This window comes from Microtetraspora sp. AC03309 (genome assembly GCF_020826795.1).
Classification (GTDB): Bacteria; Actinomycetota; Actinomycetes; order Streptosporangiales; family Streptosporangiaceae; genus Microtetraspora; species Microtetraspora glauca.
Genome location: NZ_JADDIL010000074.1, coordinates 1 through 48,809 on the forward strand (window position 1 = coordinate 1; position 48,809 = coordinate 48,809).

Consider the following 48,809-nt stretch of genomic DNA (forward strand, 5'->3'; position numbering starts at 1 on the left):
GGGTGGGGCCGTTGGGGGCGGGGCTGGCCTTCCTGCCGTACGCCGTCGGGTTCGGCGGCACCAGCCTGCTCGCCCACCGGTTGCCGGGACGCCACCTGCCCGCCGTCGGCACCGCCGTCTTCGCCGCGGCCGTCGCCGTGCTCGCGGCGGGGGGCGGCTGGCTGGGGGCATGGTCGGCGCCGGTGCTGCTCGTCGCCTCGGCGGGGCACGCGGCGGGCTACACCCCGCTGGTCGCCAGGCTGGCCCGCCGTGTCGGCCCCGACGGCGCCTCGGCGTTGACGGCGCTGAACTCCACCGGTCCGATGCTCGCCCAGGCCGCCGCGATCGCCGTCTTCGGCGGCCTGTACCTGGTCGGGGGGCTGGTCTGGGCCGAGCTCGCGATCGTGGCGGCGCTGGCCGTCGGAGTCCGCTGCTGCCTGCCGTATCCGGACTAGGTTCGCCGTGCGCCGCGCCGCGTGACCGCCCACAGGACGAGGGCGAGCAGGCTGATCGCGCCGCCCAGGACGCATACGCCGTTCCACCCGGCGACCGCGTGGACGGTGGTCGAGGCGAGGGCGCCGGTGGCGCTGCCGATCGAGTAGAAGATCATGTAACCGCCGATCAGCCGGCTGCCCGCGTCCGGGCGCAGCGCGTAGATCAGGCTCTGGTTGGTGACGTGGACGGCCTGGACGGCCAGGTCGAGGACGACCGCGCCGATCGCCAGCGCCCACAGCGACTGCCGGGTGAACGCGAGGGGCAGCCAGGATGCGGCGAGCAGGACCAGCGCTGTGCCGGTGGTCCACTGGCCGAGGCCGCGATCGTACAGGCGCCCGGCCGGGGCCGCCGCCAGGGCCCCCGCCGCGCCCACGAGTCCGAAGGCGCCGATCTCGGTGTGGGAGAGCGACAGCGGGGCCGCGCTCAGCGGCAGCGCGAGGCAGCTCCACAGGGTGCTGAACGCGGCGAAGACGAGCATGGCGAGCAGGGCGCGGACGCGGAACACGGGTTCCCGGGCGAACAGGGCGATCGTCGAGCGCAGGAGCGGCCCGTAGCCCATGGACGCCCTGGGCCTGCCGTGGCGTGGCAGCAGGCGATACAGGGCCAGGGTGAGCGCGAGGGTGACTGCCGCGGAGGTGAGGTAGACCGATCGCCAGCCCGCGAGGTCCGCCAGCGCGCCGGAGACCGTGCGGGCGAGCAGGATGCCGATGACCACGCCGCTGGTCACCTGGCCGACGACACGCCCGCGGCGGTCGGGTCCGGTCAGGGACGCGGCGAAGGCGACCAGCGTCTGGGTCACGACCGCGAGGAACCCCATCGCGGCCATGGCGCCGAGCAGGATCGGCGCGGTGACGGCGGTGCCGACAGCGGCCAGCGCCGCCGCCAGCAGGAGCGACTGCGTGACGACGAGCCGCCGCCGGTCGACCAGGTCGCCCAGCGGTACGAGGAAGAACAGCCCCAGCCCGTAGCCGATCTGCGTGAGGGTGACGACGGCGCCGACGGTCGCGGGTCCTATCGCGAAGTCCCGGCCCAGGGTGACCAGGAGCGGTTGTGCGAAATAGACGTTGGCGACCGCCGTCCCGCAGGCGATGGCGAACAGCGGCGTGACGCGGCGGGACGGCGCGGGAGCGGGTGTCTCCTCGGGCACGTCCGTGGTCGTCGTCGTTCCCTCGCGGCGGGCCACCGCATCCCCCTTGCTCGATCGGTTGCATCTTGCTACCGGCCGACCCTAGGTGAGTTTGGTAGCATGTTGCAACCGAACTGGATGGGGGAGGGCGCGATGGTCAAGCGGACCCGCTTCAACGACAGTGACTGCCCGGTCGCGCGATCGATCGACGCGATCGGAGACTGGTGGTCATTGCTGATCGTGCGCGACGCGTTCGACGGCAGCCGCCGCTTCGGCGAGTTCCAGCGCGGCCTCGGCGTGGCCAAGAACATCCTCGCGGCGCGCCTGCGCACACTCGTCGACGGCGGCATCCTCGACGTCGTCCCGGCATCCGACGGCAGCGCCTACAACGAGTACGTCCTGACCCCCAAGGGCAGGGATCTCTTCAACGTCATCGTGGCGCTGCGGCAGTGGGGCGAGGCGCACTTCTTCGCCCACGACGAACCTCACTCCGAGATGGTCGACCGTCGGAACGGGCGTCCGCTTCGTGCTCTCGAGGTCCGATCCACCGACGGGCGACAGCTCAACCCCGGCGACACCGTCGTGAACAAGGTCGGCCACCCCCGGGACTCCGGCCGGGACTCCACCGGCCTAGGCAGCGCACCTGGCTAGTGCTCCGGGTGCAGCACCCGGCCGAGGAACTCGCGGGTACGGGCGTGCCGGGGAGCGGCGATCACCTGCTCCGGCGGCCCGTCCTCCACGATCGTGCCCCGGTCCATGAAGACCACCCGGTCGGCGACCTCCCTGGCGAAGCCCATCTCGTGCGTGACGACCAGCATGGTCATGCCGTCCCGCGCGAGTTCGCGCATGACGGAGAGGACGTCGCCGACGAGTTCCGGGTCGAGCGCGGACGTGGGCTCGTCGAACAGCATCAGCGACGGGTTCATGGCCAGGGCGCGGGCGATCGCCACACGCTGCTGCTGGCCTCCGGAGAGCTGGGCGGGGAAGCAGTCGGCCTTCTCGCCGAGTCCGACCTTCTCCAGGGTCTCCCCGGCGATCTTCCTCGCCTCCGCTCTGCCGCGCTTCAGCACCCGCTCCTGCGCGATCGTGACGTTGCGCAGCACCGTCAGATGCTGGAACAGGTTGAACTGCTGGAAGACCATGCCCAGTCGCCGGCGTACGGCGTCGATGTCCACGTCGGGATCGGTGAGCTCCGTGCCGTCCACGAACACCTGGCCGGACGTCGGCCGCTCCAGCAGGTTGACACACCGCAGCAGGGTCGACTTGCCCGACCCCGAAGGGCCGATCACGCAGACGACCTGCCCGGCCTCGACCGTGAAGTCGATGCCCTTGAGCACGTCGAGCCGCCCGAAGGACTTGTGCAGGTTCCTGATCTCGACAGTGCTCATCTGTCGTTCACCTCTTCCCTTCCTGCCGTGACTCCAGCCGTCGCGCGACGTACCCCAGCGGGATGGTGATCAGCAGGTACGTCAGCCCGGACACCAGGATCGGCGTCGGATTGGCGAAGGTCGACGCCTGGTCGTTGCCGAACTTGGCCAGCTCCACCTGGGCCGCCGTGAGCCCGAGGAACAGGACCAGCGACGAGTCCTTGAACAGCAGGACCAGCTGGTTCGTCAGGGGCGGGATGACGATGCGGACGGCCTGCGGAATGATGATCGACACCATGGACCGCATGTACGGCATGCCGAGCGAGCGGGCCGCCTCCATCTGCCCCCTCGGCACGGCCTGCAGGCCGGCCCGGAAGGTCTCGGCCATGTACGCCGCCGAGACGAGCCCGAGGCCGAGCGTGACCTGGCCGTACACGTCGCCCGGGATCCTGAGTCCCGGGAACGCCAGCGGCAGGCTCCCGATCATCAGGAAGATCACCAGAGCGGGGAGACCGCGGAAGATCTCGATGTACGTCGAGGCGATCCACCGGTACGGCGCGACCGAGGACTGCCGCATCAGCGCCAGCAGCATGCCGAGGGCGAACCCGACGACGTACCCGCAGGCGGTGTAGATCACCGTGTTCTTCAGGGCGACGGTGAACAACCGGGGCAGGCCGTCGGCCGCCACCTGACCGTTGAAGAACGACTGGTGGATCGACTTCCAGTCGGCGAGGGAGGCGAGCACGGCGACGACGGCGATCAGGAGGGCGTACTGGACGCCCCTGCTGACCCGCTGCCGCCTGCGGGGACTCCACCCCTGTCGCGTGCCCTGTCGCGGAGAGGGGGCGAGCCGCTGCGCCGTCACGACGCCGTCGCCGGGCTCGGCTCCGTGCCGAACCACTTCTTGTAGATGGTGTCGTACGTGCCGTCCGCCTTGGCGCCCTCGATCACCTCGTTGACGACCTTGGACAGCGCGGTGTTGCCCTTCTTCATGCCGATGCCGTACCGCTCACCGGTGTCCAGGACGGCGACGACCTCGTACTTCGCGCGCACGTCCGGCTTCTTCAGCCAGGTCGCCACGACGGGGAGGTCCTGCACGATCACGTCGGCCTGGCCGGTCTGCAGGCCGAGCAGTTCCTTGGGCGAGTCGGCGAACTCGATCGGGTCGAAGCCCTTGCGCTTGACATACTCCAGCCCCGTCGTCGAGGCCTGCGCGCCGATCTTGAGGTTCTTCGCCTTCACGTCGCCGAGCGAGGTCAGCCCGCTGCCCTTCCTGGCCAGCAGGGCCTGCGTGGCGTCGAAGTACGGCACGGAGAACTCGATGTTCTTCCTGCGCTCGTCGGTGATCGTCATGCCGGCCGCGGCGAGGTCGCACCTTCCGGAGCTGAGCACCGCACCGCTTTTGATCGGGGCGAAGTCGATGTCGATGATGTCCTGTGTCACGCCCAGCCTCTTGGCGACGAGATCGATGACGTCCACGTCGAACCCGACGACCTTGGCGCCCTGGTTGAACTGGAAGGGCTGGAACTGCAGGTGCGTACAGGTCGTGAGCTTTCCGGCGTTGACGAGCGCGACGCCGCCTTTCGCGCTCGCGGCGCTGCCGCCGTCGCCGCGCCCGCCGCTTCCGCCGCTGCCGCAGGCGGAGACCGTGAACGCGGCAACGAGCGCCGTGGCGCCGATGGAGAGCATCCGGCGACGCATGGACCAAGAAGCCACGCGATCCCCCTTAAATACGACATAAGCCAATATTTAGGACAATCTATAGGAGGCGACACATAGCTTCATCACTATCTGACAAATAGGTGATAAGGGGGATATTTCGCGATTTTCGCGCCATATGGTGCGGCTGTTACCGCCGTTCTTCCTGTTCTCTCCAGCGCCCCCTCAGCCGCCGGTGCTCCGCCGGTGCCCTGCCGGTACGCCAGCGGTACGTCGGCGGAATCGGAGCGCGGGATCGGAGCGCGGGATCGCGCACGGAGGGATTCCGGCACCCCGCCGTCCCGGCAGGCGGTAGCGTGCCGAGCATGGACCGGATCTTCAGCCTCGACGAGGCCAGGTCACTCATGCCCGAGGTCGTCGCGCGCGTGACCGACCTGGTGGCGCTCCGGGCGGACCTCGCCGAGCTCTCCTACGACCTGGAGAACGCCGGAGGCTCACCCCTCGGCGGCATCCCCGAGGGCAAGGCCCTGGAGGCCCGCATCGGCGAGATCCTCATGTGGTTCGGCGACCACGGTGTCGAACTCAAGGGCGTGGCGCCCGTCCTCGTCGACTTCCCCGCCGTGCTCGACGGAGTCTCCGTCCGGCTGTGCTGGATCGAGGGGGAGAAGGACCTCGGCTGGTACCACCGCACCGAACTCGGCTTCCCCGGACGGCGCCCGCTGCCCCGGTGAGCGGCGGGCTCGGCGGGGTCAGGGCTCGCGGCCCACGCTCCAGCCCGTCGAAGGAGCCGGCGATCCGCTCGGCCCTCCGGTTCCACGGTTTCGCCCCGTTCAGGCGTCCCGCCCGTCCCGCGTCCCGCCGGGCCCGTCGTGCGATTGGCTGCCGTCCGATTTGCCGCTCTCCGGATGGTCGCTCTCCGCGTAGCCGTCCTCCAGATAGACGCCGCCCCTGCCCGGCCGTCCCAGGCAGGCCCGTAGCCGGCGGGCCATCTCCGGCGTCAGCGGGCCGTCGAGATCGCCGGGCGCCACGAACGCGAACCCCTCCAGCTCCTCGGGAGGCAGCCGGATGGCCGCCACCTCCGCCGCGGGCAGAACCCCGCCGTCGAAGACGAACATCAGCCCGCCGTCCCACGGAGGGGCCGGGGGAACCCAGTCCACGCACAGCAGGGCCCCGATCTCCGGCGTGATGGCCAGCTCCTCGTCCAGCTCGCGGACGCACGCCGCCCGAGGGGACTCGCCCGGCTCCAGCGAGCCGCCCGGGATGTCCCACGTCCCCTTGTACGTGGGACGTACGAGCAGGACCCGGCCTGCCTCGTCCTGGATCAGCGCGCCCGCCGCCGCCCGGACACGCGTCAGCCCGGCGATGAACGAGAGATCGGGACCACGATCGGACGTGCTCACCCGCCGACCCTACGCCGCGAAATGCCTCCGGCGCCGCGGACATGGACGGGGTGACCGACGATCCAAGTGAGGAGGCCGGATGGGAGCCGATCCCCACGGCCGGTTCGTGGAAATCTACGAACACGCCTACGAACCCATACTCGGGTACGTCCTGCGGCGTTGCCGGGACCCCGAGGACGCCGCCGACGTGGTGGCCGAGACGTTCACGATCGCCTGGCGGCGCGTCGAGGAGCTGCCCGACGGAGACGAGGCCAGGCTCTGGCTGTACGGCGTCGCCCGCCGGGTCCTCGCCAACCACCGGCGGGGCGAGCTGCGCAGGGAGCAGCGGACGGAGGCGCTGCGCGAGCACCTCGCCTCCCTGTCCCTCCTGGCGCACGCGCGCTCTCCGGAGGAGGACTTCTCCCCGGTCGGCAGGGTCTTTCGCACCCTGTCCGACGGCGACAGGGAGCTGCTGTCCCTGGCCGCCTGGGAGAGGCTCGACACCGGGCAGCTCGCCACGACCCTCGGCATCTCCCGCAACGCCGTACGGATCAGGCTCCACCGGGCGCGCAAGCGATTCGCCCGGGGCCTGGCCATGGCCGGAATCGACCACCCGCGTGCCGTCATGTTCGAAGGGAGCTCGCTGTGAACCTCACCGACCTCGCGAGGGTGCGCGACGAGGAACTGGCCGGACAGGCGTCCACCCCGGAGGCGTGGACGCTGCTGGCCTCGATCGTGTCCGAGGAGCACCACGCACCGGCCGCGCGGCGCCGGGCGCCCTGGCGGGCCCTGAACCGCCGTCGGAGCCGCGCCCAGAGCCATGCCCCGAGTCGTTTTCGCGTGCGTGGCAGGAAGGGACGGGCGCTCGCGCTCGGCGCCGTCTCCGTGGGGCTGGGCCTCGCCGTCGCGATCGGCGTCGGCCTGCCGGGCGGGGGTCCCGCTATCCGCTACGCCAACGCGGCCGTCTCCATCGAGAGGGCCACGGACCACTTCAGCGTCACCATCACCGACCCCGTGGCCGACCCCCGGCGCTTCGAGGAGGCGTTCCGCGCGGTCGGACTGAACGTCACGGTGAAGGTGATTCCGGTGCCGCCGGCCAACGTGGGCAGACTGGTCGGCCCGATCGTCCCCGAAGGCTTCCGCGGGCCGGGCAGCATCGGCATCCAAAGTGTGGAGCCCTGCGCGTCGGCGTTCTGCGGCAAGGTGTGGATGCCCGCCCACTATTCGGGTCGGGTCGTGTTCGGGGTCGGCCGCCCCGCGGCTCCGGGCGAGCCGTACGTCGACGACGTCGTGGACCCCTCGTCGGCGGAGGCGTTGGACGGCTACCGGAGCCACGGCAGGACGGTCGCGGAGGTACGGGACGAGCTGCACCGGCGGAGGCTGAAGGTCGGCTATCGCCTGTACTGGATCCTTTCGGAACCGGGGCGACCGGACAAGAGCTTCTTCGACCAGCGGGTCACCGCCGACCGGATCGAGGACGACTGGGTCGTCGAGGGCTCGCGCCACTCCAGCTCCGACACCGTCGATCTCTATGTCGTCCCCGGTCCTGAAGCGGGTCCGGCACCCGATCCCATGACCGTCCACGACGACGAGCCTCACTGGTACGACCAGACGGACTGACGTCCCCCCTGTCGCAGGCGCCCGCTTCTCGGATCCGCAGATCGCCGACGGGGGCGGGACCTCAGTCCTCGTCGATCTCCTCGTACTCGCCGAGGGCGGCTCCGTAGCGGATGCCCACCAGGCGGGCCACGGCCTCGTGTGCGCCGAGGGGCGCGGCGCAGCCCGCGCCGATGGCCTCGGCCGCGGCGGTGGCCTTGTCGTGGTCGGCCTCGGGCCCGATGACGAACGGGACCAGCGCGAGACGGTTGGCGCCGATCTTGCGCAGCCGCTCGGCGGCGTCGCCGACGTTCGGCACGCCGTCGAGCGCGGCGGGCACCACGGGCAGGGTGAGGCGCGCGGCCAGCAGCACCGCGGTGGCGTCCGCCCCCCGCGCGCCCTCGTCGCCGCCCGTGGTCGCGACGATGATGCCGTCGACCGGGGAGGTCACGTTGAACAGCCGCATACGGTCCACGCGGGCCAGCCCCGCCTCCGACAGACGCATGTGCAGCGCCTCGGCGAGCAGCGGATGCGGGCCGAGCGGATCGGTGATCGTCACGGGGCTCTCGCTCTGGGTGACCGCGTCGCGCACGGCCCGCATCACGCGGGGGTGCGGGCCGGTCACGAGCGGGACGACCACCGCCGCGGTCTCCGCGGCCGGCCGGTCGGCGGCGGCGGAGACGAACGCCTTGGCGAGATCGGCGCCGCCGTCCATGAGGGAGACCAGGCGCAGATCGACCTGCGGGTTGTCGAGCCGGATGACCGAGGCGATCTCGGCCGCGACGTCTCCCGCCATGCCGGGAACGGCCAGCACCAAGGCGGGCGCGTCCGGCGGCAGGTTCGCCGGGAGCGGGCGCCGGTGGCGGCCGGTTCCGGGCCGGGAGGATCGCTCCCGGGTGGGAAGCTTCGGCGGGTCGTCGTGACCTTCGTTCACATCGGCGGATTCTAGGGCGAATCCGGCCGAATGAGTGAACCAACCCACCGCTTGATGCTGATCTTTAGCCTGATCGGTTTACGCGATCGTGACTTGACGCTCTCCGTTACGGGCGTGTTTCATGGCCTCATCCCACCCGTAAACGTTTACAGACACAGTGTTTCCGTAAACGTTTACACCGGCACTGACGAGGTGACTTGTGACCGAAGGCCCCACGATCAACACGATCGCGCGGCGCGCCGGGGTGTCGATCGCCTCTGTCTCTCGCGTTCTGAACGGTCTGCCGACCCGCGAGGAGACGGTCCGCCGCGTGCTGAGCGCGGCGGAGGAGCTCGGCTACGTTCCCAACTCCGTGGCGCGCTCGCTCAAGAACCGGCGCACCAACCAGGTCGCGTTCGCCATGGCCGACATCGGCAACCCGGTCTATCTCGCCATGGTGCGCGAGATCCAGCCGGTGCTCCGCGCGGCGGGTTACCGCCTCCTGCTGCATTCCACGGACGCCGACGTCGCCGACGAGCTGGACGTGCTGCGCGGGCTCGGCGAGCGGTACGTCGACGGGCTGATCATGAGCCCGCTGCGGGTCACCGACGAGCACCTGCGCGCCCTCGCCGCGGCCAGGGCCCCCGTGGTCGTCATCGGCTCGGTGCCCGAGGAGACCGGCGTCGACAACGTCCGGGCCGACTCGCACACCGGCGTACGGCTCGCGCTCGACCACCTCTACGGGCTCGGCCGGCGCCGCATCGCGTTCGTCAACGGCCCGCCCGACACCGTCCCCGGCGCCGCGCGGGCCGCCGCCTACCGCGAGGCGCTCGACGCCCTCGGCCTGCCGTACGACGAGAACCTCGTCGAGGTGGGCGACTTCTACCGCGCCGAGGGCGCCACCGCCGTACGGGCGCTGCTGGACCGGGCCGCCGACGTGGACGCGCTCATGTGCGCCAACGACCTGATCGCGCTCGGCGCGCTGGACGTGCTGCGCCGCGCCGGGCGGCGGGTGCCCGAGGACGTGGCGGTCGTCGGCATGGACGACACCTACCTGGCGGGGGTCGCCTGGCCCGCGCTGACCAGCGTGTCGCTCGGATCCGAGCAACGCGGCCGAGCCGCCGCCGAGCTGCTGCTCGACCGGCTGGAGAACGGCCAGCGGCAGGCGCGCGTCGTCACCGTCGAGCCGCGCCTGGCCGTACGCGCCTCGACGACCGGCGTACGGGACGGGACCGACGACGTGCCGGGGTCCGGCGAAGGCACAGAGGGGGAGGAGAGCCCATGACCCTCACGGACGTCCGGCCGGCCAGGGCCGGACGCGGACCCGCCCCCAACAGGGCGCGGAACCGGGACACCTTCATGCTGATGCTCCCGGCGCTGATCCCCGTGCTGGTGCTCAGCGTCGGTCCGCTGGTCTACGGCATCATGCTCGCCTTCACCGACGCCAGGTCGGGGCGGAACACCGAGACGTCGTTCGTCGGCCTGGCGAACTTCGGCGACCTCCTCATGGACGTCGACTTCTGGGAGTCGTTCCGCATCGGCATGATCTGGGCCGTCTCCGTCACCGTGCTGCAGTTCCTCGCGTCGCTCGGGCTCGCGCTGCTGCTCGACCAGGACCTGCGGCTGCGCGGGTTCGCCCGGGTGCTGGCGCTGGTGCCGTGGGCGATGCCGCCCGTGGTCATCGGCCTGATGTGGCGGCTCGTCTACCACCCGGACGCGGGCATCCTCAACGCCGTGCTCGGCACCGACGTGGACTGGCTCAACGACTTCTCCGTCGCGCTCCCCGCCGTGATCATCGTGGGGATCTGGATGGGCATGCCGCAGACGACGGTCGTCCTGCTGGCCGGGCTGCAGAACGTGCCCAAGGAGCTGCACGAGGCGGCCGGAGTCGACGGCGCGGGCGTGTGGCGGCGCTTCTGGAACATCACCCTGCCGCAGCTCCGCCCGGTGATCGTGGCGATCACCTCGCTCGACTTCGTCTGGAACATCAACCAGTTCAGCCTGGTCTACGTGCTGACGCAGGGAGGACCCGGCGGGCGGACGCGGCTGCCGATGTTGTTCGCGTACGAGGAGGCGTTCCGTTACGGCTTCTTCGGGTACGCGGCGACCCTCGGCGTCGCGATCACGATCGTCGTCCTCGCCGTGCTCGGCGTCTACCTGTGGCGGCAGATGCGGGAGGCCGACTGATGCGCACCGCCCTGAAGTACCTCGCCCTGCTGGGCTACATCGTCTTCCTGGCGTTCCCGCTCGTCTGGCTGCTGTCCACGGCGCTGAAGACGCCGCAGGAGATGGCGAACCTGGACCCGACCTGGATCCCGCGCCGCCCGACCCTGGCCAACTTCGCCGACGCCTTCGGCGAGCAGGACATCGTGGGCAGCGCCGCGCGCAGCCTGGCCGTCGCGCTGGCGAGCGCCGTGATCACCGTGGCCGTCGCCCTTCCCGCGGCGTACGCGCTGGCGCGGTTCCGCAGCGCGCTGAACAAGGTCGCCATCGGGTGGGTGCTGGTCAGCCAGGTCTTCCCGGTCATCCTGATCATCATCCCGCTGTTCATGGTGCTGCGCCGGCTTGAGCTGGTGAACACGCTGCCCGGACTCGCCCTCGTGCACGTCACCTTCACGCTGCCGTTCGCCCTCTGGATGCTCCAGGGCTACGTGCGCGCCGTACCGCGCGAGCTGGAGGAGGCGGCGTCCGTGGACGGCGCGGGACGGCTCAGGGCCCTCGTCAGCGTCGTCGCGCCGCTGCTCGTCCCCGGCGTCGTCGCGACCCTGCTGTTCGCCTTCATCTCGTCCTGGAACGAGTTCCTCTTCGCGCTCGTGGTCCTCAAGGACCCCGAGGTGGCCACCCTGCCGCTGACGCTGGTGAAGTTCACCGGCCCGGAGGGTGTCGTACGGCTGGGCCCGCTCGCCGCCGCATCCCTGTTGGCGACGATCCCGAGCCTGGCGTTCTTCGCGGTCATCCAGCGGCGGCTCAGATCCGGCCTGATGGCCGGCGCCGTCAAGGGATAGCCGTGCCCCCGAGATCTCCCAGAACCCCCCAGTCCCCCGATAGGAGAGTCACATGAGGCGTTGGAGTGCCGCGCTCGCGGTCGCGGCCGTCGTTCTGGCCGCCGGATGTTCGGGCGGGGGAGGCGACGGCGGCGATGCCGCGTCCGACGGGCCGGTGAAACTGCGGTTCCTCAGCCTCGCCTGGCAGAAGGAGTCGATCGCCGCCAACAAGCAGCTCGTCGACGAATGGAACAAGGCCAATCCCAAGATCCAGGTCGAGTACGTCCAGGGGAGCTGGGACAACGTCAACGACCAGCTCGTCACCTCGTTCGAGGCGGGCGACCCGCCGGACGTGATCCACGACGACTCGCCGGCCCTGTCGGGCTTCGCCTCGCGGGGCTTCCTGCTCGACCTGTCGAGCACGCTGCCCGCCGAGCTGAAGGGCGACATCCCGCAGGCCGCGTGGGACACGGTCACCTTCGCCGACGGCAAGGGCGGCCAGGGCGTGTACGGCGTGCCCTTCCTCCAGGAGTCCCAGGTCCTCTTCGCCAACAAGAAGCTGCTCGACGCGTCCGGCGTCCGCGTCCCGACCTCCGACGACCCCTGGACGTGGGACGAGTTCGCCGCCGCGACCAAGAAGATGACCAAGGGCGGCGCGTACGGCGTGGCCTGGCCGATGAAGTCGCCGGTCAACAAGGTGCTCAGCCTCGGGCTCAACTTCGGCGGGACCTTCTTCACCACCGAGGGCGGCAAGACCACGGTCAAGGTCGGGCCGGAGGAGCGCGAGGTCCTGCAGCGCATCCACGACCAGCTTCACAAGGACAAGTCCGCCGACCCCTCGGCGCTCGGCATGGGCACCGCCGACCCGCTGCCCGGCTTCTTCGCCGGCAAGTACGCGATCGTGCCCGCGGGCGTCTACCTGCGCCAGCAGGTGGCCGAGCAGGCGCCCGACGGGTTCGAGTGGGTCACCCTGCCGCCCCTGAAGGGCGTCACCGCCCAGCAGGGCGCCACGTCGCAGACGCTGTCCGTCTCCGCGGACAGCAAGCACCCGCAGGAGTCGGTGAAGTTCATCTCCTTCTTCCTGAACGGCCCGAACCAGGCCAAGCTCGCCAAGGGCGACTGGCTGCTCCCGACGAGCACCGCCGCGGCCGCCGACCCCGCCATGACCACCAAGGACAACTTCTGGGACGTCGCCACCGCGTCGGCCAAGAACCTCGTGGTCGCGCCGTACCTCAAGGTCAACGGTTACGACGAGTGGAAGAGCAAGGTCGGCACCCCGACGCTCCAGGAGTACTTCGCCGGAAAGATCAGCCTTGACGAGGCGGCGAAGAAGCTCGTCGAGGAGGGCGACAAGGTGCTGGAGCGGTACGCCCAGTGATCGATCCACCCTCGCCGCGGGACCGCGCCCGGGGATGCCTGCTCGGCCTGGCGGCCGGAGACGCCCTCGGCGCGCCCGCGGAGAACCTGACCCCCGAGACCATCGCGGCCCGATGGGGCGTGCTCGACGAGATCGAGGGCGGGGGAACGGACGACACCGAGTACACCCTGTTCGCGGCGTCCCTCCTCCTCCGGCACGGTCACGCGCTCACCTCGGACGACGTCGCCGAGGCGTGGCGCACCGAGATCGTGGCGCGGCTCGACGGGCCGATGCGCGGGGCCGGATTCTCCGAGCTCGGCACCGTCCAGGCGCTCCGCCTCGGGCTCCGGCCGCCGCTGACCGGCCGGTGGCACCCGCACGGCTGGTCCGACGGCCTCGCCATGCGGGCGGCGCCGTACGGGATCTTCGCGGCGGGCGATCCGGACGAGGCGGCGCGACTGGCCGAGATCGACGGGCGGGTCAGCCACGGCGGCGAGGGCGTTCTCGGAGGCCGCGCGGTCGCCGCCGCGGTGGCGGTCGCGATGACCGGCGCCGAACCGGGCGACGTGATCGACGCGGGGCTGCGGGCGATCCCCGCGGACTCGTGGACCGCGCGCTCCGTCAGGAAGGCCGTCGAGATCGCCGACGCCCGGGGAGAGGAAAGCTCGCGCGAGGAGTTCGCGCGGGCGCTCCATGACGCCGTCGTCGTGAAGCACTATCCGTGGACCGATCTGGCCCCGGAGGCGGTCGCGCTCGCCTTCTCCGCCTACATCAGGGGCGGCGGAGAGGTCGAGGCGGCCGTGGTGACGGCGGCGAACCTGGGCAGGGACGCCGACACCACGGCCGCGATCGCGGGCGCTCTCGCGGGCGCGGGCACCGGCGAGGCGGGCGTGCCCGCGCGCTGGGCGGGCAGGATCGGGCCGGTCCACGGCCGATGCCTGCCCGTGGTCGCCGGGCGGCACGTCCTGGACGTCGCCGATCAGCTCGCCGACCAGCTCGCCGACCAGCTCGTCGATCAGTTCGTCGACCGGCTCGCGGAACGACTCGAGCTCACCGGCCGACACGTGGAAGGAACGTAGGGACATGTCATCGGGGGGCGGAGGCGGCACGCCGCCGTCGGAGGATCGGATCCTGGGCGCCTTCGTCGGGCTCGCCGCCGGGGACGCCGCCGGCTGGCCGGCCGCGCGTCACCGTTCGCTGCGGCTGGCACCGTGGAGCAGGCGGCTGTACCGCGAGCTGGACGCGTTCGCGGAGGAACGCCAGGTGACCACGCTGCCGGTGCCGTTCGCGCTGAACCAGCCGGTCGAGCCGCTGGCGCTGGGCCCGTCCGACGACGCCGAATGGCTCGCCTGGACGGCGACGACGATCCACGAGGACCGGGCCGAGGCGTTCGGGCGGCTCGTCGAGCGGGACGATCTGCGCGCCCGCATCTCCGTCTGGTCCGCGCTGGACAACCTCGCCGCGGGGCTGGGGCCACCCGCGAGCGGCCACGACAACCCGCACTTCTTCGACGACGCGGCCGCCGTACGGGCCGTGGCGTTCGGCGCGGTGGGGATGGACCCGGTCGCCGACGCGCGGGTCACCAACTCCGGGGACGGTGTCCTCGGCGCCGTGGCGATGGCGACGGCGGTCGGCGCGCTGGTGCGGGGCGCGCCGATGCGGCAGGCGGTCGACGCGGCGATCGGTGGGCTTCCGGAGGACAGCGCGATCGGGCTCGCCGCGCGTACGGCCGTGGCGGTGGCACGGGAGCACGGCGACCCGTTCGCCGCGGTCCCGGCGCTCGACGCGGCGCTGCTCGGCCACGTCTACAGCTACGGCGTGGCGGCCGCGGAGACCGTCCCGATCGCCCTGGCGCTCGCTGACGCCGCGATGTCGTCCGTGAGTCCGTCGGCGAGTTCGTCGTCGAGTTCGTCCGTGAGTTCGCCTGTGGGCGCGTCCGGTGGGGCGTTCGGAGCCGCGGTGTCGGCGGCGGCCTGTCTGGCGTCGGTCGCCGACTCGGCCCCCGCGCTCACCGGCGCGCTCGCCGGCGCGTACGCGGGACACGCGGCGCTGCCGGAGGGATGGCGGGCGGCGGCGCGCACACTGACGGGCTGCTGCCTGCCGGAGATGGCGGGCGTGGACCTGCTCGCCGTCGCGCGGGCGCTGGCGTCCGATCATGGGACGGGGAGCCCGGCATGACACCGTGGCCCGGACAACCGCGATACACGGCATTCATCACAGTTGCGCGGTTCCATGGTTCCGCGTGGGTCGATTCGGAGGGGACGGCATGACGCCGCTTGAGGACAGGGCCGTCGGCTGCGTGGCCGGGGCAGCGGTGGGGGACGCGCTCGGCGGGGCCACCGAGGGGTGGACGCCCGAGCAGATCCTGGCGCGGTACGGAGGCCGCGTCGAAGGCGTCGTCCCGCCGTACTTCGAGGACTGGCGCAACGCCCGGCCGATCGCGCCGTACCACAAGGGCGACGGCCACGTGACCGACGACACCCTGATGACCCATGCGCTGATCCGCGTGTACGAGCGGGCCGGCGGGCATCTGGACGCCTACGCCGCGGCCGAGCACCTCGTCCCCGAGATGATGGGCGAGAAACGCTGGATCCCCGAGCTGGAGGCCGAGGCGCTGCCGCTGCACCGGGTTTTCCTTGCCGAGAAGTGGCTGGCCCTGCGGCTGCACTACGGGCACGTCGACCCGCGCGAGGCCGGCGTGGGGAACATCGTCAACTGCGGCGCCGCGATGTACATGGCGCCCGTGGGCGTCGTCAACGCGGGCGACCCGGACGGCGCCTACGCCGAGGCGATCGACCTCGCGGGCGCGCACCAGTCCAGCTACGGCCGGGAGGCGGCGGGGGTCCTCGCCGCCGCCGTCGCCGAGGCGATGCGCCCCGGTGCCACGCCCGACTCCGTGGTCGCGACCTGCGTACGGCTCGCCCGCGACGGCACGAAGGCGGCCATCGAGGCGGTGTGTTCGGCGGCCAGGGACCACGGCCACTGGGAGGGGTCCTTCGAGGCGCTGCGCGCCGCCATGCGGCCCTACGACACGGTCGCCGACACCTACCGCGACCAGGGGCTCGGCGCCCGCCGCCCGAGCCGGACGCACAGCATCGAGGAGCTGCCGCTCGCCCTCGCGTTCCTGCTGATCGCCAAGGGCGACTACCGCGAGACGGTGCTCGGCGGCGTGAACTACGGGCGGGACGCCGACTCGATCGCGTCGATGGGCGGCGCGGTCGCCGGGGCACTCGGCGGGAGGGCCGCCGTACCGGCCGGGTGGGTCGAGGAGGTGTCGGCGGCCAGCAGGACCGATCTCGTCGGCCCGGGACTCGCCATCGCCGCGGTGGCGCGCCGGGTGCGGGCCGCCGACGCGGAGCGCCGCCGGACCGCCGACGCCGCCTTCGCCGAGCTGCTGGCCGCCGGAGACGCCTCGTGATGCGGCTCACCTGGGTCCAACCGGAGGACCTGGTCGGCCACGAGCTGCGCCAGGCCGCCGAGGACGGCCGGTGGGACCTGCCCGAGGTGCGGGACATCGCCGCGCGCTGGCACGCGGCGGGAGGCCACGCGGCGCCGCCCCGCGCCGGTGCCTCCCCGGAGGCCCCTCCCGTACGGCTGCGCCGCCTGGCGGAGGATCTGCTCGACCGGCTGGCCGCGATCCCCTCGCCGCTGCCGGAGCCGTCCGGCTGGAACGAGATCGTCGCCGCCTGCCCCGCGTGGCCGGCCCGAGGACGGGCGGACCGGGTGCCGGACGCCGACCCGGCCCGGGTGCTCGGCGCCTGGCAGGGCAGGGCCGCCGGATGCGTGCTGGGCAAGCCGGTGGAGAAGATCCCGCGCGAGGGCATCAGGGAGATCGCCGAGGTGACCGGCAACTGGCCGATCCGCGGCTGGTTCACCGCCAGGGGCCTGCCGCCGGAGACCGCCCGGAGGTGGCCGTGGAACCGGCGGAGCGCGGTCAACAGCCTCGCGGAGAACATCGACGGGATCCCCGAGGACGACGACCTCAACTTCGCGCTGCTCGCGCTCGCCGTCCTGGAGCGGCACGGCAGGGACTTCACCACCGGGAACGTCGCCCAGATGTGGCTGGACGAGCTGCCGGGCGGCCGGGTGTTCACCGCCGAGCGGGTGGCCTACCGCAACCTCCTGACGGGCATCGAGCCGGAGGAGACCGCGACCTACCGCAATCCGTTCCGCGAATGGATCGGCGCCCTGATCAGGGCCGACGTGTACGGCTGGGCGAACCCGGGAGACCCCGCGACGGCGGCCGAGTTCGCCTGGCGGGACGCCCGGCTCAGCCACACGGCGAACGGCGTCTACGGCGCGATGTTCACGGCCGCCATGTGCGCGCGGTCCCTCGACGCCTCGTCCGTCACCGAGGTGGTCGAGGCGGGCCTGTCCGTCGTCCCGGCGGGGTCCCGGCTGGCGGCGGCCGTACGTGACGCCGTGGCCGTGGCGGGCGCGGAGCGGGACTTCGAGCGGGTCGTGGACCACCTGCATGCCCGGCACGGCCACCTGCACTGGGTTCACACGATCAACAACGCCGCCCTGATCGCCGCGGTGCTGGTCCACGGAGGGGGAGACTTCACCGCCTCGATCGCGGGCGCGGTCGCGGGCGGCTGGGACACCGACTCGGCGGGTGCGACCGTCGGTTCGATCGCCGGAGCGCTGAACGGGGGCGTTCCCGGGCAGTGGTCCATGAAGGACCGCCTGACCAGCAGCATCACCGGATTCGACGGCATCGCCCTGGGCGAGCTCGCCCGGCGGACCCGGTTGATGGCAGGGTAAGCGGGATAAAGGTGACGATCCTGGAGGAAGCATCGTGATCTCGGTGTTCGGCAGCGCCAACATGGACCTGGTGGCCTACGTACCGTCCGCCCCCAAGATGGGTGAGACCGTCACGGGACGGGCGTTCCGCACGGTGCCCGGCGGCAAGGGCGCCAACCAGGCGGTCGCCGCCGCCAGGGCGGGCGCCCGGGTCGCGTTCATCGGGGCCGTGGGCGACGACCCCTTCGGCCCGGCCCTGCGCGGCGCGTTGTTCGAGTCGGGCGTCGACACGAGCAGGCTGCGGGTCGAGCCGGGACCGTCGGGAATCGCGCACATCGTCGTGGAGGACAGCGGCGGCAACTCGATCATCGTCGTGCCCGGCGCCAACGGCACCATCACCGGATGCGCCGCCGAGGACATCGAGATGATCGCTCGCTCCAGGGCGCTCCTCCTGCAGCTCGAACTGCCGCTCGACGCGGTCGTCGCGGGGGCCCGCGCGGCCCGCGCCGCCGGCGTGCCCGTCGTCCTGACGCCCGCTCCCGTGGTCGAGCTGCCGAACGAGCTGCTCGACTCGGTGGACCTGATCGTGCCCAACGAGCACGAGGCCGCCGCGATCACCGGCGCCGACGACCCGGACGACGCGCTCAAGATCCTGCTCGACCGCGTTCCGGAGGCCGTGATCACCCTGGGCTCCAAGGGCGCGCTGTACGGCTCCCGCGCCGGGACCCGCCTGCTCGTGCCGGCCGTACCCGTCGAGGCGGTGGACACCACGGCGGCCGGGGACACGTTCGTCGGCGCCCTCGCGGTCGCCAGGGCCGAGGGTCGCGAGCCCGCGCAGGCACTGCGGTTCGCCTCGACGGCCGCCGCGCTGTCCGTCCAGCGCGAGGGCGCGAGCACGTCCATGCCGAGCCGCGCCGAGATCGACGCGGCCCTCCTGTGACCGGAGGGCTGTGACCGGAGGCCGGCCCGGCGGTGGTGCCCCACACCCCGCCCCGGCCGGCCTCCGGCCGCGTGGAATTCCGAAACGGAGGAACGATGACCACCCCCGCCACGCCCCCGGTGCCTCCTGCGCAACAGGAGCCGCCTGCGCCGCCGCTGTCCGGCGTCCGCGTGCTGGACCTCGCGACCCTGTTCGCCGGGCCGATGGCCGCGATGCTGCTCGGCGACTACGGAGCGGATGTGATCAAGGTCGAGCATCCGGCCAAGCCCGACCCCTCGCGCGGTCACGGGCCGGAAGGGCTGTGGTGGAAGACGCTCGGCCGCAACAAGCGCGCGATCACCCTCGACCTGTCCACGCCGGACGGCCAGGACCTCCTGGTCGAGCTGGTACGGGACGCCGACGTGGTGATCGAGAACTTCCGTCCGGGCACGCTGGAGCGGTGGAACCTCGGCTACGACCGGCTCGGTGAGGCGAACCCGCGGCTCGTGCTCGCCCGGGTGACCGGGTTCGGGCAGTTCGGCCCGTACGCCCGCAGGCCGGGGTTCGGCACGCTGGCCGAGGCGATGAGCGGGTTCGCCGCGATGACCGGCGAACCGGACGGCCCGCCGACGCTGCCGCCGTTCGGTCTGGCCGACGGGATCTGCGCGCTCGCCACGGCGTTCGCGATCATGACGGCCCTGCGATCGGGCCGCGGTCAGGTCGTCGACATGTCGATCATCGAGCCGATCCTCGGCGTCCTCGGGGCGCAGCCCACCATCTACGACCGGCTCGGCGTCGTGCCGCCGCGCACCGGCAACCGGTCCGTCAACAACGCGCCGCGCAACACCTACCGGTGCAAGGACGGCTCCTGGGTCGCCGTATCCACCTCGGCGCAGAACATCGCCGAACGCGTCATGCGGCTCGTCGGCCGGCCCGAGTACGTCGCAGAACCCTGGTTCGCCACCGGCGCCGGGCGGGTCGGCCACGCCGACGAGCTGGACGCGGCCGTGGCCGCCTGGGTGGCCGACCGCACCCGTGACGAGGTCCTCGCGGCCTTCGAGGAGGCGCAGGCCGCGGTCGCGCCGATCTACGACGTGCGGGACGTCATGGCCGACCCCCAGCTCCGGGCGCTCGACGCGATCACCACGGTGGAGGACCCCGAGCTGGGGCCGCTGCGCATGCAGAACGTCATGTTCCGGCTGTCGGGGACGCCCGGCGCCATCCGCTGGACCGGCCGCCCGCACGGGGCCGACACCGAGGAGGTGCTGACCTCGCTCGGCCTGCCTCCGGGCCGGATCGCCGCGCTCCGCGCGAAGGGAATCGTGTGACGGATCACAGCCGGGCCGGGGTTGACCCGGCGCGGCAGGGGGATCATCAGGCGACCGCGAACGCCATGAGGAGTGACGCCGTGCCGCAGACCGCACCGCTGACCTGGTTGTACGTCCCCGCCGACCGGCCGGACCGGGTGGCCAGGGCGCTGGCCACGGACGCCGACGTCGTGATCGTCGACCTGGAGGACGCGGTCGCGCCCGAGAACAAGGGCCAGGCCAGGGCCGAGGCCGTCGCGCTGCTCGCCACGCCTCAGCCCCGGGTCCAGGTCCGCGTCAACGACGTGCGCACGCCGTACGGGCAGGCGGATCTGCACGCGCTGGCCGCCCTCGTCACCGGGACGTGCGGCATCCGGGTGCCCAAGGTGGAGTCGGCGGCGGAGGTGAGGGAGATCGCGGCGGCGGTGCCCGGCGTGCCCCTGCACCCGCTGCTCGAATCCGCGCTCGGGCTCGAACGCGCCTTCGAGATCGCCACCGCCTCTGAGGCGGTAACGGGCATCGGGCTGGGTGAGGCCGACCTTCGCGCCGACCTCGGCGTCACCGCCGACGCCGGGCTGGCCTGGGCGCGGTCCCGCGTCGTCGTCGCCGCCCGCGCGGCCGGGCTGCCCGCGCCCGCCCAGTCGGTCTACCCGGACGTCAGGGACCTCGCCGGGCTGGCCGCGTCCTGCCTGGAGGGCCGGGCGTCGGGGTTCCGCGGCCGGGCGGCGATCCACCCGGCCCAGCTCCCGGTGATCGTGAACGCCTACCGCCCGACCGAGGCGGAGATCACCGCCGCCCACGAGGTGATCGCGGCGGCCGGTCGCGGCGCGGTCGCCCTCCCGGACGGGCGGTTCGTGGACGAGGCGGTGGTCCGCCAGGCCCGCCGCGTCCTGCGGGCATCCCGCCAGGAGACGCGTCAGGGCGGGGCCGAGACGAGCAGGCCGTAGGCGACGGCGTACCGGTGGCCGAGCGTGCCCGCCACGTCGCCGCGTCCGATCGCCAGGCCACGGGGCAGCTCGCGGGCCAGCACGCCGAGGACCTCGTCGTCTCCCGCCGGGCCGCCCACGATGACGGCCCCGCGCCCCGCCCCGTCCGGACCGGCCAGCTCCGCCAGCGCCCGCCTGACCGTGGCGCCGAGCACCTCGCGCTTGATGGACAGCCGGAGCGCGCGCCACTCCGCCGGGCTCATCGCCGAGGAGAAGGGCAGCGGCCCGGCCGGGCCGGGCACGGTCAGCCACCCCACCGTCCCGGGCGGCGCGGTGGAGTCGAGGAACACGCGGACGCCGTCCTCCCCGAGCGTCACGCCGGGAGTCTCCACCCGGACGCACGGCCCGCGCTTGACCCACTCGGCCGCGCCGCGCGGGACACCGAGCACGGCCGCGACCGCCGCGGTGAGCAGATCCCCGGCGCCGGCCGCCACGACCTCCTCCGACGGGCCGATCAGGTCCACCGTGCCGCCGCCGAGGTCGACGACCAGGGCGCCCTCGTCGGCGCCCGGCGTGGTGAGCGCCCCGGCGCGTGCCGCCCCGGCCTCGCTCGGCGCGAGCCGTACGGGCACGCCGAGATCGGCGGGCAGGACGGCGGGGGACTCCGGCCCCAGCGTGGCCACCAGCAATGATCGCGAGCCGGTCGTGCCGGCCCGCGCGTTGACCGATCCCGCCACCGCGTCCAGGTCGATCACGGCCCGCCCGGTCGACGCCGCCGGCACGTCCGTGCCTGCTGTCGCTTTCTCGGCGGCCTCCCGATCGGCCGGCGCCGCGGGAGGGCCGCCGGGCAGCAGGACGACGACCGCGCTGGAGACGTCGTGGAGCCGCGCGCAGACCGCCGGAGCGCTCTCGCGCTCGCCGAGCCGCGACCCGAGGAAGAGCGCGTCGGACAGGTGCCGGAGGGGACGGCCCGGCGGGCGCACCTCCACGGCGACCAGCTCGGCGGCGGCGACCGCCGTGACGTCGACCTGGTCGGCCACGGGAACGGTCACGCCGATCCGGTTGGCGATCAGGCGGCCCTCGTCCCCTTCGGCGAGTACCCCGGTGATCGGCACTCCGGCGCCCAGCGCGGCGCGGATCTCCCGTGCGGCCCGCTCGTACCCCGTCCGGAGGGGCACCAGGGCGATCAGCCCTCCCTCGGGCGGTTCGCCGACGGGTCCGCCGAGCGGGTACGGGCGGCCCACCGCGACGCCCTCGCCTCCCGGGGTGGGGCTTCCCGCGGCGACGACGCGCAGGCGTCCGGTGCGCTCCGGCCCGTACGGGACCTCCGCGGTGGTCGTCGTGACCGGGCGCAGGGGGGCCATCACGACCTCGTCCACCCGCGCGCCCAGGCCCCGCTCGATCCGCCGCAGCAGGGCGACGGCCCCGGCCAGGGACGCGGGCGATCCCTTGACGCCGCGCGTGACGACCTGGTCCCAGGCGACGGGGACGCCGTCGCGCGCCACCACGATCTCGGTGGTCGCGTTGCCGACGTCCACGCCCGCGACGAGGGCGCTCATCGCGCGAGGCCCCGCCGTACGTAGACGTCCCGGGCCTCGCGGACCAGCGCGGCGTTGCGCGGGCAGCCCTGCTCGTCCAGCCATCCGGCGAGGGCCGACAGCTCGTCCGCGGTCGAGCGGCGCGGCCGAAGGGCCTCGTAGACGCGCATCACGTCCCGGTCGGGGAGGCGGGCGAGCTCGGCGGCCCGCCGCAGGTTGGCCGCGAGCTGCGGGTTGCCGTGCCGCTCGGCGACGGCCGCCTGGGACTCCAGCGTCTCCGGATGGATGCGCAGGTCGTCCTGGGTCACCTCGCCCCGTCGTACGGACTCCACGGTCACCGACTCCACCGGCCGGCCGGAGTACGCACGTCGTCCGGGGCTCGTCATAAGGTCAGCTCCTCAGGTCCTGCGGCCCGGCAGCAGGCGCGCTCGATGGCGACGAGCGAGACCACCCTGGTGTGGTAACGGGCCTCGATCGCCTCGTCGGTGTACGGGTTGCGGGCCGGCTCCGGGGTCGCGCCCTTGGCGTGGCGGCCCGCGTTCACCCCCATCAGCCGGTAGTCGTCGGCCGACAGCACCGGGGCGATGCTGTACAGCTCCAGGTTGGCCAGCGGGGCGAGGTCCCTGCGGTGGATCAGCGCGGTCCCCTTGGCCTGCAGGCCGATCCCGATCCCCGAGCCGGACAGGCGGGCCGCGGACAGTCCGATCATGCCGAGGTCGATCGTGTCGTCGAACCGTACGATCCGCGCGACGCAGCCTTCCTCCTCCAGGCCGGCGAGGAGCTGGCGCAGGACCTCCACCACGGGCAGCCCCGAGAGCGTGACCCAGATGTCCCTGCCGGTCGCGGGGGAGACGCCGACGACGACCTCGCGGGGATCGCCGCCCTGGGCCGCCGCGCCGCGGGGTCGCAGCGCGTCCGAGGCGTACGCGGCCTGCTCGCGGCGCAGGTCCTCGACGGAGCGCTGCTGGCGGATGGCGTCGATCTCCGCCTGGCGCTCCGGCGTGGGCTCGTACCCCGTACCCGGCCCGGTGTAGTCGTTGGGATCGGTGACGAGGGACAACACGCGCATCTCCGGCGTGAGGATGGCCGACGTCTGCAGGCAGTCGCCGCCCACCCTGACCTTCAGCATGTCGAGCAGCCGCTCCGCCTCGGGCTCGAAACCGGTCTCCTGGAGCGCGGTCACGACGTCGGCCATGGTCAGCCCCGTCTCGCGGATGACACGCGCGGCGTGCATGACGGCCACCGTGTTGTAGCCGGTGTCCGGCCCGGCGAGGTCCTTCGACCCCGCCGCGTCCACCGCCGCCGCCACCTGCTCGTCGGTGAAGTCGGCCAGGCCGAACCACGCGTATACGGCGCGTACGGCCTGGGCCGCCCGTTCGCGCAGCTCCGCGACCGTGGCGGGGTCGGCCGTGCGCAGGCCGCCGTCGACGCCCCAGTCGCGCTGCATCGCCAGGTAGTCGTCGATGTCCTCGGCGTTCCAGTTCGACGGGCCGAACATGTTGTCGTAGCGCTGGATCGAGCCGAATCCGCTGCAGACGAAATCAGATCCGGCCAGGAAGATGGGCAGCGTTCGCGAGGTCCTGCGCACGTCGGACTCCGACATCAGCGCGTCGTTGCCCGAGCAGGACTCCAGGTTGCGTGCCATGACCATGACGTTCTCGGCCATCAGCTCGCGGACGCCGCGCGGGACGGCGCCGGCCACGCTGGCGCCGTCGATGCCGCCGTTCTGCACGCCCTGGGCGCCCATCGCACGGGCCAGCGCGACGCAGCGCGACTCCAGGTAGAGCATCGACCGGCGTTCCGCCCCGCCCATGAGCACCTCGGCCCCGGCGCCGGACGAGACCCGCATCTTGATCCCCCGGGACGCGTACGCGCTGGTGAGGAACGCCTTCGACCACGGCGTGTCGTCGCCGTCGGTGAAGACCTGCTCGGTCCCGTACAGCGAGACGGTCTCGGCGTACGAGACGAACCCGCGCAGGCCCAGCTCCAGTTCGAGAGCCTCCTCGACGGAGCACTGCACGAGGACGCCCGGCGATCCGACGGCCGCGCCGATCGAGACCGCCACCGCGTTGGACGGGGCGTCGGCCAGCACGGGCACGGTCGTCTCCAGTTCGCGGAACCCGAACGCGGCGGCGGTCGCCGCGTCGGCCGCGAGCAGCAGCGGGTCGTCGAGCCGGTTGGTGACGTGGGCCTGGTTCGACGGCGTGCGGCGGGCCCGCAGCTTCGTCATGGCCATGACGAGCTCGGCCGGGCGCAGCAGGGCCAGCACCCGGGCGAGCTTGGCCGGTGTCATCCCGGCGCAGAGCCAGACGACCTCCGAGCGGGGGACCGACGGGTCGACCATCATGCGGGCCACGGCCACGTCGGACAGCGTCATGGCCTCGCTCGCCACGGTGAGGTCGAGGCCGTGGGCCGCGATGAACGCGTCGATCGAGTCGAAGTCGGCCGCCTTCACCCCGTCCATCTCGGTGACCACGCCGTCTTCGACGACCAGACCGGGCTTCGGGTCGTACGGCGAGGCGAGGGCGACCAGCCCGAGTTCGGGATTCTCCACGGCGAAACCGTCGAGGTTGACCCGCTGGGCGTCCATGAGGCGGATCCGGCCGACCGGTCCGGGGACGGTCGGTCTGCCGTCGCTGTCGTCGTCACTGTCGCTGTCGTACGGAGGGATCATCGCGCTCTCCTTCCTTGCGGTTCTGCGGCGGGGAACGGACGGGGAGATCGGCGGGGCGGGGTCAGTCGCGCTCGACGGTGTCCTCGAGCACGATGCGGCCGATGATCGCGAACTTGGCCGGGTTCCTGGCCTTCAGATAGAGGGCGAGTCCGGCGCCCAGCGCGGCGAACGCCAGCACGATCCAGGGGATGAGGCGGAACAGCAGGGTCTTGGACGCGTCGCCCGCCGCGGCCTCCTGGTTCTGGAAGAGCAGCAGGACGACGAACAGCATGGCCAGCCCGCCGGTGAGCGGCGCGATCAGGGTGCGGAAGACGTTGGCCGTCTCGGGGTGCTTCTTCTTCACGTGGAAGTAGCCGATCACGGAGAAGGAGCAGAGCGACTGCACGATGAGGATCGCCAGCGTCCCGAGCACCGCGAGCAGCGTGTACAGGTGGATGTAGGGGTCCATGCCCGCGAAGAAGAACGCGAGGACCAGCACCACGGAGATCGCGGTCTGGATGAATCCGGCGATGTGCGGCGATCCGTGCTTGGGGTGGGTGGCTCCGAGGGTGCGGCCGGTGCCCGGGATCAGGTTCTCCCGGCCGAGCGCGTAGAGGTAGCGCGAGGCGCAGTTGTGGAACGCCATCGAGCAGGCGAACGAGCCGGTCAGGATCAGCACCTTGAACAGGTCCACGGCCCACGCGCCGACGAGTTCCCTGGTCGGGTTGAAGAAGATCCCGGCGAACTCGGTGGCGGCGAGCTCGGGCGCCTTCACGCCGTTGGCGGCGACCGTCATCCAGGAGATGAACGTGTAGAAGAGGCCGATGCCGACGACGGAGACCAGCGTGGCCTTGGGCACGATCCTCTTGGGGTCGCGCGACTCCTCGCCGTACATCGCGGTGGACTCGAAGCCCACCCACGACCAGAAGCACATGAAGAGCCCGAGCCCGACGGCGCCGGCCGCGAGGCCGTTCGACTGGAAGGCGTTCAGCGGGTTGATCGACGAGATCATGAAGCCGTCGGGGCCGCCTCCGTGGAACAGCGTCACGGTCGCGGTGAGGCCCAGCATGAAGATCTCGGTGATCAGGAAGAAGCCGAGGACCTTGGCGGTGAGGTTGATGTCGAAGTAGGTCAGCACGGCGTTGAGGCCGAGGCCGACGAAGGCGAACACCAGCCAGTGGACGTCCACCCCGGCCATGGTCAGGAACGTGTCGTGGGCGGAGTAGGCGAAGAACCCGATGAGTGATGCCTCGAACACGACGTACGCCATGGTCGCGAGCAGGCCGGCCACCATGCCGACGACCTGGCCGAGGCCGTGCGAGATGTAGCCGTAGAAGGCGCCGGCGGAGGTGATGTGCTTCGCCATCGCGACGTAGCCGACCGAGAAGACGGTCAGCACGATGGTCGCGAACAGGTAGCCCGCAGGGGCGCCGAGGCCGTTGCCGAAGCCGAGCGCGATCGGCACGTTGCCCGTCATGGCGGTGATGGGAGCGGCGGTGGCGACGGCCATGAAGATGACGCCGGCCAGGCCGACGGCGTCCTTGCGCAGACGGCTGACGCCCTGTGTTCCGGTGGGAGGCTCGGCAGGCGAGACCGCCCGCGTCTCAAAGGTGCTCACAGGTGGGCCCTCCGGAGAGACCGTTGTAGGGGGGGATGATGTGTGCCAAGTCACACAAGGTGCGCAAATCGTGCCACCCTATGGTCGGCCCGAGCAAGACCCGTGGTGTTTCCGAATCCGCACAGAAAGAGCCATTGACGTTTTATGGTCGCCCGGCTAACTATTTGGTCCTACCGATTGACGGACCGATGGGACCGGGATGCTGGACTACGGGCTGTTCACCTTCGCGTCGAAGGACGAGGTGCTGGAGAAGTCCTCGACGTACTGGAATCCGGGGAAGACCCGGTTCTGGGTCGACTCCGGGGTCCCCCTGGTCATCGACCGCAGAGAGGGCTACTTCCTCTACGACGTCTCCGGCCGGCGCCTGATCGACGTGCACCTCAACGGGGGCACCTACAACCTGGGCCACCGCAATCCCGAGGTCGTGGCCGCGCTGAAGCAGGCCATGGACCACTTCGACATCGGCAACCACCACTTCCCCTCCCTCGCCCGTACGGCTCTCGCCGAGGCGCTGATCGCCTCGGCGCCCAAGGGTATGAGCAAGGTGATCTACGGCAGCGGCGGCGGCGAGGCCATCGACATCGCGCTCAAGACCGCGCGGCACGCCACCGGGAAGCGCAGGATCGTCTCGATCGTCAAGGCGTACCACGGGCACACCGGCCTGGCCGTCGGTACCGGGGACGACCGGTTCGCCAAGCTGTTCCTGGCAGACCGGCCGGAGGAGTTCACCCACGTTCCGTTCAACGACCTGGCGGCGATGGAGTCCGCGCTGCGCGCCCGGGACGTGGCTGCGGTGATCATGGAGACCATCCCCGCGACATACGGTTTCCCGCTGCCGGCGCCCGGCTACCTGGAGGGCGTCAAGCGGCTCTGCGAGACGTACGACGCGCTCTACATCGCCGACGAGGTGCAGACCGGGCTCATGCGCACCGGCGAGCTGTGGGCGATCACCAAGCACGGCATCACGCCCGACATCATGGTCACCGGAAAGGGCATCTCGGGCGGCCTCTACCCGATCGCGGCCGTCCTGGTCAGCGAACGCTGCGCCGGCTGGCTCACGGAGGACGGTTTCGCCCACATGGCCACCTTCGGCGGCGCCGAGCTCGGCTGCGTCGCCGCGATGAAGACGCTGGAGATCTGCAACCGGCCGCAGACCCGCTCGATCGTCCACCACGCCTCCGACCTGATCGGGCGCGGCCTTGAGCGCATCCGGGCCGACCACCCCGGCTGGTTCACCGGCATCCGGCAGAACGGCCTGGTCATCGGCCTGGAGTTCGACCACCCCGAGGGCGCCAAACACGTCATGCGGCAGCTCTACGACAACGGCGTCTGGGCGATCTTCTCCACCCTCGATCCCCGGGTGCTGCAGTACAAGCCGGGCATCCTGATCGACCCGTCGCTGGCCGAGGAGATGCTCGACCGTACGGCCCACGCGATCGCGCGGGCCGCGAAGGAGGTCCACCGATGAGCGGCCGGACGGCGACCGCGGGCAACGGCCTGCTGGAACGCGCGAGGTGGGCCTCCCGTGCCTTCGCCCGCTACGACAGGGCGACCGTGGACCGGATCGTCGCGGCCGTCGCCCGGACGGCGGCGGACAACGCGACCCGCTACGCCGAGTGGGCGGTGCGGGAAACCGGGTTCGGCGTCGCCGAGCACAAGGCGCTGAAGAACGTGGCCTGCTCGACCGGGCTGGCCGAGGCGTACGCGGGCCACGACTACGTGTCGCCGCGCACCGACGCCGCCGAGAAGATCATGTCGATTCCCCGGCCGGCCGGCGTGGTCTTCGCGCTCACGCCGTCGACGAACCCGGTCGCCACGGTCTACTTCAAGATCCTCCTGTCGCTGATGACGAGGAACGCGATCATCATCAGCCCCCATCCGATGGCCAAGGAGTGCTGCTCCGACGCCGCGCGCACGCTGGCCGAGGCCGCCGTCGCCGCGGGCGCCCCCGACGGGGTCGTCCAGGTCATCGAGGAGCCGGAGCTGCCGCTCGTCGAGGCGATGATGGCGAGCCCGCTCGTGGACGTCGTCGTCGCGACCGGAGGGACCCCGGTCGTCCGGGCCGCGTACCGGTCCGGCAACCCGGCGCTCGGCGTCGGTCCCGGCAACGTCCCGGTGCTGGTCGACCGCAGCGCCGACCTGGAGTCGGCGGCGCGGCTGATCGTGGACAGCAAGAGCTTCGACAACTCGATCCTCTGCACCAACGAGTCCGTGCTCATCGCCGAGGACGCGGTCGCCGACCGGCTCGTGTCGCTCATGCGCGGCGCCCACCTGCTGTCCGGCCCCGACCGCGACCGGGTACGCGACGCGCTCTTCCCCGGCGGGTCCTTCGACACCCGCTTCGTCGGGAAGGACGCGACCTGGATCGCCGAGCGCGCCGGCGTACGCGTGCCGCCCGGGACGAGGGTGCTGCTCGCCCCCATCGACCTCGCCGTGCCCGAGGAGCCGCTGGCCCACGAGAAGCTCTGCCCGGTGCTCGGCCTGCTCCGGGTGCCCTCGGCGAGGAGCGGGATCGACGCGGCCAGGGCGGTGCTGCGCATCACCGGAGCCGGACACTCGGCCGCGATCCACAGCACCGACCCGCGCACGATCATGGAGTTCGGCGCGGCGGTCCCGGTGCTGCGGATCTCCGTCAACGCCGGCAACAGCCTGGGCTCCTCCGGAGTCCACACGAACCTGCCGATCTCCATGACGATCGGCACCGGGTACGTCGGCGGATCGTCGGCGGGGGCGAACCTCCAGCCGGGCGATCTCGTCGACTGGACCCGGGTCGCCTACCACGTGGACGCGCCGTTCGGCGACTTCGCCGGGCTCGATCCGTGGGCGCCGCCGGACGGACCGGTCCCGCGCTATCCCGAGCCGTCCAACGCCCGCCGTACGTCCGCGGCCGCACCCGGGACGCCGTCCGGAGACCCGGGCGCGGGCCCGTCCGGCCCGGGTTCGTCCGGCCCGGGTTCGTCCGGCCCGGGTTCGTCCGGCACGGCGCAGGACACGCTGCGCGACGAGATCAGGCGGCTGATCCTCGAAGAGCTCGCGTCGCTGGTGAGGTCCTGACATGGCCGAGTTGCGCTCCTTCATCTTCATCGACCAACTCCAGCCGCAGACCATGTGCTACCTCGGCACCTGGATGCGCGGCGCGCTGCCCCGGCTCAACCAGGCGGCGCAGATCATCGAGATCGCCCCGGGCCTGGACATCGAGCCGCTCACCGACGTGGCGCTCAAGCACGCCGACGTGAAGGCGGGCGTGCTGGTCGTCGAGAGGCAGTTCGGCTACCTGGAGTTCCACGGCCAGATCGGCGAGGTCAGGGCCGCGGCCGGAGCGGTGCTCGACGCGCTCGGGGCCACCGTCGCCGACGCGGTCGCCCCCCGCATCCTCGCCTCCGAGATCGTGTCGAGCCTGGACGGGCAGCACGCCTTCCTCATCAACCGGAACCGGGTCGGCTCGCTGGCCCTGCCGGGAGAGTCGCTGTTCGTCCTGGAATGCCAGCCCGCCTCGTACGCCATCCTCGCCGTCAACGAGGCGGAGAAGGCGGCCGAGGTGAAGGTCGTCGACTACCGCATGATGGGCGCCACCGGCCGGGTGTACCTCTCCGGCCGCGAGTCCGACGTACGGCAGGCCGCCGACGCCGCGCGGCAGGCCCTCGGCGACCGCGTGCCGTCACCGGGAGGCCGGAGATGACCGAGCCGGACGAGCTTCGCCTGCTGGTCAGGGAGGTTCTGCGCGACCTTCTGCCCGCGGTGCTTCCGGCCCTGGCGGGGCGGTCCGCCGCCGGTGCGACACCGGTCGCGGAGCCTGTCGTGGAGCAGGTCGCGGTCGGGGCCGACGGCGACCTCACCGCCTTCGCCCTGCGGATCCTCGACCTCGCGACCGATCCGGAGCGCAGCGCCGACCTGCGTGCCGGACGGCTCAGGTTCCGCCTGGACCCGGCGACCGCCCGGACGGAGGCACCCGCCGAGCCCGCCGAGCCCGCTGTGGCGGCGGTGGTTCCGCCGGAGACCGTGCACCGTCACGAGAAGGGCGCCGTCACCGAGCGCCATGTCGCGGCCGCGGCGGCGGCGGGCGCGCGGCTGGTCCTCGGGCCGAGGGCCGTGCTCACCCCGCTCGCCAGGGAGCGGGTGCGCGCGAGCGGCCTCGCCGTGGAGAGGGAGGACTGATGCTGCGCGGCACCGTCACGGCCAGCGTGTGGGCCACCAAACGCATCGACGGCGTACCCGGAGGCGCCTTCCTCGAGGTCGAGCTCGACGGCGGGGCCGCCCTGGTCGCCTTCGACGTGCTCGGCACCGGCATCGGCGAGCGGGTCCTGATCGTCCAGGGCTCGGTGGCCGCCTCCTGGTTCTCCGCGCGGCAGATACCACCGCCGATCGACGCCCTGATCATCGGTTCCATCGACGACCCCCAATGAGCGGCATCCCCGCAAGCGACCCCGCCTGAAGGAGAAAACGACAATGGCGAACAACGCGATCGGCCTGATCGAGACCAAGGGTTACGTTGCGGCGCTCGCCGCCGCCGACGCCATGGTCAAGGCGGCCAACGTGACCATCGTGGGCCGCGAGCAGGTCGGCTCCGGGCTCGTGGCCGTCACCGTCATCGGTGACGTCGGCGCGGTCAAGGCGGCGACGGAGGCCGGCGCCGAGACCGCGTCCAACGTCGGCGAACTCGTCTCGGTCCACGTCATCCCGCGCCCGCACGCCGACCTGACGCGCGCCTTCAACGTCTCGACCGGTGAGTAGCGCCCCCGCCTCCCCCCGCCCCCGTGCGCGCGCCGCCAAGGCGGCGCCCGCCCCCGTGGAACCCACCTCCGGGACACCCGCGTCCGAGACCCCGCCCGCCGGCCGGCGGTCCGCGGAGTTGCGGGTCTACCTGCTGGTGGAGAACCTGCGGCGGCAGTTCACGGCGGCGATGGCGGCGCCCACCCGCGCCCGCGGCTACCCGCCGTACGAGGGGCAACACGCGCTCATCGTCGAGGTCGCCCCCGGCCTGGCGATCGAGCGGGTCATCGACCTCGCGCTGCGCGCCGTACCGTCCGTCGAGCCCGGCATCCTGTTCGTCGAGCGGCAGTTCGGCGTGCTGGAGGTGCACGGCTCCTCCCTGGACGACGTACGGCGGGCCGGCCAGGCCATCCTCGACGGCATCGGCGCGTCGGCCGGAGACCAGCTCCGGCCGCGCATCCTCTACACCGACGTCATCGAGGAGATCACCGACCAGCACGCGGTGCTCGTCAACCGCAACCGGCAGGCGTCGATGGTGCTGCCGGGGGAGACGCTGCTGGTCTGCGAGATGACCCCTGCGCTGTTCGCGACCGTCGCGGCCAACGAGGCCGAGGCGGCCGCGCCCGACATCACCCTCGTCGACGTGCAGATGATCGGGTCGGCCGGGCGGCTGTACATCAGCGGCCGTCCCGGCTCCGTACGCGCGGCCCGCGACGCGATCGTCCGGGTCCTGGAGTCCGTCGAGGGCCGGGATCACTGAAAGGCGCCGGACGGCCCCGGCCGGCGCCTCGGCGAAGATCCGCGGGATGCACCCGGAAACGATCCAGGAACGTCCCGCGATGTGCGAAGGGCCACGACCTGGAAGCGGGCCGCGCCCGCGGCCCACCCATAGGAGCCACGAGAGCCCTAGGAGAACGAATGCAGGTCCACGACCTGTCCGGGGGAGACGACGTGCTCGCCCGAATCGAGAAGGTCGCCCGCGGCGCCCTCCGGCGGTACGACGTCTCCGCGGACGCCGACGTGAGCCTCCTCAACGTCTCGGAGAACGCCACCTTCGCGGTGGACGACCGCGGATCCCGGACGATCCTGCGGGTGCACCGGCTCGGCTACCACTCGCCGGAGGCGATCGCCTCCGAACTCGACTGGCTGGGCGCGCTACGCGCCGAGGCCGGGATACGGACCCCCACGGTGCTGCCCGCCCGCGACGGATCGCGGGTCGTCACCGTGGAGGATCCGGGGGCCGAGCCGCGCCGATGCGTGATGTTCGAGTTCCTCCCCGGCGCGGAGCCCGCCGAGGACCGCCTGGTCGAGGAGTTCGAGCCGCTGGGGGCGATCACCGCGCGCATGCACCGGCACGCCCGCGGGTGGGCACGGCCGGCCGCGTTCACCCGCTTCCACTGGGACGCCGACGCCGCGTTCGGCCCGGCCCCCCGGTGGGGCAGATGGCAGGACGGCGTGGGCGTGGACCGCGAGGCCCTCGCCGTGCTCTCCCGGCTGGAGGCGGAGTTGCGCGACCGGCTGGCGAGGTTCGGCAGGGGGCCGGAACGCTACGGCCTGATCCACGCCGACCTGCGGCTGGCCAACCTGCTCGTCGACGACGCCGCCGGGACGAGCGTCATCGACTTCGACGACTGCGGCCTCGGCTGGTATCTCTACGACCTCGGCGCGGCCGTCAGCTTCATCGAGCACCATCCCCTGGTGCCGCGGATGATCGACTCCTGGGTCCGCGGCTACCGGACCGTGCTCGACCTCCCGCAGGAGGACGAGGACGAGATCTGGACGTTCATCATGCTCCGCCGCCTGCTCCTGGTCGCCTGGATCGGCTCTCACTCGGCCGCCGACGTCGCCGGGGAACTGGGCGCCGGGTACACCCACGGCAGCTGCGAGCTCGCCGAGCGTTACCTCACCGGATCACTCTGAAACGGACTCTGAAGGAGTGCGTGTGTTCACCTCAGTCGCGGGTCGGTCGGTCGTCGTCACCGGCGGAAGCAAGGGCATCGGCAAGGGCATCGCGCGGGTCTTCGCCCGTGCGGGCGCGAACGTGCTGATCGTGGGCAGGGACGAGAGCGGCCTGAAGGCGGCGGCCGAGGAGCTCGGCGCGACCCACGTCGTCGCGGACGTCTCCCGCGCCGACGACTGCGCGCGGATCGCGGAGACCGCCGCGGAACGGTACGGCGGCGTGGACGTCCTCTGCGCCAATGCCGGGATATTTCCTGACAAGAAATTGGCGGACATGACCGAGGCCGACATCGACGAGGTCTTCGGCGTCAACCTCAAGGGCACCATGCTTACCGTACGGGCGTGCCTGCCCGCGCTGGAGGCGTCCGGACGCGGGCGGGTGATCCTGACGTCCTCCATCACCGGCCCCTTCACCGGGTTTCCCGGCTGGTCGCACTACGGCGCGAGCAAGGCGGGCCAGCTCGGCTTCATGCGTACGGCGGCGCTGGAGCTGGCGTCCAAGGGCATCACGGTCAACGCCGTCCTGCCCGGCAACATCATGACCGAGGGCCTGGCCGGCCTGGGGGAGGAGTACCTGCGCTCCATGGAGGCCGCGATCCCGATGCGCAGGCTCGGCTCGGTCGAGGACATCGGCAACGCCTGCCTCTTCCTCGCCACCGACGAGGCGGCGTTCATCACCGGACACTCCCTCGTCGTGGACGGCGGCCAGGTCCTGCCGGAATCGCAGGAAGCACTCGACGTAGTGTGATCTAATCGGGCGGACCTATGGTTCTTCATGGTTCTTCATGGTTCGCCGCCGTTGAATGAGGTGAGTGAGGTGTCCCGCGACCTGGACGGCGAGTCCGCGGTCGATACGGCTCGGCAGGAGGTCCTCCGGCTGATCTCGACTGGCGAGCTCCAGCCGGGGCAGCGGCTCGGTTCCGAGCGGGAGCTCGCCTCCCGGATGGGCGTCAGCCGTACCACCCTCCGCACGGCGCTCGGCCTGCTCGAACAGGTCGGCACCGTGCGCAGGGTGCCCGGCCGCGGCGGAGGCACCTTCGTCAGCGGCACCAAGGTCGAGCGCGACCTGTCGAGCGTCGTGGGCGTGCCCGACCTGCTGCGCGAGCAGGGGTTCACCGCCGGGTCGCGGGTGGTCAGGGCCACCATCGCGGGCTCCGACGAGCCGACGGCGGCGGCCCTCGGCATCCAGCCCGGCGACCTCGTGACCGAGATCGTCCGCATCCGGTTCGCCGACGGCGTCCCCCTGTCCCTGGAGCAGGCGCGGTTCCCCGCGATGCGCTTCCCCGGCCTGCTGGAGCAGCCGCTCGGCGGATCCGTCTACGAGCTGCTCGCCGGCCAGTACGGCGTACGCCCCGCCGCCGCGCTGGAGCGCATCGAGGCGGTGTCGGCGGGTGAGGAGGAGGCGGCGGTCCTCGGAGTCGAGCCGGGCGTCCCCGTGCTGGCCATCACCCGCACCACGTCGGACGAGCAGGGCGTCCCGTTCGAGTTCTCGCAGGACGTCTTCCGGGGCGACCGCACCCGCATCCTCGTCCATGTCAGCGGGGCGACCGGCACCACGCACTCGGCACGCGAGCAGGGACGGCTGGTCCGCTTCCCGGACGAGCGGCCGAAGGACTGACCGTCTCCGCGTGCCCGGCCGTACGCCGGGGTAGGGGTCGGGGCAGACCCGCGCGAGAGGAATCCCCGCCGTGGACCGCATCCCGCCGGACCGCATCCCGCCCGCCCCCGGCCCGATCAGGATCGCGAGCGCGCCCGTCAGCTTCGGCGTCTACGCGGCCGAGGGCGCGGCGATCGGCCCCGACGAGATGCTCGCCACGATGCGCGACGCCGGATACGCCGGCACGGACTCCGGCCCCATCGGCTATCTGGGGACCGGAGCGGAGCTGGCCGGGCGGCTCACGCGGTACGGCCTCGGCCTGGCGGGCGGCTGGGTGGACCTCCGGTACGGCGACGCAGGTGGGTTCGAGGAGGACCTGGCCGCGCTGGACGCGGCCCTGGACGTCTTCGCCGGGGTCCCCGTGGACGACGCCAGGTTCGCGCCGCGGCCGACGCTCGCCTGCCCGCCGAACCTGGCCAGGTTCGCCCGGCCCGGGGCGCCGGTGGACCCGGGGCTCGGGCTGACCCATGAGGAGTGGGCGGGCTTCGCCGTCCGGGTGCTCCGCGCCGCCGCCCGGTGCAGAGACCGGGGCCTGGAGCCCGTCTTCCACCACCACCTCGGCACCGACGTGGAGACCCCCGGGGAGATCGAGCGGCTCCTCGAACTGACCGACGTGTCCCTCTGCCTGGACACCGGGCACCTGTGGCTCGCGGGCGGCGATCCGGTGGCCGCGATCGGCCGCTGGGCCGGCCGGATCCGGCAGGTGCACGTGAAGGACGCCTCCCGCGACACGCTCGCCCGGGTCCGCGCGGCGGGCGGCGACCTGTGGGAGGCCGTCCGCGGCGGGGTCTTCCCGCCGCTCGGCGCGGGTGACCTCGACGTCGAGGGCGTGGTCCGCGAGCTCGGGCGGGCCGGCTACGAGGGGTGGGTCGTCGTCGAGCAGGACGTCGCCGGCGGCGGCAGGGATCCGGGCCGGGTCGCCGCCGACCAGCGGGCCAACCTGGATCGGCTGGCCCGGGCGGGGCTGGTCGGCGGCCACACGGTCCGCTGACCCCGCGATCTCCTCACGGATACTGGTTCGGGATGATTCGATCACGAATCGGTGACCGCTCCCCCCGAACCGCGATATTTCGTGCTTCGGCGCGGCAGGGTGGGAGCCATCCCCACACGATGGAGGCGACAGGTGGCTCTGGCTCGGGTGGCGCGACTGCCCGCCTCGGCGGCCCTGCCGTACACGCTGCGACGGGACACGGCGGGCGCGGCGGCACGGGAGGGGGCCCTCGCGGCCTTCCGCGGCGCGCACAGGACGACCACGGTGGCGAAGGTCCTCGCGACCGCGTCCCGGGTGGCGACGCGCAAGCGGCCGGTCGCCGCGCTCAACGGCGTAGCCGCGAGCGACTGGTTCTGCTTCGACGCCAAGGACGACGCCACCGAGAAGTGGTACCCCCAGGGCCTGTCGTGCGGCTCCGACGCCGGACTGAGCAGCCCGTCGGCGTTCGCGGTCAGCTGGTACTGGAAACCCGACCCCACGGCCGAGCCGGAGCGGGGCATCCGGGTCAGCTTCCTCAACGTGGCCACGCTCCGGTACGCCCATGTGCTGCTGGTGGAGCCGGACGCCGACGGGAACCCCACGCCGATCAACGTGCACGCGGGCGGGCTCGTCTGGTACAAGGACCTGCTCTACGTGCCCGACACCACGGGCGGCCTGCGGATCTTCGACCTGCGCGACCTGAGCGAGGGCGGGCTCTTCGGCTACTCGTTCATGCTGCCGCAGTCGGACATGTGGCACTGCGACCCGGCGCTCGGCGCGAGGTTCTCGTTCGCCTCGCTGGACCGGAGCGCCGACCCCGTCCTGCTCGTGTCCGGCGAGTACCTCACCTCGGGCACCGGGCGGGTGGTCCGCTGGGCCCTCGCCGCCGACGGCACCCTCGCGGCGGACGCGGACGGCACGGCCGTTCCGGTCGACGCGTACAACAGCCCCGGCCAGAAGATCCAGGGCGCGGTCTCCTACAAGGGGCGCTGGTACTTCAGCCAGTCCGGCGGCACCGGCGCGAACGACCGGCTGCTCACCGCGCTCCCCGGGCAGGTCGTACAGGAGCGCAAGTACCCCAAGGGGCCGGAGGACCTCACCGTGTGGCGGGGCAAGAACACGGTCTGGACCGTGGCCGAGAAGCCCAGGGGCCGGGTCATCTTCGGCGTCCCTTTGTAACCCGCCGTCACCACGTATCGTGGCCGCATGGTGCTCGAACCCGGCGGCAGGGACGTGAAGATCACCAACCCGGACCGCGTGGTCTTCCCGCGGACGGGACACACCAAGCGCGACCTGGTCGCCTACTACCAGGCGGTGGCCGAGGGGGCCCTGCGCGGCGTCGCGGACCGTCCGGTGATCCTCAAGCGGTACGTCCACGGCGTCGAGGACGCGCCGTTCTTCCAGAAGCGGGCACCCGCGAAGCGGCCCGAGTGGATCGAGGTCGTGGAGTTCTCCTACCCCTCCGGGCGCAGCGCCGACGAGGTGGTCATCCGCGATCTCGCGCACCTCCTCTGGACGGTCAACCTGGGCTGCGTCGACCTCAACCCTCATCCCGTACGCGCGGCGGACCTCGACCACCCCGACGAGCTGCGGATCGACCTGGACCCGGTGCCCGGCGTCGGGTGGGAGCAGATCGTCAGGGTCGCCCTGCACGCCAGGGACGTGCTGGAGGACCACGGCCTGGCCGCCTGGCCCAAGACGTCGGGCTCGCGCGGCTTCCACGTCTACTCCCGCATCGCGGCCCGGTGGACGTTCCGCGAGGTACGGCGGGCCGCCGAGGCGGTCGCCCGCGAGGTGGAGCGGCGCGCCCCCGAGATCGCGACCAGCCGCTGGTGGAAGGAGGAGCGGCAGGGCGTCTTCGTGGACTACAACCAGAACGCCAGGGACCGGACCGTCGCCTCGGCGTACTCGGTGCGGCCCACCGGTCACGTCTCCACACCCCTCCACTGGGACGAGGTGGAGCGGTGCCGCCCGGACGCGTTCACGCTCACCACGGTCCCCGACCGCCTCGCCGGGACCGGCGACCCCTGGGCGCCCATGGACGAGACGGCCGGATCACTGGACGGGCTGCTCGAACTCGCCGAGGCGCAGGGCCCCCGGCCCGCGCCCGCCAATAAGGCCAAAGAGGCCAAAGAGGCCAAAGCGGCCGAACACGCCGCGGACTCCGCGGACTCCGGGGAGACCAGGGGCCGCCGCCGTTCGGTCATGCCCCTCATCGAGATCGCCCGCGCCGAGACCGTGGACGAGGCCATGGCCGGGTTCGAGCGCTGGAAGGCCCGCCATCCCGGCGCCGCCCGCCTGCTCAGGCCCGCCGACGTGCTCGTCGACTCCATGCGCGGCCGCAGCTCCACCTGGACCCGGATCCGGGTGAACCTCCAGCACGTCCCCGAGGCGGAACGACCCGACCAGGAGCCGCTCGACGTCGACTACGACCCCTGGCGCGGCCGGTAGACCTCCCACAGCTCGCCCAGGAAGAACCGGCCGAACCTGGCCAGCGCGGCCGTGCCCCCCGGCCCCTCCGTACGGAACGTCGTGAGCATCCGGGCCAGGTCGGACGGCAGCACGTGCAGCGTTCCCGCCGCGAGGACCGGCGTGCCGTCGTCCTCCATCTCGTCGGCCGGACGGCCGTCGAGCAGCCGCGCGAGCATCGTCGTGGTGTCCGGCCACACCCGGGTCGGCGGGCCGGGACGCACGTCCTTCCAGCCCACGAGGGTGCGGGGCCGGCCCTCGCCGTCGGTGAACTGCAACCGGTAGCGCATCTCCCTGCGGTCCGGGCTGTCGCCCGGGGCGAAGAGGTTGAACCAGCCCCGCTCGACCGGACGCCGGCCCCCGCATGCGGCGGCGTCGATCCATCCCTCGGCCCGGGCGGGATGCTCCGGCTCGGCCAGGAAGCGGTCCACGTCGTCGGCGGTGACCGTCAGCCGGAACGCGAACCGGCCCCCCTCGGGCATGCCGTCGAGCTCGCGCGGGTCGGTCGCGCCGGGGGCGAGGAAACCGCGCATCTCCTCCACGAACGACAGCGACGTGCGCCCGCCCGACCGGTCCGGGCCACCCAGATGGGCCGGTCCGTCCGGGCGGTCGCACGCCGCGTCTCCCCCCACACCCGCCGGGAGGACCGGTGGCCCGGCCTCCAGCAGGCGCGTACACATGCGGTCCGCGAGGGCCGCGATCGTGAGCGACGGGTTCGCCCCCACCGGGCCCGGCATCGCGGCCCCGTCCGCGACGAACAGGCCGGGGAAGCCGAAGACCTCGCCGTGGGCGTCACACACCCCCTCACCGGGGTGGCGGCCCATGGGCGCGCCGCCGAGCGGATGCACGGTGATCGTCCGCTCGCGGTGCCGCGCCGGGCTGTCGGCGTACTCGGCCCCGAGGACATGGCCGATCCGCCGCATGGTGGCCCGCACCCGCTCGACGTACACCTCGCTCGTCTCCGCCGTCCACACGACGTCGAGCCGCCCGTCCCTGAGCCTGAGCTCGCCGTCCGGAACGTCCCTGCCCATGCCGAGCAGCGGCAGCGAGCTCCCCGAGAGGTCGCCCGGCCCGAGCAGTGCGGCGATCTCCGCCGACATGTTGGTGTCGTGCCCGGCCAGGGCGCGCAGCCGGTCCACGACGAAGCGGGCCACCCGGCCCAGCTCGCCGCGCACGTCGGCGCCCTCGACCAGCCAGTCGACGAACCCCGGATAGCCGCCCTCCTCGATGTAGGCCCCCCGGCCTCCCTCGCCGTCCGGCAGCCGGATGGCGCTGGTGATGACCGGCCCGTGGCTGGCGCTGACCGGCAGCGTGCGGCTGCGGTCCCTGGCCCGGAGCAGGAAGGAGAGGATGTCGCCGTTGCCGGAGAACCGGGTGCCGAGCGTCCCGCTGAGGCCGGGCAGGCGCGCCCGGCTCTTCAGCAGCAGGTACGACGTCCCGAGCGTGCCCGCGGCGAGCACGAGACGATCACACGTGATCGTGCCCGCGGATCGCCGATCCGGATCGGCGGGGTCGTGCCGCACGTAGTCGACCGCGTACCCGCCGCCGTGCCCGCCGCCGTGCCCGCGCCCATGTCGTGGCCCGATCGTCTTGACCTCGTGCAGGGTGCGCAGGTCGGCGCCGTGGTGCCGGGCCGCGGCGAGATAGGTGTGGTCGAGGCTGTTCTTGGCCCCGTCGTTGCAGCCGATGTCGCACTCGCCGCACAACCGGCAGGTACGGCGCAGCACGCCGTGCATGCTGCCGTAATGGGGGTCGGCGACGGGCAGTCCGAGGCCCGGCTCCGCGCCGGGGGAGGGGGCGAAGCTGATCGCCAGCGGCGGCAGCCGCCAGTCGAGGCCCAGCTCGGCCGCCGCGTCCCGCATCGCCCCGGTCTTGAGCGTGCCCGAGTAGGCGGGCCGGTCGAACGGGTACGGTGTGACGCCGATCATGCGCTCCACCGCGTCGTAGTGCGGGTCGAGGTCGGCGCGGCTCACCGGCCAGCACTCGTACCCGCCGCCCGGCAGCGGCTCCTCGTGGACGAAGGTGTTCTCGTCCTTGCGCAGCAGCACGTTGGCGTAGATCAGCGAGCCGCCGCCGAGGCCGCTCGCCACCACCGAGTCGCAGTCGCGGAAGCTCCACACGTCGAACATGCCGTACAGGTTCTCGGCCGGGTCCCAGAAGGCGCGGCCCATCTGTGAAGGGCTGCGCGGGAACGATCCCGGCGGGTACGGCCGGCCGCGCTCCAGCACGACCACCGAGAGCCCGGCCTCGGCGAGCCGGTAGGCCGTGACAGAGCCGCCGAAACCGGAACCGACGACGACGACGTCCACATGTTCGGTGTCAGATGCCACGTCAGTGCCGCTTCAGGAAGTCGAGGATGCGCGGGAACACGTCCACGTGCGCGTTCTTGCCGATCATCGGGTCGATGTGCCCGTAACCGGGCAGGATCTCCAGCTCGTGCCGCCCGGGCGCGGCCCGCTCCAGGATCCGGTGGGCGACGATGTTGGAGTCGGTGAACACGTCGTTGTGGTCGCCCGTCAGGAAGAGGATCGGCGTGGTGACCCGCCCCGGGTTCGCCAGGTGGTGCGCGAGATAGTCGCCGGGGAGGCCGGCGTGCCGCGGGTCGCCGGGATCGTGCCGCACCACCCGTCCCGCCGTGACCATCGCCGCGACGTGCCGGTAGTAGTGCAGGCCGGACGCGCCGTTCAGGTCGGCCAGCCGCTCGTGCACGTGCGTCTCCGGGTGGAGGTTGCCGTGCCGGTACATCGCGGGCCTGCCGCTGCCCCACATGAAGCTCTGCATGTGGCAGGCCGGTTCCCGGCACTCGGGATGGGCCAGCGAGATCGCCCCGGCCAGCAGGCGACGGCGGGAGAGCGGCGGCGCGTCCGCGAACCGCGGGTCCAGGCAGGACAGGCCGACCGCGTGCTCCAGGAGGGCGGGGCCGAGCCTCAGCTTGAGCCGCGCCCACGGGTGGACCCGCGGGATCGGCCCGACGCTGTTCGCGACCAGGCTGGCGACGCCGCTGCCGGGACCGTCGTCATCGGTGTCAAGCGCGCCCCCGAACAGGCTCATGTGGAACGACACCGACCCCAGGCAGTGCGCGATCACATGGATCCGCCGCGCCCCAACGTGGCGGCGGAGTTCACGTAACGCGGCCGGGTGGTCGAAGTGCGCGATGTCGTCCAGCGTGTGCCTGCGCGTCTCGACGTTGTACGGGAACCGGTTGCTCATCCGGAAGTCGAGCGCCCAGACGTCCCCGAACCCGTTGCCGTGCAGGAACCTGACCAGGTTCGTGTGCTCCGGCATGATGAACATGTCGCTGGACGAGGTCAGTCCGTGGACCAACAGCACGACGTCGCCCTCCGACGCGCCGGCGCCGGGGTCGAGGAACCGGGTCAGTGTGAGCCCGAGATCGTCCTCGGTCGTGAACGGGTGGACCGACACGGTCGCGCCGGACACACCGTCCAGCGTGAAACGCGGAATGCTGTGGCCCATCTCGTTACTCCTCCTTGACGGCGTTCATGTTCCCAACACCGCGGGTATCGGCGGCATCGTGGAAAACCCGTACATCTCCCGTACAGACGTCACTCAGGTTCAAGGGAGTTCCGTACGGGCCGGACGGGCCGGTCCGGATCGGGGACGGGCCGGCTCGGATCAGCCGGAACGACTCAGGGCCGTCGCCACGCCGACCCGCGACGAGACGTCGAGCTTGGCGAAGATCCGCGAGAGGTGCGTCTCGACGGTCCTGACGCTGAGGAACAACCGCTGCGCGACCTGCTGGTTGGTGAGCCCGTCGGCGACCAGCATGGCCACCTCCAGCTCCCTCGGAGAGAGCCCGAACGGCGTGTCCGCCTTCCCGGCGGGCGCGCCCGCGACCCGCACTCCGAGGCGGCGCAGCTCGCGGTCGGTCCGCGCCTTGAGGTTCCGCGCGCCGCACGTCTCGAAGGCGGCGGCCGCGGCCTTCAGGTCCTCCCGGGCCCGCGCCCGCTCCCCGGCCTCCAGGTGCGCCAGACCGGCGACCAGCAGGGCCCGCCCGGCGTCGAGCCGCCGCTCCGCCACGGCCAGCAGGCCGGCCGCCTCCCGCGCGGCCGCCGCGGCGCGGGCCGGTGCGTCCGCCCGCAGCGCGTGCGCCCGGGCGAGCGGGATGAGCCCACGGAAGGCGGGCAGGCCGGGATCCTCGAGCGTGGCGGCCCGGTCCGCCCAGGCCGCTGACTGGTCCTGGCGTCCGAGCTCCGCCGCCGCCCGCGCGAGCGTCTCGCAGCAGAGCAGCAGCGTCCCCCGGTCCAGCCGGGGCGCGGAGAACCTGTCACAGGCGTCCAGCACGGCCTCCGCGCCCTCCTCCAGGCGACCGGCGTTGATCAGGGCCTGGCCCCGCGCGTGCCGGGCCATCGCCCCCCAGACCTCCCCGCCGCCCACGCCGCGCTGTACCGCCTCCTCGCCGGCCAGGATCGCCGCGTCGTCGTCACCGGACCAGGACGCGGCGAGGCAACGCTGGGTGAGCGCGAAGACGAGCTGCTGCCCGGAGTCGAGCAGCCGCGCCTCACCCTCCGACTCCTCCGCCGTCGCCAGGGCGTCGGCCAGCCGGCCGGCCATGACCAGGGTTCGCGCCTTGCCCGCCAGAAGGTGCGTCAGGATGTAGCTCTGCCCGGTCGCCGCGGCCACCGCCGCCGCCCGGTCGAAGTGCCGCAGGGCCTCGCCGTACCTGCCGAGGTTCATCTCGGCCCAGCACAGCCACGCGATGGCGTCCAGCCACTCGGCCAGGTGGTCGTCGGGTGCGGCGGCCATCAGCCTCCCGGCCGACTCGGCGTAGCGCACGGCCTCGTCCGTACGGCCCGCCGCGTACGCCGACATGGGCCGCAGCGCCGCCACCGCCACCGCGAGGCCGGGCTCCCAGTCCTCCGCGGCGTCCGGCATCAGGTCGAGTACGGCCTGCGCCGCGTCGAAGTCGACCCGCATGAGGCTCTCGGCCACCAGCCGCATGCGCAGCGGAACGGCGGCGGCCGCCCGCGGGTTGGGCATCCGGCCCAGCTCGTCGAGGAGCAGGGCGCGGGCCTCGTGCGGGCGGTCGAGCTGGCGCTCCATCAGCGCGCACAGCCGCGCCGCCCGGCCTCTTCGGGGATAGTCGTCGCCCGGCAGCATGCGCAGGAGCTCGCGGGCGGTGTCCCGGCCCTCCGCCAACCTCCCGCTGACGCCCTGGGCCCGGCTGAGCTCCAGCAGCAGCTCCATGCGGGAGTCGCGGGTGGCGGGGGCGTCGGGCATCAGCCGTACCGCCGCCTGCAGCCAGTGCGCGGACGTGGCGGGCGCGTGCGCGGCGACCGCGCGGGCCGCGTCGACCAGCACCTCGACGGCGCGCTGGTCTCCGAACGACCCAGAACGCTCCAGATGGCCCGCCTGCGCGACGGCGGGCGCGCCCAGCGCGGCCAGCCTGGCGGCGATCCGCCCGTGTGCGGCCACCCGCCAGCCGGCCGCCGCCGACTCGTAGACGGCACGCCGGACCAGCGGATGGCGGAACCGGAACCGGCCGCCGTGCGCCCGGACGATGTCGCGCTGGGCCAGCTCGTCCAGGGCGTCGAGCGCGGACGCCCTGGGGACCTCGGCCGCGACGGCGGCGATGGCCGGGTCGAACTCGTCGGCCGCGACGGCGGCGCCCTGCGCCACCAGCAGGGCGCCGGGCGACAGCTCGCCCAGCTCGACCTGGAGCGCCGCGAGCACGGTGGGCGGCAGCGCCCCCATCGGCTCCGGCGCGTCGCCGTCCATCCTGGCCAGCGCCTCAAGGTAGAAGGGGTTGCCCCCGCTCGCCTCGTACAGGGCCCGGCCGCGCCCCTTGCTGAACCGCGGGCCGAGGAGTTCGTCGGCCTCCTCCGGGGCGAGGGGCCCGACCGTGATCTCGTGACCGCGCGCGCCCGCGCCCAGGGGCAGCGTCGCCAGCCGCGGCGGGGCCTGGGCCGGGCGGAAGGCGACCGCGAGCAGCACCGGCCCGGTCGGCGGGTGGCGCGTGACGTGGTCGAGGAACTCCAGCGAGCTCTCGTCGGCCCAGTGCACGTCGTCGAGGATCAGCACGAGCCCGCGCGGCGCCGACAGCGTGTCGACCATCTGCCGCACGGCGCGGTAGAGCCGGTAGCGCGCCAGGCCGCCCCGATCCGGGCCCGGCTCCCCGGACTCCTCCTGCGCCCCGGAACGCGCGGGTTCCGCGTGGTGCCCGGTGTGATGCGAAGTGAGGGAGGGGAACACCGTCGCCAGCAGCCGGGCCGTCGTGGGTCCGAGAATGTCCGTGATGTCCGCGCGCCGGGTCTCCAAATGGTCGTCGAGCGCGTCCACCAGCGGGCTGAACGGCATCATCTGCTCGAACTCGGCGGCCCGGCCCCACATCGTGACGCGGCCGAGGTCCGCGGCCATCGTGGCGAGCTCACCGAGCAGCCGGGTCTTGCCCGCGCCGGGCTCGCCCGCCAGCGCGAGAAACCGGAACCCGTCCCGCCCGATCGCGCCGAGCGCGTCGTGCAGAGCGCCCAGCGCGTCCCGCCGTCCGACCAGCGGCGTGGGAGCGCCCGGTACGGCTGGCCCGGCCGTACGACCCTCCATGCCCACCCCAACAACGACGCGTTCCGCGTCACGACGAGTTCACGCCGACATCATTGGTAAGGCACTTTACAGATCTTGTCCCGCGATAGCAGTACATATCATCCGGAATTGCACAAAATCCACTCTGTGCGGCACGGTGCGGCACTGTGCGGCTCAGATCCGGGCCCGCGGATCGGATCCCGGGCCGGTGGCGGTGGTCAGGGGACGGGTGGGGCCTCCGGTGCCCGTTCGTATCCCTGCTCCAGTCTCCGCTCCAGCCGGAACAGGTGCCAGTAGCCGATCGAGACGCCCCACACGACGACGAACAACCCGACGATGACGAAGCCGACGTTGTTGAGGTCGAGTCCGGAGATCCACGCCGTCGCGGGATTGTCCAGGCCGAAGTCGTCGCGCAGGATCGCCACCAGCTCGATGCTCCCGATGACCAGCGCGACCGCGACCGAGAGCCCGGTGACGGTGATGTTGTAGTACACCTTGCGGATCGGATTGGCGAACGCCCAGCCGTACGCGACGTTCATGAAGGTGCCGTCGATCGTGTCGAGCAGCGTCATCCCGGCGGCGAACAGCAGCGGCAGCACGATGATCACATGCCAGGGCAGCCCGCCGACGGCGCCCGTCCCGGCCAGGACGAGCATCGTGACCTCGGTCGCGGTGTCGAACCCCAGCCCGAACACGAGCCCGAGCGGGAACATCTGCACCGGACTCCGGACGGACCGGGTGAGCCCGCCGAGGAAGCGGTTGAGGAACCCCCGGCTGTTGAGCCGGTTCTCCAGCTCGGCCTCGTCGAAGTCTCCCCTGCGCATCCTCCGGAACACCTTCACGATGCCGATCAGGGCGGCGAGGTTGAGCAGGCCGATCAGGTAGAGGAAGCCGGCCGAGACGCCGGTGCCCAGGAAGCTCAGCACGTGGTGGGCCGTGGACCGCTCGGAGGTCAGCATCCCGACCCCGCGTGCTCCGACCAGGATGATCAGCGCCAGGATCAGGACCACGCTGGAGTGGCCGAGCGCGAACCAGAAGCCCACCGACACCGGTTTGCGCCCGCCGTCGTTCATCAGTTTGCGCGTGGTGTTGTCGATCGCCGCGAGGTGGTCCGCGTCGAACGCGTGCCGCATGCCGAGGGTGTAGGCGGTGACGCCCAGTCCGAGACCGAAGACCTGGGAGCCGATCGTGTAGTGCCCCGGCAACACGCCCAGCAGCAGCGTGCCCCAGGCGACGGCATGAAGAAGGACGATCACCGCGGCCATCGCGCCGATGCGGGTCCAGTCCCGCCGGTCGATGCCTTTGTGAGGATTCGCGGTGATCGCCCTAGCTCGATCAGAGAGCACGTCTACACCATTTCCAGGCGGGCGCGTACCTCTTTCATCTTCGCCCGGAGCTCCTCTTCGGTGATGACGTCCCGGTCCATGAGCGAGTGCGCGACGATCAGGGCCGAGCGTGTGTGAACGGGGAACCGGGCGTAGACCGACTCGCCGAGACGGTCCTCCGCCTGGCGGCGCTCCAGGTTGTCCAGCGTCCCCCCGGAGGAGAGGCACTCGCAGGTCGCCTGCATGGCGGACTCCCAGGGAGCGGGCGTCCGCTCACCGCACACCAGATCGGCACTCGTCCGTTCCTCCACGTCGCCCAGGGTGCTCATGAGCACGTCGTACGGGCGGTTTCCGCCGCTCATCGCTTGTGCCCCCCGCTCCGTCCCTTGGGCTGCTTGGGGACCTGGGAGGCGGTCACGTCCGCGCGGGGCAGCGCGACCCCGATGAGGCAGTCGCGGGTGACGATGGCGGCGAGCTGGTCCTCGTTCCATCCGTCGGTGCCCTCGGGCCGCATGGGCATCACCATGAACCGCGACTTCTGGTTGGAGTCGTGCACCCGCAACTCGACGTCCGGCGGGAGGTGCAGGCCGAACTCGGCGAGCACCTGGCGCGGCCAGCGGACCATCCGGCGGCGGTAGTTCGGCGTCCGGTACCAGTCCGGCGACATCCCGAGAACGGGCCGGGGATAGCACGAGCACAGCGTGCACACGATCACGTTGTGCACCTTCGGCGTGTTCTCCAGGACGTAGAAGAAGGTGTAGTCGCTGGGCGTCCCCTGGCCGGTCGGCTGCAGCCAGTCGACGCCCACCTCCTTGCTGGTCTCGGTGCCGTTGCTCAGCAGCCGCTCCTTGAACGCCGGGTCCAGCCAGCTCCTGGCGGTCATCCGGGAGCCCACGGTGTACGTGCGGGACTCCGCCCATTCGGAGAACCGGCGGTGGTCGTCCGCCGAGAACAGGCCCTTCTCGATCGCGAGTTCGCGCACCGCGAGTTCGAGTACCTCGAACTCGGTGAGCGGTGACTCCTCGAGCGGAGCGTGGCTGTGCGTCGTGCTCATTTCTTCCCCTTGCCTGCTGGTTCGAGCCACATCTCCGAACACTCGGTCTCGAGCGTGTCGATCTCGAAGCCGGTGTAGTCCGGCCAGAGGTCGGTCTGCTTGAAGCGCACGACGTAGAAGGGGGTGTACCGCCCCTTCTCCATGATGTCGAACGCCTCGTCCTCGGGAACGATCCACGCGGGCCGATGCTCCACCACCGTGCCGGTCTGGCCGCGGGTGAAGCCCTGGGTCCGGGTGTGGAACATCGTCGTCGCGTCGCGAACGGTGACCCTGTCGCCGACCTGGAATCGCGGGGTCATCGTCTTCATGAGCGCTTCCTTTCCAGGCGGGTCCGCACCTCGTCGAGCTTGTGGCCGAGTTCGTCGGTGGTGATGAGTCCCCGGTCGACGAGGGCCTTCGCCGCCGTCGTGATCCAGCGGGCGTAGTACGGAAGCCCGAAGTACTGCGTGGCGCCGAGGTCGTTCTCGCGGCGCCGCCGTTCCTCGGAGTTCCACACCCCACGCCACCCGAGGCATTCGCAGGTGAGGTAGGTGTTCATCTCCCAGTCCTCCTCACCCTTCTCCGTGAACGGAACGGGCGTGTCGGGCTGGCCGCCGACGTCGTGGAGCACCTTGCGCAGGGCGTCGTACAGCTCGTTGGAGATCTCGTACGGAGAGTCCAGCGGAAGGCGATCCGCGGGGCTCAGGTTCGAGGCCTGTCTCTGCAGTTGGTCGTACTGCGTCGAGGTCGTTGCCATTGAAGTCTCCGTTCATTCGGAGAATCGGTCTGAGGGCAGATACCCGTGCGGCCGTCCTGAGCGTCCCGCGAAACGCATTCTTGGCATCGGGATGCGATTTCTTGCCGGGTTCGCCGCGGGGTTTTCCCCGGCCCTCGCGCGATGTTCCGAGCCGTCCACCCGGCCGGGACAGCAGGGCGCACACGACCGCTCCCCGCCCGTGTTCCCGAGGTTCGTGACGATCGTCTTCGCAGGTAGGCGGCCTAATGTGGCCCAGTACACGACGCCGGTCCTGTCGAGTCAAGCAGCCGGGGGGATCCATGGGGATGGATCGAAACGGGGAGAGGAGTCCGGCGGAAAATCAGACGGATCCTTTCCGTCCCGATGCCGCCGTCCGGTTGCCGTCCCGCGTTTTCCGGCTCGCGACGAGAACCGCGGGGCCCTGCCGTCCAGGCGATTCAGGAACGCCCGTCGCGATGCTGTTGCTCTCCGCCGAGAGAAAGGTGGAGGAAAAGCAGAGGACCCCGGAACCTTTCGGCTCGGGGTCCTCGACGCTGGTGGACGATACTGGGATTGAACCAGTGACCTCTTCCGTGTCAGGGAAGCGCTCTCCCGCTGAGCTAATCGTCCGTGCAGGAACTGCGAGCGGAAGACGGGATTCGAACCCGCGACCCTCACCTTGGCAAGGTGATGCTCTACCACTGAGCCACTTCCGCGCGATCTCCGAGGTCTCCCTCGGCGACGCCTTCTTTACTTTAGCGGATCAGACGGGGTGTCCGTGCCATCCGCCAGAGGTGGAGACGGGATTTGAACCCGTGTACGCGGCTTTGCAGGCCGCTGCCTCGCCTCTCGGC

46 protein-coding genes, 2 tRNA genes and 1 pseudogene are annotated in these 48,809 nt (G+C 72.1%); 29 read left to right on the plus strand and 20 right to left on the minus strand.

The genetic code is table 11. From position 1 onward, the window contains the following. Positions 1-434 (plus strand): annotated as a pseudogene (locus tag IMZ11_RS33265) (MFS transporter); the annotation flags it as partial. Here IMZ11_RS33265 and IMZ11_RS33270 read toward each other — a convergent pair. After that, positions 431-1,657, minus strand: a complete 1,227-nt coding sequence (locus IMZ11_RS33270) for an MFS transporter (RefSeq protein ID WP_228646369.1) — start codon at positions 1,655-1,657, stop codon at positions 431-433. The pseudogene IMZ11_RS33265 and the gene IMZ11_RS33270 overlap by 4 nt on opposite strands. A gap of 63 nt (positions 1,658-1,720) precedes the next feature. On the opposite strand from IMZ11_RS33270, the gene IMZ11_RS33275 reads away from it, so the two are divergent. Beyond that, positions 1,721-2,251: a helix-turn-helix domain-containing protein gene (locus IMZ11_RS33275; protein ID WP_228646370.1), complete on the plus strand. Its 531-nt coding sequence runs from the start codon at positions 1,721-1,723 to the stop codon at positions 2,249-2,251. On the opposite strand, the gene IMZ11_RS33280 is transcribed toward IMZ11_RS33275, so the two are convergent. From IMZ11_RS33280 to IMZ11_RS33290, 3 genes are read right to left on the minus strand one after another with little or no spacing between them, the layout of a single operon-like run. Then, entirely contained in the window at positions 2,248-2,988 is a 741-nt protein-coding gene (locus tag IMZ11_RS33280) for an amino acid ABC transporter ATP-binding protein (protein ID WP_228646371.1), read from the minus strand. The genes IMZ11_RS33275 and IMZ11_RS33280 overlap by 4 nt on opposite strands. Before the next feature lie 7 nt (positions 2,989-2,995). After that, positions 2,996-3,868 (minus strand): amino acid ABC transporter permease, encoded by an 873-nt coding sequence (locus IMZ11_RS33285; RefSeq protein ID WP_228646372.1) that lies wholly within the window; start codon positions 3,866-3,868, stop codon positions 2,996-2,998. Next, entirely contained in the window at positions 3,829-4,683 is an 855-nt protein-coding gene (locus IMZ11_RS33290; protein ID WP_228646373.1) for an ABC transporter substrate-binding protein, read from the minus strand. Before IMZ11_RS33290 ends, IMZ11_RS33285 begins: the two co-directional genes overlap by 40 nt. A 308-nt stretch (positions 4,684-4,991) precedes the next feature. Between IMZ11_RS33290 and IMZ11_RS33295 the strand changes: the two genes are divergently transcribed. Beyond that, positions 4,992-5,357, plus strand: coding sequence for a DUF2203 domain-containing protein (locus IMZ11_RS33295; protein WP_228646374.1), 366 nt, complete (start codon positions 4,992-4,994; stop codon positions 5,355-5,357). 99 nt (positions 5,358-5,456) lie between these two features. Here IMZ11_RS33295 and IMZ11_RS33300 read toward each other — a convergent pair whose 3' ends face one another. Next, the gene (locus tag IMZ11_RS33300) at positions 5,457-6,026 is read right to left on the minus strand and encodes an NUDIX hydrolase (protein ID WP_228646375.1); all 570 of its coding nucleotides are present in this window, start codon (positions 6,024-6,026) and stop codon (positions 5,457-5,459) included. 79 nt (positions 6,027-6,105) lie between these two features. Here IMZ11_RS33300 and IMZ11_RS33305 point away from each other — a divergent pair, with 79 nt between their 5' ends. Together IMZ11_RS33305 and IMZ11_RS33310 are read left to right on the plus strand one after the other, a co-directional pair. Further along, positions 6,106-6,654, plus strand: coding sequence for an RNA polymerase sigma factor (locus tag IMZ11_RS33305; RefSeq protein WP_228646376.1), 549 nt, complete (start codon positions 6,106-6,108; stop codon positions 6,652-6,654). Further along, entirely contained in the window at positions 6,651-7,625 is a 975-nt protein-coding gene (locus tag IMZ11_RS33310; protein ID WP_228646377.1) for a hypothetical protein, read from the plus strand. Before IMZ11_RS33305 ends, IMZ11_RS33310 begins: the two co-directional genes overlap by 4 nt. A 61-nt stretch (positions 7,626-7,686) precedes the next feature. On the opposite strand, the gene IMZ11_RS33315 is transcribed toward IMZ11_RS33310, so the two are convergent. Further along, positions 7,687-8,535: a sirohydrochlorin chelatase gene (locus tag IMZ11_RS33315; protein WP_063818794.1), complete on the minus strand. Its 849-nt coding sequence runs from the start codon at positions 8,533-8,535 to the stop codon at positions 7,687-7,689. Positions 8,536-8,734: 199 nt separating this feature from the next. On the opposite strand from IMZ11_RS33315, the gene IMZ11_RS33320 reads away from it, so the two are divergent. The 11 genes from IMZ11_RS33320 to IMZ11_RS33370 all read left to right on the plus strand — a co-directional run bounded on the left by IMZ11_RS33320 (position 8,735) and on the right by IMZ11_RS33370 (position 20,771). Next, complete coding sequence (locus IMZ11_RS33320) at positions 8,735-9,799, plus strand: LacI family DNA-binding transcriptional regulator (RefSeq protein ID WP_228646378.1); 1,065 nt, start codon at positions 8,735-8,737, stop codon at positions 9,797-9,799. Further along, the gene (locus IMZ11_RS33325; RefSeq protein WP_228646379.1) at positions 9,796-10,701 is read left to right on the plus strand and encodes a carbohydrate ABC transporter permease; all 906 of its coding nucleotides are present in this window, start codon (positions 9,796-9,798) and stop codon (positions 10,699-10,701) included. Before IMZ11_RS33320 ends, IMZ11_RS33325 begins: the two co-directional genes overlap by 4 nt. Continuing rightward, the gene (locus IMZ11_RS33330) at positions 10,701-11,519 is read left to right on the plus strand and encodes a carbohydrate ABC transporter permease (RefSeq protein WP_228646380.1); all 819 of its coding nucleotides are present in this window, start codon (positions 10,701-10,703) and stop codon (positions 11,517-11,519) included. Before IMZ11_RS33325 ends, IMZ11_RS33330 begins: the two co-directional genes overlap by 1 nt. Before the next feature lie 52 nt (positions 11,520-11,571). Continuing rightward, positions 11,572-12,876 (plus strand): sugar ABC transporter substrate-binding protein, encoded by a 1,305-nt coding sequence (locus tag IMZ11_RS33335; protein ID WP_228646381.1) that lies wholly within the window; start codon positions 11,572-11,574, stop codon positions 12,874-12,876. Further along, positions 12,873-13,934, plus strand: coding sequence for an ADP-ribosylglycohydrolase family protein (locus IMZ11_RS33340; protein ID WP_228646382.1), 1,062 nt, complete (start codon positions 12,873-12,875; stop codon positions 13,932-13,934). Before IMZ11_RS33335 ends, IMZ11_RS33340 begins: the two co-directional genes overlap by 4 nt. Before the next feature lie 4 nt (positions 13,935-13,938). Then, entirely contained in the window at positions 13,939-15,033 is a 1,095-nt protein-coding gene (locus IMZ11_RS33345) for an ADP-ribosylglycohydrolase family protein (RefSeq protein ID WP_228646383.1), read from the plus strand. 88 nt (positions 15,034-15,121) lie between these two features. After that, positions 15,122-16,273 carry an ADP-ribosylglycohydrolase family protein gene (locus IMZ11_RS33350; protein ID WP_228646384.1) on the plus strand — a complete coding sequence of 384 codons (1,152 nt, stop codon included), beginning with the start codon at positions 15,122-15,124 and terminating at the stop codon, positions 16,271-16,273. After that, positions 16,273-17,619, plus strand: coding sequence for an ADP-ribosylglycohydrolase family protein (locus IMZ11_RS33355; RefSeq protein ID WP_228646406.1), 1,347 nt, complete (start codon positions 16,273-16,275; stop codon positions 17,617-17,619). Before IMZ11_RS33350 ends, IMZ11_RS33355 begins: the two co-directional genes overlap by 1 nt. A gap of 34 nt (positions 17,620-17,653) precedes the next feature. After that, positions 17,654-18,538 (plus strand): ribokinase, encoded by an 885-nt coding sequence (rbsK, locus tag IMZ11_RS33360; protein WP_228646385.1) that lies wholly within the window; start codon positions 17,654-17,656, stop codon positions 18,536-18,538. Positions 18,539-18,633: 95 nt separating this feature from the next. After that, on the plus strand, positions 18,634-19,845 hold the full coding sequence (locus IMZ11_RS33365) for a CaiB/BaiF CoA-transferase family protein (protein ID WP_228646386.1): 1,212 nt from the start codon (positions 18,634-18,636) through the stop codon (positions 19,843-19,845). A gap of 80 nt (positions 19,846-19,925) precedes the next feature. After that, complete coding sequence (locus IMZ11_RS33370) at positions 19,926-20,771, plus strand: CoA ester lyase (protein ID WP_228646387.1); 846 nt, start codon at positions 19,926-19,928, stop codon at positions 20,769-20,771. Here the strand turns inward: IMZ11_RS33370 and IMZ11_RS33375 are convergent. From IMZ11_RS33375 to IMZ11_RS33390, 4 genes are all read right to left on the minus strand, one after another. Next, positions 20,741-22,309, minus strand: coding sequence for a diol dehydratase reactivase ATPase-like domain-containing protein (locus IMZ11_RS33375; RefSeq protein ID WP_228646388.1), 1,569 nt, complete (start codon positions 22,307-22,309; stop codon positions 20,741-20,743). The two genes, IMZ11_RS33370 and IMZ11_RS33375, sit on opposite strands and share 31 nt — an antisense overlap. Further along, positions 22,306-22,674, minus strand: coding sequence for a diol dehydratase small subunit (locus IMZ11_RS33380; RefSeq protein WP_228646389.1), 369 nt, complete (start codon positions 22,672-22,674; stop codon positions 22,306-22,308). Before IMZ11_RS33380 ends, IMZ11_RS33375 begins: the two co-directional genes overlap by 4 nt. Beyond that, positions 22,671-24,962: a propanediol/glycerol family dehydratase large subunit gene (locus IMZ11_RS33385; RefSeq protein ID WP_228646390.1), complete on the minus strand. Its 2,292-nt coding sequence runs from the start codon at positions 24,960-24,962 to the stop codon at positions 22,671-22,673. Before IMZ11_RS33385 ends, IMZ11_RS33380 begins: the two co-directional genes overlap by 4 nt. Positions 24,963-25,023: 61 nt before the next feature. Next, the gene (locus IMZ11_RS33390) at positions 25,024-26,559 is read right to left on the minus strand and encodes an APC family permease (protein ID WP_228646391.1); all 1,536 of its coding nucleotides are present in this window, start codon (positions 26,557-26,559) and stop codon (positions 25,024-25,026) included. A gap of 199 nt (positions 26,560-26,758) precedes the next feature. Between IMZ11_RS33390 and IMZ11_RS33395 the strand changes: the two genes are divergently transcribed. The 13 genes from IMZ11_RS33395 (at position 26,759) to ligD (ending at position 38,306) form a co-directional block, all read left to right on the plus strand. Further along, on the plus strand, positions 26,759-28,027 hold the full coding sequence (locus tag IMZ11_RS33395) for an aspartate aminotransferase family protein (RefSeq protein WP_061256967.1): 1,269 nt from the start codon (positions 26,759-26,761) through the stop codon (positions 28,025-28,027). Beyond that, on the plus strand, positions 28,024-29,613 hold the full coding sequence (locus tag IMZ11_RS33400; protein ID WP_228646392.1) for an aldehyde dehydrogenase family protein: 1,590 nt from the start codon (positions 28,024-28,026) through the stop codon (positions 29,611-29,613). Before IMZ11_RS33395 ends, IMZ11_RS33400 begins: the two co-directional genes overlap by 4 nt. Position 29,614: 1 nt before the next feature. After that, positions 29,615-30,238 (plus strand): BMC domain-containing protein, encoded by a 624-nt coding sequence (locus tag IMZ11_RS33405; RefSeq protein ID WP_061256971.1) that lies wholly within the window; start codon positions 29,615-29,617, stop codon positions 30,236-30,238. Further along, entirely contained in the window at positions 30,235-30,714 is a 480-nt protein-coding gene (locus IMZ11_RS33410) for a hypothetical protein (protein WP_228646393.1), read from the plus strand. The genes IMZ11_RS33405 and IMZ11_RS33410 overlap by 4 nt, the downstream gene beginning before the upstream one ends. Then, positions 30,714-30,962, plus strand: a complete 249-nt coding sequence (locus IMZ11_RS33415) for a EutN/CcmL family microcompartment protein (RefSeq protein ID WP_061256975.1) — start codon at positions 30,714-30,716, stop codon at positions 30,960-30,962. The genes IMZ11_RS33410 and IMZ11_RS33415 overlap by 1 nt, the downstream gene beginning before the upstream one ends. 43 nt (positions 30,963-31,005) lie before the next feature. Continuing rightward, on the plus strand, positions 31,006-31,290 hold the full coding sequence (locus IMZ11_RS33420) for a BMC domain-containing protein (protein WP_061256977.1): 285 nt from the start codon (positions 31,006-31,008) through the stop codon (positions 31,288-31,290). Continuing rightward, positions 31,283-32,029, plus strand: coding sequence for a microcompartment protein (locus IMZ11_RS33425; RefSeq protein ID WP_228646394.1), 747 nt, complete (start codon positions 31,283-31,285; stop codon positions 32,027-32,029). Before IMZ11_RS33420 ends, IMZ11_RS33425 begins: the two co-directional genes overlap by 8 nt. A 158-nt stretch (positions 32,030-32,187) precedes the next feature. Then, complete coding sequence (locus tag IMZ11_RS33430) at positions 32,188-33,189, plus strand: phosphotransferase enzyme family protein (RefSeq protein WP_228646395.1); 1,002 nt, start codon at positions 32,188-32,190, stop codon at positions 33,187-33,189. 22 nt (positions 33,190-33,211) lie between these two features. Next, positions 33,212-33,976 (plus strand): 3-oxoacyl-ACP reductase FabG, encoded by a 765-nt coding sequence (gene fabG, locus IMZ11_RS33435; protein ID WP_228646396.1) that lies wholly within the window; start codon positions 33,212-33,214, stop codon positions 33,974-33,976. A gap of 69 nt (positions 33,977-34,045) precedes the next feature. Continuing rightward, complete coding sequence (locus IMZ11_RS33440; RefSeq protein ID WP_228646397.1) at positions 34,046-34,846, plus strand: GntR family transcriptional regulator; 801 nt, start codon at positions 34,046-34,048, stop codon at positions 34,844-34,846. A 70-nt stretch (positions 34,847-34,916) separates the two neighbouring features. Next, a complete protein-coding gene (locus IMZ11_RS33445) occupies positions 34,917-35,876 on the plus strand; it encodes a TIM barrel protein (RefSeq protein WP_228646398.1) in 960 nt (319 codons plus the stop codon). A gap of 132 nt (positions 35,877-36,008) precedes the next feature. After that, positions 36,009-37,034, plus strand: a complete 1,026-nt coding sequence (locus IMZ11_RS33450) for a hypothetical protein (RefSeq protein ID WP_228646399.1) — start codon at positions 36,009-36,011, stop codon at positions 37,032-37,034. A gap of 27 nt (positions 37,035-37,061) precedes the next feature. Next, a complete protein-coding gene (gene ligD, locus IMZ11_RS33455) occupies positions 37,062-38,306 on the plus strand; it encodes a non-homologous end-joining DNA ligase (RefSeq protein ID WP_228646400.1) in 1,245 nt (414 codons plus the stop codon). Here ligD and IMZ11_RS33460 read toward each other — a convergent pair. From IMZ11_RS33460 to IMZ11_RS33500, 10 genes are all read right to left on the minus strand, one after another. Then, positions 38,282-40,654 (minus strand): FAD-dependent oxidoreductase, encoded by a 2,373-nt coding sequence (locus IMZ11_RS33460; RefSeq protein WP_228646401.1) that lies wholly within the window; start codon positions 40,652-40,654, stop codon positions 38,282-38,284. The genes ligD and IMZ11_RS33460 overlap by 25 nt on opposite strands. Position 40,655: 1 nt before the next feature. Beyond that, the gene (locus IMZ11_RS33465) at positions 40,656-41,798 is read right to left on the minus strand and encodes an alpha/beta hydrolase (RefSeq protein ID WP_228646402.1); all 1,143 of its coding nucleotides are present in this window, start codon (positions 41,796-41,798) and stop codon (positions 40,656-40,658) included. Positions 41,799-41,957: 159 nt separating this feature from the next. Then, positions 41,958-44,882 (minus strand): AAA family ATPase, encoded by a 2,925-nt coding sequence (locus IMZ11_RS33470; RefSeq protein WP_228646403.1) that lies wholly within the window; start codon positions 44,880-44,882, stop codon positions 41,958-41,960. 197 nt (positions 44,883-45,079) lie between these two features. After that, the gene (locus tag IMZ11_RS33475) at positions 45,080-46,207 is read right to left on the minus strand and encodes a HoxN/HupN/NixA family nickel/cobalt transporter (protein WP_228646404.1); all 1,128 of its coding nucleotides are present in this window, start codon (positions 46,205-46,207) and stop codon (positions 45,080-45,082) included. A 2-nt stretch (positions 46,208-46,209) separates the two neighbouring features. Continuing rightward, positions 46,210-46,548, minus strand: a complete 339-nt coding sequence (locus IMZ11_RS33480) for a nitrile hydratase subunit beta (protein WP_061256992.1) — start codon at positions 46,546-46,548, stop codon at positions 46,210-46,212. Then, on the minus strand, positions 46,545-47,240 hold the full coding sequence (gene scnC, locus IMZ11_RS33485) for a thiocyanate hydrolase subunit gamma (protein ID WP_228646405.1): 696 nt from the start codon (positions 47,238-47,240) through the stop codon (positions 46,545-46,547). The genes IMZ11_RS33480 and scnC overlap by 4 nt, the downstream gene beginning before the upstream one ends. Beyond that, positions 47,237-47,548: an SH3-like domain-containing protein gene (locus IMZ11_RS45690; RefSeq protein WP_255707465.1), complete on the minus strand. Its 312-nt coding sequence runs from the start codon at positions 47,546-47,548 to the stop codon at positions 47,237-47,239. The genes scnC and IMZ11_RS45690 overlap by 4 nt, the downstream gene beginning before the upstream one ends. Next, complete coding sequence (locus tag IMZ11_RS45695) at positions 47,545-47,976, minus strand: SH3-like domain-containing protein (RefSeq protein ID WP_255707466.1); 432 nt, start codon at positions 47,974-47,976, stop codon at positions 47,545-47,547. The genes IMZ11_RS45690 and IMZ11_RS45695 overlap by 4 nt, the downstream gene beginning before the upstream one ends. Before the next feature lie 534 nt (positions 47,977-48,510). Continuing rightward, a tRNA-Val gene (locus IMZ11_RS33495) sits at positions 48,511-48,585 on the minus strand. 14 nt (positions 48,586-48,599) lie between these two features. Then, positions 48,600-48,671 (minus strand) — tRNA-Gly (locus IMZ11_RS33500). Between the last annotated feature and the right edge of the window lie 138 nt (positions 48,672-48,809).

Excerpts from the sequence above, each read along its gene's own strand:
- IMZ11_RS33395 (WP_061256967.1), top strand. The coding sequence starts at position 26,759 with ATGCTGGACTACGGGCTGTTCACCTTCGCGTCGAAGGACGAGGTGCTG.
- IMZ11_RS33405 (WP_061256971.1), top strand. The coding sequence starts at position 29,615 with ATGGCCGAGTTGCGCTCCTTCATCTTCATCGACCAACTCCAGCCGCAG.
- IMZ11_RS33410 (WP_228646393.1), top strand. The coding sequence starts at position 30,235 with ATGACCGAGCCGGACGAGCTTCGCCTGCTGGTCAGGGAGGTTCTGCGC.
- IMZ11_RS33335 (WP_228646381.1), top strand. The coding sequence starts at position 11,572 with ATGAGGCGTTGGAGTGCCGCGCTCGCGGTCGCGGCCGTCGTTCTGGCC.
- IMZ11_RS33385 (WP_228646390.1), bottom strand. The coding sequence starts at position 24,962 with ATGATCCCTCCGTACGACAGCGACAGTGACGACGACAGCGACGGCAGA.
- IMZ11_RS45695 (WP_255707466.1), bottom strand. The coding sequence starts at position 47,976 with ATGGCAACGACCTCGACGCAGTACGACCAACTGCAGAGACAGGCCTCG.
- IMZ11_RS33305 (WP_228646376.1), top strand. The coding sequence starts at position 6,106 with ATGGGAGCCGATCCCCACGGCCGGTTCGTGGAAATCTACGAACACGCC.
- IMZ11_RS33295 (WP_228646374.1), top strand. The coding sequence starts at position 4,992 with ATGGACCGGATCTTCAGCCTCGACGAGGCCAGGTCACTCATGCCCGAG.
- scnC (WP_228646405.1), bottom strand. The coding sequence starts at position 47,240 with ATGAGCACGACGCACAGCCACGCTCCGCTCGAGGAGTCACCGCTCACC.
- IMZ11_RS33470 (WP_228646403.1), bottom strand. The coding sequence starts at position 44,882 with ATGGAGGGTCGTACGGCCGGGCCAGCCGTACCGGGCGCTCCCACGCCG.
- IMZ11_RS33400 (WP_228646392.1), top strand. The coding sequence starts at position 28,024 with ATGAGCGGCCGGACGGCGACCGCGGGCAACGGCCTGCTGGAACGCGCG.
- ligD (WP_228646400.1), top strand. The coding sequence starts at position 37,062 with ATGGTGCTCGAACCCGGCGGCAGGGACGTGAAGATCACCAACCCGGAC.
- IMZ11_RS33420 (WP_061256977.1), top strand. The coding sequence starts at position 31,006 with ATGGCGAACAACGCGATCGGCCTGATCGAGACCAAGGGTTACGTTGCG.
- IMZ11_RS33465 (WP_228646402.1), bottom strand. The coding sequence starts at position 41,798 with ATGGGCCACAGCATTCCGCGTTTCACGCTGGACGGTGTGTCCGGCGCG.
- IMZ11_RS33330 (WP_228646380.1), top strand. The coding sequence starts at position 10,701 with ATGCGCACCGCCCTGAAGTACCTCGCCCTGCTGGGCTACATCGTCTTC.
- IMZ11_RS33325 (WP_228646379.1), top strand. The coding sequence starts at position 9,796 with ATGACCCTCACGGACGTCCGGCCGGCCAGGGCCGGACGCGGACCCGCC.
- IMZ11_RS33355 (WP_228646406.1), top strand. The coding sequence starts at position 16,273 with ATGCGGCTCACCTGGGTCCAACCGGAGGACCTGGTCGGCCACGAGCTG.
- IMZ11_RS33365 (WP_228646386.1), top strand. The coding sequence starts at position 18,634 with ATGACCACCCCCGCCACGCCCCCGGTGCCTCCTGCGCAACAGGAGCCG.
- IMZ11_RS45690 (WP_255707465.1), bottom strand. The coding sequence starts at position 47,548 with ATGAAGACGATGACCCCGCGATTCCAGGTCGGCGACAGGGTCACCGTT.
- IMZ11_RS33430 (WP_228646395.1), top strand. The coding sequence starts at position 32,188 with ATGCAGGTCCACGACCTGTCCGGGGGAGACGACGTGCTCGCCCGAATC.
- IMZ11_RS33345 (WP_228646383.1), top strand. The coding sequence starts at position 13,939 with ATGTCATCGGGGGGCGGAGGCGGCACGCCGCCGTCGGAGGATCGGATC.
- IMZ11_RS33480 (WP_061256992.1), bottom strand. The coding sequence starts at position 46,548 with ATGAGCGGCGGAAACCGCCCGTACGACGTGCTCATGAGCACCCTGGGC.
- IMZ11_RS33415 (WP_061256975.1), top strand. The coding sequence starts at position 30,714 with ATGCTGCGCGGCACCGTCACGGCCAGCGTGTGGGCCACCAAACGCATC.
- IMZ11_RS33380 (WP_228646389.1), bottom strand. The coding sequence starts at position 22,674 with ATGACGAGCCCCGGACGACGTGCGTACTCCGGCCGGCCGGTGGAGTCG.
- IMZ11_RS33375 (WP_228646388.1), bottom strand. The coding sequence starts at position 22,309 with ATGAGCGCCCTCGTCGCGGGCGTGGACGTCGGCAACGCGACCACCGAG.
- IMZ11_RS33280 (WP_228646371.1), bottom strand. The coding sequence starts at position 2,988 with ATGAGCACTGTCGAGATCAGGAACCTGCACAAGTCCTTCGGGCGGCTC.
- IMZ11_RS33275 (WP_228646370.1), top strand. The coding sequence starts at position 1,721 with ATGTTGCAACCGAACTGGATGGGGGAGGGCGCGATGGTCAAGCGGACC.
- IMZ11_RS33350 (WP_228646384.1), top strand. The coding sequence starts at position 15,122 with ATGACGCCGCTTGAGGACAGGGCCGTCGGCTGCGTGGCCGGGGCAGCG.